The 56,761-nt window shown below is 60.8% G+C and carries 54 protein-coding genes, 1 tRNA gene and 3 pseudogenes (1 of these 58 cut by a window edge); 27 read left to right on the top strand and 31 right to left on the bottom strand.

From position 1 onward, the window contains the following. The 4 genes from ntrX to hflX all read left to right on the top strand — a co-directional run. Positions 1-665, top strand: partial view of a nitrogen assimilation response regulator NtrX gene (gene ntrX / locus CIT31_RS23610; RefSeq protein ID WP_065008746.1) — the final stretch only. The gene continues 697 nt to the left of window position 1, outside the view; the window shows 665 of its 1,362 coding nt (coding positions 698-1,362); its start codon lies off the left edge, out of view; it ends in the stop codon at positions 663-665. Positions 666-847: 182 nt separating this feature from the next. Further along, positions 848-1,711: a D-amino-acid transaminase gene (locus CIT31_RS23605; protein WP_065008747.1), complete on the top strand. Its 864-nt coding sequence runs from the start codon at positions 848-850 to the stop codon at positions 1,709-1,711. Between the two features lie 145 nt (positions 1,712-1,856). Then, complete coding sequence (hfq, locus tag CIT31_RS23600; protein WP_006202172.1) at positions 1,857-2,102, top strand: RNA chaperone Hfq; 246 nt, start codon at positions 1,857-1,859, stop codon at positions 2,100-2,102. Then, the gene (gene hflX / locus CIT31_RS23595; protein WP_095520609.1) at positions 2,103-3,494 is read left to right on the top strand and encodes a GTPase HflX; all 1,392 of its coding nucleotides are present in this window, start codon (positions 2,103-2,105) and stop codon (positions 3,492-3,494) included. Between the two features lie 6 nt (positions 3,495-3,500). Here the strand turns inward: hflX and mazG are convergent, their stop codons facing one another. From mazG to CIT31_RS23580, 3 genes are all read right to left on the bottom strand, one after another. Beyond that, positions 3,501-4,325, bottom strand: coding sequence for a nucleoside triphosphate pyrophosphohydrolase (gene mazG, locus CIT31_RS23590; protein ID WP_095520608.1), 825 nt, complete (start codon positions 4,323-4,325; stop codon positions 3,501-3,503). Positions 4,326-4,411: 86 nt separating this feature from the next. Continuing rightward, positions 4,412-5,596, bottom strand: a complete 1,185-nt coding sequence (locus CIT31_RS23585) for an amino acid aminotransferase (RefSeq protein WP_095520607.1) — start codon at positions 5,594-5,596, stop codon at positions 4,412-4,414. Positions 5,597-5,775: 179 nt separating this feature from the next. After that, positions 5,776-6,930 carry an OpgC family protein gene (locus tag CIT31_RS23580; RefSeq protein ID WP_095520606.1) on the bottom strand — a complete coding sequence of 385 codons (1,155 nt, stop codon included), beginning with the start codon at positions 6,928-6,930 and terminating at the stop codon, positions 5,776-5,778. Positions 6,931-7,280: 350 nt separating this feature from the next. Here CIT31_RS23580 and CIT31_RS23575 point away from each other — a divergent pair, with 350 nt between their 5' ends. The 4 genes from CIT31_RS23575 to CIT31_RS23560 all read left to right on the top strand — a co-directional run bounded on the left by CIT31_RS23575 (position 7,281) and on the right by CIT31_RS23560 (position 10,010). Further along, a complete protein-coding gene (locus CIT31_RS23575) occupies positions 7,281-7,799 on the top strand; it encodes a sigma-70 family RNA polymerase sigma factor (protein WP_029352365.1) in 519 nt (172 codons plus the stop codon). Between the two features lie 8 nt (positions 7,800-7,807). After that, a complete protein-coding gene (locus CIT31_RS23570; RefSeq protein ID WP_095520656.1) occupies positions 7,808-8,581 on the top strand; it encodes an anti-sigma factor family protein in 774 nt (257 codons plus the stop codon). Between the two features lie 21 nt (positions 8,582-8,602). Beyond that, positions 8,603-9,319, top strand: a complete 717-nt coding sequence (locus tag CIT31_RS23565; protein ID WP_029352369.1) for a Bax inhibitor-1/YccA family protein — start codon at positions 8,603-8,605, stop codon at positions 9,317-9,319. Between the two features lie 127 nt (positions 9,320-9,446). Beyond that, positions 9,447-10,010: a DUF2076 domain-containing protein gene (locus CIT31_RS23560; protein ID WP_095520604.1), complete on the top strand. Its 564-nt coding sequence runs from the start codon at positions 9,447-9,449 to the stop codon at positions 10,008-10,010. 142 nt (positions 10,011-10,152) lie between these two features. Here the strand turns inward: CIT31_RS23560 and CIT31_RS23555 are convergent, their stop codons facing one another. Both CIT31_RS23555 and CIT31_RS23550 read right to left on the bottom strand, forming a co-directional pair. Next, complete coding sequence (locus tag CIT31_RS23555) at positions 10,153-11,064, bottom strand: agmatinase (protein WP_095520603.1); 912 nt, start codon at positions 11,062-11,064, stop codon at positions 10,153-10,155. 280 nt (positions 11,065-11,344) lie between these two features. After that, on the bottom strand, positions 11,345-12,292 hold the full coding sequence (locus CIT31_RS23550; RefSeq protein WP_095520602.1) for a homocysteine S-methyltransferase family protein: 948 nt from the start codon (positions 12,290-12,292) through the stop codon (positions 11,345-11,347). 243 nt (positions 12,293-12,535) lie between these two features. On the opposite strand from CIT31_RS23550, the gene CIT31_RS23545 reads away from it, so the two are divergent. Continuing rightward, positions 12,536-13,195, top strand: coding sequence for a TetR/AcrR family transcriptional regulator (locus CIT31_RS23545; RefSeq protein WP_095520601.1), 660 nt, complete (start codon positions 12,536-12,538; stop codon positions 13,193-13,195). Between the two features lie 17 nt (positions 13,196-13,212). On the opposite strand, the gene CIT31_RS35905 is transcribed toward CIT31_RS23545, so the two are convergent. The 11 genes and pseudogenes from CIT31_RS35905 to CIT31_RS23490 all read right to left on the bottom strand — a co-directional run bounded on the left by CIT31_RS35905 (position 13,213) and on the right by CIT31_RS23490 (position 23,608). Continuing rightward, a complete protein-coding gene (locus CIT31_RS35905) occupies positions 13,213-13,413 on the bottom strand; it encodes a YbaK/EbsC family protein (RefSeq protein WP_342586950.1) in 201 nt (66 codons plus the stop codon). A 112-nt stretch (positions 13,414-13,525) separates the two neighbouring features. After that, positions 13,526-13,615: pseudogene (locus CIT31_RS35900) on the bottom strand (YbaK/EbsC family protein); the annotation flags it as partial. An 84-nt stretch (positions 13,616-13,699) separates the two neighbouring features. After that, positions 13,700-14,518 carry an MBL fold metallo-hydrolase gene (locus tag CIT31_RS23535; RefSeq protein ID WP_095520600.1) on the bottom strand — a complete coding sequence of 273 codons (819 nt, stop codon included), beginning with the start codon at positions 14,516-14,518 and terminating at the stop codon, positions 13,700-13,702. Positions 14,519-14,521: 3 nt separating this feature from the next. Further along, on the bottom strand, positions 14,522-15,316 hold the full coding sequence (locus CIT31_RS23530) for a TatD family hydrolase (RefSeq protein WP_095520599.1): 795 nt from the start codon (positions 15,314-15,316) through the stop codon (positions 14,522-14,524). Then, positions 15,316-16,869: a methionine--tRNA ligase gene (gene metG, locus CIT31_RS23525; RefSeq protein WP_095520655.1), complete on the bottom strand. Its 1,554-nt coding sequence runs from the start codon at positions 16,867-16,869 to the stop codon at positions 15,316-15,318. The genes CIT31_RS23530 and metG overlap by 1 nt, the downstream gene beginning before the upstream one ends. An 81-nt stretch (positions 16,870-16,950) precedes the next feature. Beyond that, complete coding sequence (locus CIT31_RS23520; protein ID WP_095520598.1) at positions 16,951-18,006, bottom strand: DNA polymerase III subunit delta'; 1,056 nt, start codon at positions 18,004-18,006, stop codon at positions 16,951-16,953. Then, positions 18,003-18,674, bottom strand: coding sequence for a dTMP kinase (tmk, locus tag CIT31_RS23515; protein ID WP_095520597.1), 672 nt, complete (start codon positions 18,672-18,674; stop codon positions 18,003-18,005). The genes CIT31_RS23520 and tmk overlap by 4 nt, the downstream gene beginning before the upstream one ends. Before the next feature lie 159 nt (positions 18,675-18,833). Next, positions 18,834-20,000 carry a D-alanyl-D-alanine carboxypeptidase family protein gene (locus CIT31_RS23510; protein WP_095520596.1) on the bottom strand — a complete coding sequence of 389 codons (1,167 nt, stop codon included), beginning with the start codon at positions 19,998-20,000 and terminating at the stop codon, positions 18,834-18,836. 112 nt (positions 20,001-20,112) lie between these two features. Beyond that, positions 20,113-21,342 carry a septal ring lytic transglycosylase RlpA family protein gene (locus CIT31_RS23505; RefSeq protein ID WP_095520595.1) on the bottom strand — a complete coding sequence of 410 codons (1,230 nt, stop codon included), beginning with the start codon at positions 21,340-21,342 and terminating at the stop codon, positions 20,113-20,115. A gap of 766 nt (positions 21,343-22,108) precedes the next feature. Then, the gene (locus CIT31_RS23500) at positions 22,109-22,825 is read right to left on the bottom strand and encodes a pentapeptide repeat-containing protein (protein ID WP_095520594.1); all 717 of its coding nucleotides are present in this window, start codon (positions 22,823-22,825) and stop codon (positions 22,109-22,111) included. A gap of 570 nt (positions 22,826-23,395) precedes the next feature. Further along, the gene (locus tag CIT31_RS23490; RefSeq protein ID WP_245316436.1) at positions 23,396-23,608 is read right to left on the bottom strand and encodes a hypothetical protein; all 213 of its coding nucleotides are present in this window, start codon (positions 23,606-23,608) and stop codon (positions 23,396-23,398) included. Between the two features lie 164 nt (positions 23,609-23,772). Between CIT31_RS23490 and CIT31_RS23485 the strand changes: the two genes are divergently transcribed. Then, on the top strand, positions 23,773-24,069 hold the full coding sequence (locus CIT31_RS23485) for a hypothetical protein (RefSeq protein WP_342586947.1): 297 nt from the start codon (positions 23,773-23,775) through the stop codon (positions 24,067-24,069). Positions 24,070-24,138: 69 nt separating this feature from the next. Here the strand turns inward: CIT31_RS23485 and CIT31_RS35315 are convergent. Further along, positions 24,139-24,243: pseudogene (locus tag CIT31_RS35315) on the bottom strand (ATP-dependent DNA ligase); the annotation flags it as partial. Between the two features lie 142 nt (positions 24,244-24,385). On the opposite strand from CIT31_RS35315, the gene CIT31_RS23475 reads away from it, so the two are divergent. Both CIT31_RS23475 and CIT31_RS23470 read left to right on the top strand, forming a co-directional pair. Further along, on the top strand, positions 24,386-25,036 hold the full coding sequence (locus CIT31_RS23475) for a site-specific integrase (RefSeq protein ID WP_342586949.1): 651 nt from the start codon (positions 24,386-24,388) through the stop codon (positions 25,034-25,036). A gap of 73 nt (positions 25,037-25,109) precedes the next feature. Further along, positions 25,110-25,199, top strand: a tRNA-Ser gene (locus tag CIT31_RS23470). A gap of 831 nt (positions 25,200-26,030) precedes the next feature. Here CIT31_RS23470 and CIT31_RS23460 read toward each other — a convergent pair. The 3 genes from CIT31_RS23460 to CIT31_RS34395 form a co-directional block, all read right to left on the bottom strand. Further along, complete coding sequence (locus CIT31_RS23460) at positions 26,031-26,831, bottom strand: endonuclease/exonuclease/phosphatase family protein (RefSeq protein ID WP_095520591.1); 801 nt, start codon at positions 26,829-26,831, stop codon at positions 26,031-26,033. A gap of 155 nt (positions 26,832-26,986) precedes the next feature. After that, positions 26,987-28,447 carry a phospholipase D-like domain-containing protein gene (locus CIT31_RS23455; protein WP_095520590.1) on the bottom strand — a complete coding sequence of 487 codons (1,461 nt, stop codon included), beginning with the start codon at positions 28,445-28,447 and terminating at the stop codon, positions 26,987-26,989. Positions 28,448-28,489: 42 nt separating this feature from the next. Beyond that, entirely contained in the window at positions 28,490-28,642 is a 153-nt protein-coding gene (locus tag CIT31_RS34395; RefSeq protein WP_164759895.1) for a hypothetical protein, read from the bottom strand. Between the two features lie 196 nt (positions 28,643-28,838). On the opposite strand from CIT31_RS34395, the gene CIT31_RS23450 reads away from it, so the two are divergent. Beyond that, positions 28,839-30,884, top strand: coding sequence for a family 16 glycosylhydrolase (locus CIT31_RS23450; RefSeq protein WP_165778536.1), 2,046 nt, complete (start codon positions 28,839-28,841; stop codon positions 30,882-30,884). Positions 30,885-31,762: 878 nt separating this feature from the next. On the opposite strand, the gene CIT31_RS23440 is transcribed toward CIT31_RS23450, so the two are convergent. The 3 genes and pseudogenes from CIT31_RS23440 to ligD form a co-directional block, all read right to left on the bottom strand. After that, a complete protein-coding gene (locus CIT31_RS23440; protein WP_342586946.1) occupies positions 31,763-32,008 on the bottom strand; it encodes a KTSC domain-containing protein in 246 nt (81 codons plus the stop codon). A gap of 288 nt (positions 32,009-32,296) precedes the next feature. Next, positions 32,297-32,392 carry a hypothetical protein gene (locus CIT31_RS23435; protein ID WP_095520586.1) on the bottom strand — a complete coding sequence of 32 codons (96 nt, stop codon included), beginning with the start codon at positions 32,390-32,392 and terminating at the stop codon, positions 32,297-32,299. Between the two features lie 1,501 nt (positions 32,393-33,893). Further along, positions 33,894-35,664 (bottom strand): annotated as a pseudogene (gene ligD, locus CIT31_RS23420) (DNA ligase D). Between the two features lie 138 nt (positions 35,665-35,802). Between ligD and CIT31_RS23415 the strand changes: the two are divergent. Then, complete coding sequence (locus CIT31_RS23415) at positions 35,803-36,087, top strand: beta clamp domain-containing protein (RefSeq protein ID WP_095520585.1); 285 nt, start codon at positions 35,803-35,805, stop codon at positions 36,085-36,087. A 224-nt stretch (positions 36,088-36,311) separates the two neighbouring features. Here CIT31_RS23415 and CIT31_RS23410 read toward each other — a convergent pair whose 3' ends face one another. Together CIT31_RS23410 and CIT31_RS23390 are read right to left on the bottom strand one after the other, a co-directional pair. Continuing rightward, complete coding sequence (locus CIT31_RS23410) at positions 36,312-36,491, bottom strand: hypothetical protein (RefSeq protein ID WP_065010053.1); 180 nt, start codon at positions 36,489-36,491, stop codon at positions 36,312-36,314. A 1,439-nt stretch (positions 36,492-37,930) separates the two neighbouring features. Next, a complete protein-coding gene (locus CIT31_RS23390; RefSeq protein WP_065010050.1) occupies positions 37,931-38,110 on the bottom strand; it encodes a DUF3606 domain-containing protein in 180 nt (59 codons plus the stop codon). 113 nt (positions 38,111-38,223) lie between these two features. Between CIT31_RS23390 and CIT31_RS34385 the strand changes: the two genes are divergently transcribed. Together CIT31_RS34385 and CIT31_RS23375 are read left to right on the top strand one after the other, a co-directional pair. Further along, positions 38,224-38,376, top strand: coding sequence for a hypothetical protein (locus CIT31_RS34385; RefSeq protein WP_095520581.1), 153 nt, complete (start codon positions 38,224-38,226; stop codon positions 38,374-38,376). A gap of 482 nt (positions 38,377-38,858) precedes the next feature. Continuing rightward, a complete protein-coding gene (locus CIT31_RS23375; protein ID WP_095520579.1) occupies positions 38,859-40,103 on the top strand; it encodes a hypothetical protein in 1,245 nt (414 codons plus the stop codon). Here the strand turns inward: CIT31_RS23375 and CIT31_RS23370 are convergent. The 6 genes from CIT31_RS23370 to CIT31_RS23345 form a co-directional block, all read right to left on the bottom strand. Then, complete coding sequence (locus CIT31_RS23370; protein WP_133116201.1) at positions 40,084-40,644, bottom strand: hypothetical protein; 561 nt, start codon at positions 40,642-40,644, stop codon at positions 40,084-40,086. The two genes, CIT31_RS23375 and CIT31_RS23370, sit on opposite strands and share 20 nt — an antisense overlap. Next, entirely contained in the window at positions 40,620-41,213 is a 594-nt protein-coding gene (locus CIT31_RS23365) for a hypothetical protein (protein ID WP_095520577.1), read from the bottom strand. The genes CIT31_RS23370 and CIT31_RS23365 overlap by 25 nt, the downstream gene beginning before the upstream one ends. Next, positions 41,210-41,743 carry a hypothetical protein gene (locus CIT31_RS23360; RefSeq protein ID WP_095520576.1) on the bottom strand — a complete coding sequence of 178 codons (534 nt, stop codon included), beginning with the start codon at positions 41,741-41,743 and terminating at the stop codon, positions 41,210-41,212. Before CIT31_RS23360 ends, CIT31_RS23365 begins: the two co-directional genes overlap by 4 nt. Positions 41,744-42,058: 315 nt before the next feature. Then, entirely contained in the window at positions 42,059-42,415 is a 357-nt protein-coding gene (locus CIT31_RS23355) for a VOC family protein (RefSeq protein WP_095520575.1), read from the bottom strand. Positions 42,416-42,444: 29 nt separating this feature from the next. After that, a complete protein-coding gene (locus CIT31_RS23350; protein ID WP_095520574.1) occupies positions 42,445-42,843 on the bottom strand; it encodes a polyketide cyclase in 399 nt (132 codons plus the stop codon). Between the two features lie 68 nt (positions 42,844-42,911). Next, a complete protein-coding gene (locus tag CIT31_RS23345) occupies positions 42,912-43,691 on the bottom strand; it encodes a helix-turn-helix domain-containing protein (protein WP_095520573.1) in 780 nt (259 codons plus the stop codon). Between the two features lie 502 nt (positions 43,692-44,193). Between CIT31_RS23345 and CIT31_RS23340 the strand changes: the two genes are divergently transcribed. From CIT31_RS23340 to CIT31_RS23290, 11 genes are all read left to right on the top strand, one after another. After that, on the top strand, positions 44,194-44,880 hold the full coding sequence (locus CIT31_RS23340; protein ID WP_029352456.1) for a TerC family protein: 687 nt from the start codon (positions 44,194-44,196) through the stop codon (positions 44,878-44,880). A gap of 185 nt (positions 44,881-45,065) precedes the next feature. Next, positions 45,066-46,379, top strand: coding sequence for a 30S ribosomal protein S12 methylthiotransferase RimO (gene rimO, locus CIT31_RS23335; RefSeq protein WP_095520572.1), 1,314 nt, complete (start codon positions 45,066-45,068; stop codon positions 46,377-46,379). A gap of 231 nt (positions 46,380-46,610) precedes the next feature. After that, a complete protein-coding gene (locus tag CIT31_RS23330) occupies positions 46,611-48,470 on the top strand; it encodes a sensor histidine kinase (protein WP_095520571.1) in 1,860 nt (619 codons plus the stop codon). Then, entirely contained in the window at positions 48,467-49,093 is a 627-nt protein-coding gene (locus CIT31_RS23325) for a response regulator (protein ID WP_280950356.1), read from the top strand. Before CIT31_RS23330 ends, CIT31_RS23325 begins: the two co-directional genes overlap by 4 nt. Before the next feature lie 184 nt (positions 49,094-49,277). After that, positions 49,278-49,685, top strand: coding sequence for a response regulator (locus tag CIT31_RS23320; protein ID WP_280950355.1), 408 nt, complete (start codon positions 49,278-49,280; stop codon positions 49,683-49,685). Positions 49,686-49,759: 74 nt separating this feature from the next. Then, complete coding sequence (locus tag CIT31_RS23315; RefSeq protein ID WP_095520568.1) at positions 49,760-50,566, top strand: DUF2092 domain-containing protein; 807 nt, start codon at positions 49,760-49,762, stop codon at positions 50,564-50,566. Continuing rightward, positions 50,563-50,772, top strand: coding sequence for a hypothetical protein (locus CIT31_RS23310; protein WP_095520567.1), 210 nt, complete (start codon positions 50,563-50,565; stop codon positions 50,770-50,772). The genes CIT31_RS23315 and CIT31_RS23310 overlap by 4 nt, the downstream gene beginning before the upstream one ends. A 122-nt stretch (positions 50,773-50,894) precedes the next feature. Beyond that, positions 50,895-52,400 carry a DUF1254 domain-containing protein gene (locus CIT31_RS23305; RefSeq protein WP_206073404.1) on the top strand — a complete coding sequence of 502 codons (1,506 nt, stop codon included), beginning with the start codon at positions 50,895-50,897 and terminating at the stop codon, positions 52,398-52,400. A gap of 139 nt (positions 52,401-52,539) precedes the next feature. Beyond that, a complete protein-coding gene (locus CIT31_RS23300; RefSeq protein ID WP_095520566.1) occupies positions 52,540-53,961 on the top strand; it encodes a DUF1254 domain-containing protein in 1,422 nt (473 codons plus the stop codon). Positions 53,962-54,063: 102 nt separating this feature from the next. Continuing rightward, positions 54,064-55,533, top strand: a complete 1,470-nt coding sequence (gene gntH / locus CIT31_RS23295; RefSeq protein WP_095520565.1) for a guanitoxin biosynthesis MBL fold metallo-hydrolase GntH — start codon at positions 54,064-54,066, stop codon at positions 55,531-55,533. Positions 55,534-55,541: 8 nt separating this feature from the next. Continuing rightward, on the top strand, positions 55,542-56,624 hold the full coding sequence (locus CIT31_RS23290; RefSeq protein WP_095520653.1) for a CobW family GTP-binding protein: 1,083 nt from the start codon (positions 55,542-55,544) through the stop codon (positions 56,622-56,624). The last annotated feature ends 137 nt before the right edge of the window (positions 56,625-56,761 follow it).

Genomic DNA, 56,761 nt, shown 5'->3' with positions numbered 1-56,761 from the left:
TTCTCTACATCGACGAAGTGGCCGACATGCCGCGCGAAACGCAAAACAAGATTCTGCGCGTGCTGGTCGAACAGCAGTTCGAGCGGGTAGGAGGCACCAAACGGGTCAAGGTCGATGTCCGAATCATTTCTTCGACCTCGCAGAACCTGGAGGCGATGATCGCGGACGGTCGTTTCCGGGAGGATCTCTATCACCGTCTGGCGGTGGTTCCGGTCATGGTGCCGGGATTGGCCGAGCGGCGGGAGGACATCCCCTATCTTGTCGACAATTTCATGAAACAGATCGCCCGCCAGGCCGGTATCCGGCCGCGGCGCATCGGCGACGACGCGCTGGCGGTGCTGCAGGCGCACAACTGGCCAGGCAACGTCCGCCAGTTGCGCAACAACGTCGAGCGACTGATGATCCTGGCGCGCGGCGACGATATCGATGCACCGATCACCGCCGATCTTTTGCCTGCCGAGATCGGCGATGTCATGCCGCGCACGCCAAACCAATCCGATCAGCACATCATGGCGCTGCCGTTGCGTGAAGCGCGCGAACAATTCGAGAAGGACTATCTGATCGCCCAGATCAATCGTTTTGGCGGCAACATCTCGAAAACGGCCGAGTTCATCGGCATGGAACGCTCGGCGCTTCACCGCAAGCTGAAGTCGCTGGGCGTCTGATTTCCATCATGGCCTACGCAATTATCGGTTACGGCGCCGGCGGAATCGCATAAGAAAGCGCTGCAGCGCCGCGGGTCTTTTGGGACGCTCAAAGGACGCTGTAGCATTTTGATTTTTGCGCATGACCCCGAAAATCGAAATCGATTTTCGGGGTCATGCGCTGACTTCTCCAGGGTGACCTCATGCCGCGCATTGCCTATGTGAACGGGCGCTATGTCGCTCACGCCGATGCCTTCGTGCATGTCGAGGACCGTGGTTATCAGTTCGCCGATGGCGTCTACGAGGTCTGCGAGGTAGCGCGCGGCTTCATCGTTGATATGCCTCGCCATCTCGGACGGCTAAACCGCTCGCTGACCGAATTGTCGATCGACTGGCCGGTCACGCGGGGCGTGTTGCCGATTATTATGCGTGAGGTGGTTCGCCGCAACCATGTCACCGATGGCCTGGTCTATCTTCAGGTGACGCGTGGCGTCGCCAGTCGTGACTTTATTTTCCCGGCGGCGGGCACGAAGCCGTCGCTGGTGGTGACCGCCAGGAAAGCCGACCCCGCTGCTGCCGCGAAGAGAGCCGAAAGCGGAATCAAGGTTATCACCGTGCCGGAGAATCGTTGGGATCGGGTCGATATCAAGTCGGTCGGCCTGCTGCCAAATGTGCTCGCCAAGCAGAAGGCCAAGGAAGCCGGCGCCCAGGAAGCCTGGTTCGTCGATGCCGACGGCACCGTCAAGGAAGGTGGATCGTCGAACGCCTGGATCATCACCAGGGATGGTGTGCTGGTGACGCGTCCGGCCGAGCACGGCATCCTGCGCGGCATCACCCGCACCACGCTGTTCGAAGTGGCCGCCAAGCTCGGCCTGAAGATCGAGGAGCGCGGCTTTTCGGTCGCCGAGGCCAAGGCTGCGCGCGAGGTTTTCATCAGCTCCGCGACCACCATCGCCATGCCGATCGTGGCGATCGACGGCGCTCCCGTCGCCAATGGCCATCCGGGCTCGATAACACTTTCCTTGCGGCAAGCCTTTTTTGACGTTGCGGAAAAAAGTCCAGCCTGATAACCGCACAGGTGGAATGAACATCAATATATCTCGTTCTGCTTGTCGTTATTGACGGCAAGATGGTGTTTGCGCGCTTGACACGTGCCGGGTAATTTGGCGCATTGAGGTGCAAACCGAAGGGGATCGGCGAAAGACAAGAACAATGGCGGAACGATCGCAAAATCTTCAGGACCTGTTCCTGAATTCAGTTCGCAAAAGCAAAAACCCACTCACCATCTTTCTCATCAACGGCGTGAAGCTGACCGGTGTGGTTACTTCGTTCGACAATTTCTGTGTTCTGCTGCGTCGAGACGGCCATTCCCAGCTCGTCTACAAGCACGCCATTTCCACGATCATGCCGAGCCAGCCGGTTCAGATGTTCGATGGCGAGGAAAGCCAGGGCGCCTGATTGGCACGTAAGAAAGACGCGGACCGCAGCGTTCGCGAAAAACCAGCATATCAGCCGGGGACGGAAGCCGAAGGCCCGACCCGGGCCGTGGTCATCGTGCCGGTGCTTACCCGCCAGCCGCGCGGCGACGAAGACACCAATCGTCCGCGCCTGATGCGTTCCGCCGAGGCCCGCCACGACGAAGCGGTTGGTCTTGCCCAAGCCATTGACCTCGACCCGATCCATACCGCGGTGGTGACCGTCAATGATCCGCGGCCTGCGACCTTGCTCGGCAGCGGCAAGGTCGCGGAGTTCGCCGAGATCGTCAAAGAGGGCCGTGCCGAACTGGTTATTGTCGACCATCCGTTGACGCCGGTGCAGCAACGCAATCTGGAAAAAGAATTGAACGCCAAGGTCCTGGATCGCACCGGGCTGATCCTGGAGATTTTCGGCGAGCGCGCGCGCACCAAGGAAGGTACGCTGCAGGTCGATCTTGCGCACCTCAACTATCAGAAGGGCCGGCTCGTGCGAAGCTGGACCCACCTCGAGCGCCAGCGCGGCGGCGCCGGTTTCCTTGGCGGTCCTGGCGAAACGCAGATCGAGTCGGACCGCCGTGTCCTGCAGGACAAGATCAACAAGCTGAAGCACGAGCTGGAAACAGTGCGGCGGACCCGCGATCTCCACCGCGCCAAGCGCAAGAAGGTGCCGTTCCCGGTTGTGGCGATCGTCGGCTATACCAACGCCGGCAAGTCGACGCTGTTCAACAGGCTGACCGGAGCAGAGGTGCTGGCCGAGGACATGCTGTTTGCCACGCTCGACCCGACACTGCGTCGGGTGCGACTGCCGCACGGCACGCCGGTCATCCTTTCGGACACCGTCGGTTTCATTTCGGACCTGCCGACGCATCTGATCGCGGCCTTCCGGGCAACGCTGGAAGAGGTGGTCGAGGCCGATCTCGTCATCCATCTGCGCGATATTTCGGACCCCGATACGGCCGCCCAGGCCGAGGATGTCGAGCGCATCCTCGCCGATCTCAGCGTCGATGCCGGCGACAGCAAGCGCGTCATCGAAGTGTGGAACAAGATCGACCGGCTCGATGAAGGCAACCGGGCGCGATTGCTCGCCGACGGCATCGACGGCAACAAGGCGCCGCCGATTGCCATATCGGCCGCCACCGGCGAGGGCATCGATGTGCTGAAGGCGATCATGGAGACAAGAGTTTCAGGCGAACTGGAAACGCTGACCGTCACGCTCAAGCCTGACCAGCTTGGGTTCGTCGACTGGCTCTACCGCAATGGCGACGTCGTCACGCGCACCGACAATGACGATGGCGGTATAACCGTGTCGCTCAAAGCGACGCGAAGCGCACACGAAGAGATAGAAACCAGATTGCATCGTAAAAACAACGGATAATTTCTGTTACTTCGCGCTTTTGGCTTGCTGCCAAAGCGCCTCCATCTCGTCGAGCGTCGCCCTTTCCAGCGTGTCTCCGGACGCTTCCAGCGCTTGCTCGACATAGCGGAACCGCGACCGGAATTTCTCGTTGGTCCCGCTGAGCGCCGCTTCGGAATCAACCTTGAGATGACGCCCGAGATTGACGACGGCAAACAGCATGTCGCCGAACTCGTCCTTGATCGAAGCTGTATCGCCCTTGGCAAGGGCCTGGCGCAACTCGCCGATCTCTTCCTCGATCTTGTCGAGGATCGGCGTGGCCTCGCTCCAGTCGAAGCCGACGCGGGCCGCCTTCTCCTGCAGCTTGAGTGCCCGGGTCAACGCGGGCAGGGCGACCGGTACGCTGTCCAGAAAACCATTGCCATGATCCTCAGGATCGTGCCCGCGGGCGAGGCGGGCGTTTCGCTTTTCCGCTTTTTCCTCGGTCTTGATCTTCTCCCACATGCCCTTGGCCATGCCGGCGCTGCGCGCCTTCTCGTCGCCGAAGACATGCGGATGGCGGCGGATCATTTTTGTGGTAATGGTCTGGACCACGTCGTCAAAGGCGAATTCACCGGCCTCCTCGGCCATCTGCGCATGGTAGACGACCTGCAGCAGGAGGTCGCCGAGCTCGTCGCGCAGATCGTCCAGGTCGCCGCGCGCGATCGCGTCCGCCACCTCGTAGGCTTCCTCGATCGTGTAGGGCGCGATGGTTGAGAAATCCTGCTCGATATCCCACGGGCAGCCGGTTTCCGGCGCACGCAGCGCCGCCATAATCTCGATCAGCCGGGAAATGTCGTTCGAAGGTTTCATCTGTCGACGCTATCGTGCAGCGATCCCTCAGCCAATGCTGTCACCCGGCAAGGGCGCATTGTCCACAGTTGCCAGCGACGGTCGGCTCAATCGAGCACTGAGACGATCGCCTTGGCGGGCGCGTCCATGCCGTCCTCCGGCAGGCCGGCGACGTTGATGCGGCTGTCGCCGACCATATAGACACCGTGCTCGGCCCGCAGCCGCTCGACCTGCGCTTCGGACAGGCCAAGCCGGGAAAACATGCCGCGATGGCTGGCGACGAAATCGAAGCGATCGGAATTGGACTGCCGCCGCAGCGCTTCGGCGAACTGCACACGAAGCCGCAGCATGCGCAGGCGCATCTCCTCTAGCTCCGCTTCCCAGTCGGCGCGCAGTGTGGCGTCTTCAAGCACGATGCGCACCGCGGCCGCGCCGTGGTCCGGCGGCATCGAGTACATAGCGCGCGCCGCCGACAGCATCTGGCTCATTGCGACATCCGCCTGCGCGCTGTCTTTAGCCAGGATCATGGCCGCGCCGACACGGTCACGATACACGGCGAAATTCTTGGAGCAACTCGAAGCAACGACCATTTCCGGAACTTTTTCAGCCAGCAGGCGCAAGCCGGTGGCGTCCGCGTCCAGCCCCTCGCCAAAGCCTTGATAGGCAATGTCGACAAAAGGCAGCAGGCCGCGCTCGATAACCAGGTCGGCTATTTCGGCCCACTGCGCGGTGTCCAGATTGGCTCCTGTCGGGTTGTGGCAGCAACCATGCAGCAGCACCACGTCGCCGCTCTTGGCGGTCGCCAGCGCGCTCATCATGTCGGCGAAGCGAACAGCACCTGATGCAGCGTCGAAGTAGGAATATTCGCGTATCTCCAAGCCGGCGGCGCGCATCACCGGCATGTGGTTCGGCCATGTCGGGTCCGACAGCCAGATCGTCGCGTCGGATCGCGTCCTCTTGAGCAGTTCGGCCACCAGCCGCAGCGCGCCGGAGCCGCCGGGTGCCTGCGCCGCGCGGATGCGCGAAAACTCGGCCGCAGGGCCAAAGACCAGCCCCGACATCGCTGTGTTGAAGCCGGTATCGCCCGCAAGGCCGAGATAGGTCATGGTGTCCCGGCTCTGCAGCAGTCGCTTTTCGGCTTCGCGCACGGCGCGCATCACCGGCGTCTTGCCATCGCGATCCTTGTAGACGCCGACGCCGAGGTCGACCTTGCCGGGGCGGGGATCGGCGCGATAGAGGCCGATCAAGGCAAGGATCTTGTCGGCTGGGGCAGGCTGGAGGTCTTCGAACATCGGCGCGGTTTCCGTTGGCGGCGGAGTGATACGCAAATCGGCTGTGCTGCGCCAGCGGTTTCATTTGCACCAGGCTGAAAACCGCCAAACCAGGAGATAGGACGCAGAAATCCATAGCATGCCTTGAGGAAAGGCTCGCACGCGGCGAAAGCTTGACGGCACGGCTCGTCGACGCCGTTCTATGACGCCAGCTTGAGGGCAGCAGACGGTAAGGCGGCGACAGGTTGCTGCTTCTTGCCTCCCCAACCGATCCGCGGCAGCCATTCGAGGTAATAGGCGAAGCCGAACTGCAGCGCGATGCCTGTCGAGATCAGGATCGCGTCGTAGAGGAGCCCGCCCGGGCTGACGACCTTCATGACCTGCGCGATCATGGCGAGGATCGTTCCGGCGATGAAGACCGGCAGCGAATGCTTGCCGAGAACCGCGAACGGGTGTCCGGGCCCGGTCTTCGCCAGGTTGGAAAGCGCCGGGATCGCCACGATCAGATAGGCGATCGCCAGAATGTGCATGAGCCGCGACAGCGAAAGGAATGTCTTGTCGAAGCCGGTCAGCACGGTAGGCAGGCCGGAGGCCGTTTCCATGCCCCACAGCGGCAGCCGCACCCAAATCAGCGCGCCGACCAGATACCCGAGGGCCGCGCTCGCCATCATCCAGTTGAAGCGGATTTCGCCGCCCCGCTTGACGTGCAGCATGCCGGCGATCCCGATAACGAACAGAAACTGCCAGGAGAGCGGGTTCAGGAACCAGAACCCGTCGCCGGGAAAATTCGAAGGCGCGATCTGGAAAATGCCGACGATGAGCCAGAGAAGAGCGGACGCAGCAAGCATCAGGCGCAGGCTGAAAGTGCCGATCCACAGGAAAAGCGGCATCATCAGAAGTACGACGGCATACATGGAAAGAATGTTGTTATAGCCGATCTGATGACCGAGCGCGGCGATGCCGAGCAGCGCTTCCGGCGTGTCCTCGATGATCATGTGAATGTTGATCAGCTTTAAAAGATCGGGCCGCGAGAAATGCAGTGCAGCCGCCGAGAAGATCGCCAGCGTCGCCACCGTGGTCATGACGTGGGTGACATAGAGGACACCGGCGCGCCGCCAGGCCTTCAGGGTAACGAGCAACCGGTTTCCCGGCCGGAACTTCAGTCCGTAGGCGTGCCCAACGGCAATCCCCGAAATCAGCACGAAGGCTTCGGCCGAATCGGAAAAGCCGAAATTCTTGTGCGTGAAATACTCGAAGATCGTCCCCGGCACATGGTTGATGAAGATCGTCAGTAGCGCTAGCGCGCGGAAGACATCGATGCGGGTATCCCGCTGGGTTGGCACATTGCTTGTCATGTTGGGTCGGTAATTCGTTGAACAAGGCAGGCCCAAACGGCCGTCGGTGAAGCGAAGATTCGGCGGTGACTGTTTCCTGCCTTTAACTGGCAAGTGCCCGAGAAAGATGACAACTTCCCGGTTTTCCGCGTCACAAATTAATTCAGGTATAAACATCGAATCCCCGGTGGGGCTAAAACCGCGCGGCGAATTGTGGCGGCTGAGGGGAGGGCTGCTCGTTCGCGGACAAAGAAGCCGTACGCGCGATGGTGGCGTTGTACCGTTGATGCCAGACCTTTCCGGATCGCAAAAAACTCAAAGAGCGGGATTAAAAACCTGCCATGCTCCGTAAACAGGACATGAGAGGGTCGATGCCACGCTTCGATATCATAGGACAGCTTGGTTCTCTGAGGCGCTACGCGCGTTCGCTGACGCGCGACAGCGCAGAAGCAGAGGATCTGGTGCATGACGCGCTGGTGCGTGCCTATGAGCGGCGCGGCACCTTCCGCTCCGGCGGGAACCTGCGCGCATGGCTGCTGTCGATCGTTCACAATGCTTTCATTGACGGTTTGCGGTCCCGCAAGTCCGAAGCGGCGCGCGTCGAGCAGGCCGGATATCTTATCGACGCCAGCGTGCAGGCTCCCCAGGAGCATTCCGTCCGGCTGGCACAGGTGCGCGAAGCTTTTTTCAAATTACCGGATGAGCAGCGTTCGGCGCTGCATCTCGTCGCCATCGAGGGACTTACCTACAGCCAGGCGGCCGAGGCCAGCGGCGTACCGCTGGGAACGCTGATGTCGCGCATCGGCAGGGCGCGCGCGGCGCTCCGCGAGATGGAGGACAAATTGCCGGCACGTGCGAAAAGCCACCTCAAGATCGTGGGAGGCCCGTGATGTCCATGATGAGCGAACTGCGCGACCCGGTGACCGATGCCGACCTCGACGCCTATGTCGACGACCAGCTGGACGTTGCCCGCCGCATCGAGGTCGAGGCGTTTCTTTCCGCCCGTCCGGAGGCGGCCGCTCGCGTGATGTCCGACCTCAGGACGCGCGACGAACTGCGCGTGGCGCTTGCCGGGTCCAAGAGCATGGCGCGGCCGGCAACGGCCGACGCAGCACGGCGGCTGGAGCGGGGACTGGCCCGGGGTCGGGCCTTACGCACGTTGCAGCGGGCTTCGGCGGTCGCAGTGTTGGTGGCCGCGGGCTGGTTTGCGAACGGGATCGTTGGGCCGATATCGGTGACGAAAGTCGTCGCCTCGACCCAGCCGCCTGTCTATCTGGAGGAGGCGATCCGGGCACACAGGACGACGATCGTGCGCGAGGCCATGTCATCCCAGCCCGAAGCGCCTGATTACGATGCGGACGAAATCCGCGCCGCCACGGCGATCGTCATGCCGTCGCTGCCGAAGGACTGGAAAGTCCGTGACGTGCAGATCTATCCATCGCAGTTCGGCCCGAGCGTCGAGATGGCTGTCGAAACAAGGGACCTGGGACTGGTCTCGCTGTTCGCGATCAGGCCCGGAACGTTCGACGTGGTCCAGCCGACCGTCGCCCCCTCGGGGGAAATTTCCTCGGCCTATTTCCAGATCGGCGAAGTTGCTTACGCAGTCGTCGCCCGACGCGGTGTCCGCGATCTCGATCGCACCGCAGAGACGCTCGCCAACACGCTTTACTGACCCTCACAAAGGAGAACCCGCATGAATACCCCCAATCTAGGATACCGCACCGGCGTCGGAGCCCAAACCGGCGCCGTCTATGACGAAGGCCTGCGCCAGCACATGCTGCGCGTCTACAACTACATGGGAGTTGGCCTCGTCGTTACCGGCGTGATCGCCTTCGTGGTGGCTTCCACGCCAGCCCTCTACGTGCCGATCTTTTCCAGCCCGTTGAAGTGGGTGGTGATGCTGGCACCGCTTGCCTTCGTGTTGCTTTTCTCGTTCCGGATCCAGACGATGTCCGCGGCCGGCGCTCAGGCGATGTTCTGGGCATTCTGTGCGGTCATGGGCCTGTCGCTGGCGTCCGTGTTCCTGGTGTTCACCGGGACCAGCATCGCGCGCACCTTCTTCATCGCCGCCACCATGTTCGGCGCGACCAGCCTTTACGGCTATACGACCAAACGCGACCTGACCCAGTTCTCGTCCTTCCTGATCATGGGCCTGATCGGCGTGGTGATTGCCAGCATCGTCAATATCTTCCTCGGGTCGACCGCACTCCAGTTCGCCATCTCGGTGATCGGCATCGCCGTCTTCATCGGTCTCACCGCCTGGGATACCCAGACGATCAAGGAGCAGTTTGCGGAAAACTTCGGTGCGGAATCGCAGCAGAAGCTCGCCGTCTTCGGTGCATTCTCACTCTATCTGAACTTCATCAACATCTTCCAGCTGCTGCTGAACTTCACTGGCGAGCGCGAATAGGCCCGTCAATCAACTGCATGTCGCGGCAGCGGTTTTGGAGCCGCGACATGCATAAAACAGAGACTTAGAGCGCGTCGCGAGAATCTCTTGGACGCGGGGCGCGCCTGGACAACCGGAGTAGCTTCCCATGGACAGGAACGACCAGCAGGCGATCGGGAATCTTTTCGAGAAACTTGCGAACGTCGAGCGACAGACGCCGCCGCGCGATGCCGAAGCGGAACGCTTCATCAACGACCAGATTGCCCGGCAGCCCGGCGCGCCATACTACATGGCGCAGACCATCGTCGTGCAAGAGCAGGCCCTGAACGCGGCACAGTCCCGCATCGAGGAACTGGAACAACAGGCAAAGCAGTCTGCCGGCGGCGGATTGCTTGGCGGGCTCTTCGGCGGCGGCGCCAGGCGCTCGGGTTCGGTCCCGCGGGTCGGGCGCACCGCTGCCGCTGTGCCGCAGGAGCCGCTTTCGGGCAATGATCGGCAGAGGGCAGGCGGCGGGTTTCTCGCAGGAGCCGCGCAGACTGCGATGGGCGTGGCTGGGGGTGTGCTTCTCGGCAACGCCATCGCAGGCATGTTTGGCGGAAGCGAAGCGCAGGCAACCGAGCCGGCGGCGTCACAGCCAGACGAAGCCGCTGCCGACCCGGCAGGCGACGCCGGCTCCGATGGCGGCGGCGACTTTGGCGATATCGAATTTTGACACGAATGGAAAGCGCGGAGGGCGGTCTGACCAGGAAATCGGCCTTCGCGGCAAGGGACAGTCACATCCCCTGCGACCAGGAATGTCGCATCAGGCGATGACGAGCCTTCCTGTCACTGACGGATCGCCCGAGAAGCTGGGTTCAAATCTGCCGGACGATGGTGCCGATCACATTGACGAGAAGGCGCGCGGCGGTCAGGGCCGACAGGCCGTCAATGTCGGCCGGAGGATAGAGCTCGACAAGGTCGAATCCTGCGATCCTGGCCCGCTTGCCGAGGCCGGCGATCAGATCGATCACCTGCGTGTAGGTGAGGCCGCCGGGCGTACGCGCCGCCACGCCCGGCATGATGCTGGGATCGAGGCCGTCGCAGTCGAGGGTGACGACGATCCGCGCTCCTTCCGGAATATGCCGGAGAGCAGCGTCGACGCCCTCGGCGTGAACTTCGCGGGCGGTTACGAAGCGGCTGCCGTAGTGCCGCGCCGCTTCGATTTCGCTAAGGCGTGCGCTGCCGACGCCACGGATGCCGACCTGCACGATGCCGGCGACATGCGGCATCTCGCTCGCCCGGCGCATCGGGTTCGAATAGCCGTAGCGCTCGCCATGCAACTCGCCGCGCCAGTCGATATGGGCGTCGATCTGCAGGATCCAGATCGGCCCGTGATCCGCAAAGCCGGCGAGGAAGGGAATGGGCACGGAATCGTCGCCACCGAGCAGGATCGGTACGGCCGGCAATGCCAGGATCTCGCGCGTCGTCGCCTCGATTCGGGCCCGGTTGCCGGCATTGTCATGCATGGTGGTCGGGATGTCGCCGGCGTCGATGCAGCAGACCGGCTTGCCGTCGAACAGCGGGCCGCCGAGATCGAAATCCCAGTGCTCGACGAGCTCGGCATCGCCATGGCTCGCAGCGCGGATGGCGTCGGCGGCCAAGGCATAGCCGCTGCTGTCCTCGCCGGGATAGGTGCTGCCGTGACCGGCTCCGAAGATCACCGCACGGGGCATGCGACCATCGGCGAGGCGTTCGGGAAAGCCGAGAAAAGGAGGAGATGCGGTCATTTCGTGATGGTCTTAATGATGGTTAGCTGAATTTCCGTGTTGGGTGGTAGGATGGGGTCGTTTGCGGTAGGGGTGAAATCCTAACTAAGCCAATCGATGCAAAATTCAGAGAGCTTTCGTTCGGTTCACGCTGTTATTTTCCACCATCCGAAAGTCGCATAAGATAGATTATGGAACTGAGATGCGGTTTTGATTGCGTGCTTTCGGCCCAACCGCAGTTCCGTTCCCTAAGCGGAACTGCGGCTGGTAGCGTTGCGTCTCCTGGGACGCACACAGGTTCCTACGCCGCTTGCGGCACGCAGGCCTCGCAGATCGCCGCGATGTGCCGGTGGTCGGTGCCGCAACAGCCGCCCAGGATGCGCATCGTCGGAAACGAGGCTGTCAGCCTGCTGTAGCGCCGCCCGAGATCGGCCGGATCGCCCGGGTCGAGCGTTTCTGATTCGTCCAGTTCGGCATGGCTTTTGGCCGAAGCATTCGCCTTTACGCCATAGACGCGATCGACCCAGCGCTCGCCCTTTTTCAGCGCCTGCATGAAATGCGTCGGATGGGCGCAGTTGATCATATAGTAGGCCGGCGCACCATCCGTTGCGTCGTCGACCCTGTCGATCGCCTCGCCGAGCGCCATGCCGGTCACCAGCTTCCCGTCCGTCTCCACGGTGAACGAGATCATGCAGGGCACGGCATGTGCTTTGGCCGCCCGCGCCACGCCGATTGCCTCTTCGAAATTGGTGAGCGTGTAGGCCGACACCATATCGGCTTCGGTCCGCGCGAAACTCTCAATTTGCACTGCGTGATAGGCTTCCGCCTCGTCGGCATCCATCTTGCCGGCTTTGTAGCCGTCGCCGCGCGGTCCAATCGCACCGCTGATGACGCAGGGCGTTTCGGCCGTCTCGAACTCCTTGCGCAGGTCGAGAAGAAGCTCGATCGAGGCCTCGTTGACGGCGCGTAGCGCTTCCGGCCCGTAGCCGAGCAAGGTTCCCCAATCGGGATTGGCTCGCCACGTCGGCGTGTCGAGGATGAAGCCGGTCCCACTTCTGCGCGCAATGGTCAGATAACGGACGTAATATTCCTTGAGCTTCTGCCGGCCTTCAGGCGTTGCCATCAGCGTGAAGGAAGCAAAGTGCGGAAGGTCGAGGCCTTCGTGAAAGATGAGAGTCGTTTCCATGCCGCCATCGCTCAGGAATGTTCTGTTGGCGAGTTGCGGCAGATTCTGGCGGTACTTGGCCATGTGTGTCTCCAGTGGTAAGATGACACCGTGCCGCCCTGGTGGCGGCCGGTTGGGAATAGCCAAGTTTTAGCAGCACGTGCCGCCGGTGCGGTAGAAGGCTTGTGGTCCGGTACTCCACCGAAGCGGAAACCGCAGCAACTACAGACGGATAGCTGCGCTGGGTCGGTCGTATTGCTATCGGTGCCGATGTTGGCGGGTGTGAAAACCAAACCGCCGGTACAGTTGATTTGAGGGCATTCGGTCATGCGCAAGGGTGCGGAAACGCGCGAACGCATTCTGGAGATCGCCGAGGCCTCGGTGCTCGCCAAGGGGTTCGGTGCGACTTCCATCGAGGAGGTGATCGCCGAAGCCGGCATCACCAAGAGCGGCTTCTTCTATCATTTCAAGGACAAGAACGAACTCGCCCGCGCCTTGATGCTGCGCTACGTCGAGGAGAATGACCGCATCTTCGATGAGGTGTTTCACCGCGGCCGGCAATTGTCCGATGATCCGTTGCAGTCGTTCCTGATCACGCTCAAGCTGCTTGCCGAGCTGATGGGCGACCTGCCGAACGGCCACCCCGGCTGCCTGATCGCGACGTTCACCTATCAGGAGCGTCTCTTCGACCGCAACGTTCGCGACATCGCCGCCGACGCCGTACGTTCCTGGAACGGGCGTTTTCGCGATGCGCTGAACGAGATCGCGACCGTATATCCTGCCCGCAAAGGCATGGATCTCGACGACGTGGCCATCATGTTCTCCTGTGTGATCGATGGCGGCATCATCATGTCGCGGGGGCTCGGCGATCCCCGTGTCCTCGGACGCCAGATCCTCGCCTTCCGAAGCGTCATAAAGATGCTGTTTGCGCCGGCTGCGCCCGACATCATGCTGCCAACCGCCCCCACCGCCATCGCCGCCGAATAGGGTCCGGCACGTTCGATTCAGGCTGCCAGCGTCGCTACGACGGCTTGCGCTGCTTTGACCATTGCGTGTGGCTCGGCGGCGAACACCGCGTCGTGCGCGCCGGCCGCTGCCCATACGCAGTCGAAACCGAGCAGCGTTTTGTCGGCGAACGCCGGGATCGCGATCAGATGGCCGATCGGCGCTACGCCGCCAATGGCAAAGCCGGTTTCGTCGCGGATCTGCCGCGGGTCGGCGCGCTTCAGCGGCTCGCCGATCAGTGCGGCAGCCTTGGGCTAGATCCAGCTGATTGGAGCCGGAAACCAGGAAGAGAAACAGCTTTCCGCTAGCTTGTCCTTGGAGAACCAACGATTTGACGATCTGTGCAACGGTGCAGCCGCATTGCGCGGCGGCTTCCTCGGCGGTGCGTGTCGAGGCCCCCATGCGTCTAATTTCGATGTCGAGGCCGGCATCGGCTGCTGCCTTGGTCACACGATCGATGCTGCCAGCCATGAAGAAGCGAACCTATCATGCTGATTCAGAATTGATTTCGATCATCATACCATCATACGCTGGCTCGACATCGGCCGGCGTCTCCGCCATCACCGTGGCGTAGTCGAGCGGCACATGCATATGCGTCAGCACGGCCTTTTTCGGCGCAAGTTTTTCGATCCAGTCGAGTGCTTGGCCGAGCGAAAGATGGCTCGGATGCGTCCTGTATTGCAGCGCGTCGATGACCAGCATGTCCAGACCGCGCAGCCGTTCGGCCGTGGCGTCGGGGAAATCGCTGATATCGGGGCAATAGGCGAGCCCGCCGATACGAAAGCCAAGCGATATGATGTCGCCATGGATTTGCGGCAGCGGCTCGAGGGTGAGGGCACCCCCCTCGCCTTCGATCACCACCGGCCTGGCGTGGTCGATGATATGGGGCTCGACGATGGGCGGGTAGGAACTGCCTAGCGGTGTTTCGAAACAATAGCCGAACGCTTCCCGTAACCGCAGCATGGTGGGCTGGTCGGCGTAAATATCGATCAGATGACGCTGCTCGAGCACGAAGCCGCGCAAATCGTCGATACCGTGGATATGGTCGGCATGCGGATGCGTATAGACGACCGCATCGATGCGCCTGACCGCTGCCAGCAGCATCTGCTCGCGGAAATCCGGCCCGGTGTCGATGACGACGGTGGTCTTGTCGCCGTTTGCCGCGATCCGCTCGACGAGCGCTGCGGTGCGCATGCGCCGGTTCCTCGAATTGGCCGGATCGCAATTGCCCCAGTCGCCAGTAATGCGGGGCGTGCCCGGCGATGAGCCGCAGCCGAGAATGGTGAGGCGCAGCCGGTCGCTCATGCGTCAGGTGCTCAGCGCGATTGGGCGCGGCATCTTCTTGAACAGCCGGAAGAAATTGTCCGTGGTGACATCAGCGATCTCCGCCTCGCTGACGCCGATCGTTTCGGCCAGCACCTTGGCTGTATGCGCGACATAGGCAGGCTCATTGCGCTTGCCGCGAAACGGTATCGGCGCGAGGTATGGCGCGTCGGTTTCGACCAGCAGGCGGTCACGTGGCACATCGGCGGCGATGGCGCGCAGCTCGGCCGAATTCTTGAAGGTCAGGATGCCGGAAAAGGAAACGTAGCCGCCCAGCGCCACGCCGACTTCGGCCAGCCTGCGCCCGGACGAAAAACAGTGCAGGATGAAGGGGAAGGCGCCCTTCCCTGTTTCATCCTCGAGGATATCAGCCATGTCGCTGTCGGCGTCGCGCGAATGGATGACCAGCGGCATGCCCGTCTCGCGCGCGGCGGCGATATGGGTTCGAAAACCCTGCGCCTGGGCAACGCGCGGCGCATGATCGTAAAAGTAATCGAGCCCGGCCTCGCCGATCGCCACCACTTTGCGATGAGCGGATAGCCGGACAAGATCCTCGACAGTCACATCAAGCTCTTCGGCGGCGTTGTGCGGATGGGTGCCGACCGAGCAATACACTTCGTCGAAAGATTCAGCGATCTCAAGTACTTGTTGGAACCGCTTCACACGCGTCGAGATCGTCACCATACGACCGATTCCGGCGGCTAAAGCGCGCGCGACGATGGCCGCCCGCTCCTCTGCGAAATCCGGAAAGTCGAGATGGCAGTGACTGTCGACCAACATCAGACGCTTGCATCCGTCTGCTCGACATAGCGTGGAAACACCGGTTCCGGCGCCGGCAGAGCCGTACCTGAAACCAGCGCGTGACCCTCGGCGACATGCGCGAAATCGCGGCTGTCCGCCGGCACCGCCAGCAGGTCGAGCAGCTTTGCCGCCGAGGTCGGGACGACGGGCTGGCAAAGGATCGCGATACGCCGGATCACCTCGGCTGTCGTCCACAGCACCGTTTCCATGCGCGCGGGATCGGTCTTCTTCAGCGCCCACGGCTCCTGCCCCGCGAAATAGCGGTTGGCTTCGGCCACCACGCCAAAGATCGCCGCCAGCGCCAGATGGATGCCCTGTTCGGCCATCGTCCTGCGCGCGGTGACAAGGGCAGCACTTGCCTGGTCGAGGATCGCCTTGTCGGCATCGTTCGGTTCACCGCGCTTCGGCACCATGCCGCCGCAGTTCTTGGCGATCATTGACAGCGAGCGCTGCGCCAGATTGCCGAGATCGTTGGCGAGGTCGGCATTGGTGCGGTTGACGATGGCCTCGTGGCTGTAGCTGCCGTCCTGGCCGAACGGCACTTCGCGCATGAAGAAATAGCGCACCTGATCGAGGCCGTAATGCTCGATCATCGCGAACGGATCGACGACATTGCCGACCGACTTCGACATTTTCTCGCCGCGGTTGAACAAAAAGCCATGCGCGAACACGCGCTTCGGCAGTTCGATTCCTGCCGACAGCAGGAAGGCCGGCCAGTAGACGGCGTGGAAGCGGACGATGTCCTTGCCGATGACGTGGACGTTCGCCGGCCAGAAGGACCATCTGTCATTGGCCGTATCCGGATAACCGGCAGCCGTGATGTAGTTGGTCAGTGCGTCGACCCAGACATACATCACATGCTTGTCGTCGCCCGGCACCGGCACGCCCCATTTGAACGTGGTGCGCGAGATCGACAGATCCTTCAGCCCGGATTTGACGAAGCTGACGATTTCGTTGCGCCGCTCCGCCGGACCGATGAATTCGGGGCTGCTCTCATACAGCGCGAGCAGCCTGTCCTGATAGGCGGAAAGGCGGAAGAAATAGCTCTCTTCCTCGGTCCATTCGACGGGCGAGCCGAGCGGTTCGCGGCGTATGCCGTCGTCGCCGACCTTGGTTTCGGCCTCGTCGAAATAGGCTTCCTGCCGCACCGAATACCAGCCGCTATAGCGGTCGAGGTAGATGTCGCCATTCTCCGCCATGCGCGTCCAGATCGCCTGGCAGGCCTTGTAGTGGCGCTCCTCGGTGGTGCGGATGAAAACGTCGTTAGAACAGCCGGCCGCTTCGAGCATCGAGCGGAAGATCGCCGAATTGCGATCGGCAAGCGCTATCGGCGTCAGGCTTTCAGCGTCCGCCGTTTGCTGCATCTTCAAGCCGTGCTCGTCGGTCCCCGAGACGAAGAAGACGTCCTTGCCGTCGAGCCGCTGGAAGCGGGCAAGCGTGTCGCTGGCGATGACATTGTAGGCATGACCGATATGCGGCTTGCCGTTCGGATAAAAAATCGGCGTCGTGAGGTAGTATTTATCGCGTGCCATGGATGAGCCGTCATGAATGTCTGAATGAAAGATGCCGGTGAGATATCGCATCGAAACGGCGATTGCCATCCCGATGGGCCGTCACATTCGCATTGCAGAATTCAAGCGGTCGATCATGGTCAAGGCGTGCTGCTTTTTGTCGAGATTGTAGGTGTCGGTTTCAGATATAGCGTTCAAAGCCTCGTGCCAAGTATCCGACAGCGTTTTCGCCCGCGCCAGATCGCCCGCCAGCGCGGCCTGGCTTGCGCCGGTCGAGAGCAGGTCGAGCGCACGGCGATTGAAGATATCGAACTGGATCGCCTGGTCGCGACCGGCGACCGCTTCCGCGAGGCGGTAGGCACCGGCAACATCGCTCTTTCTTGCTGTCGCCAGGGCGTCGAGCGTCTCGGCGATTTCCAGCCCGCCATACTGCGTCAACAGGATTGCGGTGCGCGCGCTGCCCCCTGCCCGCTTGGCCAGTGCCGCGCGCGCCGCGGGATCGTCCGGCGGCGGTGGTTCGACGCTCTCCAGAACCGTCATCAGGCTCTCGGCGTCGAGCGGCGTCAGCCGCACCATCTGACAGCGCGAGCGGATCGTCGGCAGCAGGCTGCCCGGCGCATGGACGATGAGGATGAACAGTGTGCGTGCCGGTGGTTCTTCAAGATTCTTCAACAAAGCGTTGGCCGCATTGGTATTCATGTCGTCGGCCGGATCGACGATCACCACCCGGTAGCTACCGTCATGCGAGGTCAGCGACAAGAAGCGGCTGACCTTGCGGATCTCATCGACGGTGACGACCGTCTTGAAGCTCTTCGTCTTATCGTTCGGCGGGCGGGTCAGATGCAGCACCGAAGGATGTGCGCCGGTGGCGATCTGGCGAAACAGCGATGACGCCGGATCAGGAATGGCAAGGACTTCCGGCGCCTGTTCGAACGCCGGATGCTTCAACAGATGATGCGCAAGGTGAAAGGCGAGCGTCGCCTTGCCGATGCCGACCGGTCCGACAAATGTCAGCGCATGCGGCAGCTTCCCGGAACGATAGGCTGACGCCAGCATGTTCGCCGCCTGGCCATGCCCGACCAGACGCGGCGTCTCGGATGGCTCCGGTACGCCGTCCAGCGTGTCGTGCTGTTCTGGTGCGATCCGTTCGAAAATCATCCCGGCGCCTGCTTCCTGTGCGCCGGCGTCATCGTCTCCAGTGCCGCGAATACGGCGGCGGTGACGACGTTCTCCACCGTGTCGGGGTCGGCGGACGCGTCGACGACGATGCAGCGCTCGGGTTCTGCCGCGGCGATTGCCAGAAAGGCTTCGCGGCGGCGCTGGTGGATATCAAGCGTTTCCTTTTCGAAGCGGTCGGCGCCGGCATCGGTGCCCCGCCGTGCCGTGGCGCGCCGCAGTCCTTCGGCCGGGTCGATATCGAAGATCAGCGTCATGTCGGGCACCATGCCGTTGATGGCGACCTTTTCCAGCGCGCCCATGAACGCCGGATCGAGGCCGCCGGTGACGCCCTGGTAGACGCGCGAGGAGTCCATGAAGCGATCACAAAGCACGATCGAGCCGCGTTCGACGGCCGGCCGGATGACCTGCTCGACATGGTCGGACCGCGCGGCGGCGAAAAGCAGCGCCTCCATCCTGGGGCCGAATGGCTCGGCAGCGCCGGAAAGCAGGACATGCCGGACCGCCTCTGCGCCTGGCGAGCCCCCCGGTTCACGCGTGACAAGGACATCGTATTTCTTGGCGCGCATCTTACTGGCCAGCCGCTCGATCTGCGTCGACTTGCCTGCCCCTTCTCCGCCTTCGAAGGTGATGAAAAATCCGTGCACCAAAGCCTATATCCATGCTGCGGGACCGTAATAGTCCTGACTTGAGAAAAGGTCCACGCCACGGTACCAAACCGCGTCGCGTCTGAAGAGATGCGACGCGCATCAGGCCCTTCTCATGCGTGTCGTCGCCGCAAACTGCTGAGCACTTTTGGGCGACCCGCGTTAACGCAGCCAGCCCACGGCCAGTTCCTTGGCGGCATCGAGCGCGCGTTGCGGCAGCGAGCCGACGCCGATCGATTCGGCCGCGAAAAGCGGCGTCTCCTGGCTCAGCGTATCACCGATCCAGACCCGCAGCGCACCCACTGGTTGCCCCTCCTCCACCGGGGCTGCAACCGGCCCGTCATAGACGATCTTGGCGATCAGCTTGTCGCGGTTGGCGATGGGCAGGAAGATGACCACGGGCGCTTTTGCCTTCAGCGCCACGCCGGATTTCGAACCGCCGAAAACCTGGGCCTCGCCGACCACCTCGTCCTTGGTGAAAATCTCGGTCTTCTGGAAGGAGCGAAGGCCCCAGTCGAGCAGCTTTCGCGCTTCCTCGGCGCGCTCGCGGTCGCTTGCCAGGCCGCTCATCGCCGCAACGACTCGCCTGCCACTGTGGCTGACCGAGCCGACGACGCCGAAGCCTGATGCCTCGCTCCTGCCGATCGCCAGGCCGTCGGCGCCTATATCCATCGCCAGCAGCGGGTTACGGTTCCTTTGGGTGATCTTGTTCCAGGTGAAATCCTTCTGGCCGTAATAGCGATAGAGGTCCGGGTACGAGCGCCAGATATGCAGGGCCAGAAGCGCAAGCTCTCGAACCGTCGTCTGCTGACCGTCGGCCGGCAGACCGGTTGAATTGACGAATGTCGATTTCTCCAGGCCAATCTGCCTTGCGCGCTCGGTCATCTCAGTCGCGAAATTCGCCTCCGATCCCGCAAAACCTTCGGCGATGATGATGCAGCCGTCATTGGCTGCCTGGACCGTCACGCCCTGGATCAGGTCTTCAAGCCGGATCGTTGACTTCAGTTTGGCAAACATTGTCGACGTCCCGGATGGCGCCCCGCCCGTACGCCATGCGTTTTCACTCACCACGAATGTGTCGTCGAGCGTCACGCGCCCCGATTTGATGGCGTTGAACACCACCTCCATCGTCATCAGCTTGGCCAGCGACGCCGGCTGAATCGGCCTGTCGGCATCCTTGGAAAACAGCACCGTTCCGGTTTCGGCATCGATCATGAAGGCCTGGCCGGCCTTGGTCTCGAAAAGCTGCGCCGCGGCCGGAGCCAGCGAAAGCAGCAGGAGGCCAAAACCCAGAAGCCCGGCGAGAGGCGCGGGGAAGCGAGATTTCATGAGAAGTTCGACCTGTCAGCCGGTATTTCTGGGCAAGCTCTAGGCTATCAGGCTTTGTCCCGGCCGATCAACCGCGCGATGGACAACAGGGCAAAACTTCAGGTTTTGCCGGTCAGTTCCGAACCACGAGCGCGTCCGGTGCGCCATGCGACCATGCCGCCTGCAGCATCTCGTCCAGGCTGCCATGGCCGTCCGGATAGAGGTTGACCGAATACCAGTCCTTGCCCTCGAATTCGGAGCGCTCGATTTCGGTCTTGCCGAAGCTGGAAAGCCGGGCTGCCACACGCTGTGCCTCGGCGGCATCCTCGAACGAGCCAGCCGCGATATAGGACGTGGCCGAAGCGGCCGGAGGAGTTTGCCGCTTCCACGATCGAAGGATTTCGGCAGGCGACATTCCGGCGCCATCCAGCGCGGCAAAGACATTGGAGGCGCGCTGCACGCGTTCGTCCGCGTAGGACAGCGACGCTACGCTGAACGGCGATTGCGCCGGCAGATTGATCTGCGGGCGTTCCGGCACGATCGGCCCGAAATCGGGCAGCGTCACATTGCCGGAGGCCGGCGCCTGCGCCGCAATGACAGGCTGTGCCGATGCGGAATTCGTCAACTGGCCGGGAAATGGAGCGGCGGCGACCAACGCCGTACTCGGCGATGGTCCATCCATGGCGATCATGACACCGGAGGGCAAGCCGTCCGACGGATCCGGCACCCTGTTGCCTGGATTATAGGAGGCCATCAGGTACCGATCATCATTGCCGTCGAGCGGCGCCCGCCCGACATATTCGACCTTCACCTTGGCCGTGCCGATATTGGCATAGTCGAGCATTTCGGCGGCGCGCTTCGACACATCGATGATGCGTCCTTCGTGGTAAGGACCGCGATCGTTGACGCGCACGATGATCGAGCTGCCGGTCTTCAGATTGGTGACGCGCGCATAGCTCGGCAGCGGCATTGTCGGATGCGCGCCGGTCAGATGTGTCATGTCGTAGACTTCACCGTTAGCGGTCAGCCTGCCGTGGAAGGCTTCGCCATACCAGGAGGCGAGACCCATCTTGGCATAGCGCTTGTCTTCCTTCGGATAATACCACTTACCGCGCACCTGATAGGGCTTGCCGAGCTGGTCGCGTCCGCCGCCACGCTGCAGGCCCGACATCTTGAAGGTGACGCGCGGGCTGGCCTTCACGCCGTATTCGGATTCGGAAAAATATTCCTTCGAGCGGGGTTTCTTGTTGACCATCGCCTTCGGCTGTGGCGGCGCGGCGCAAGCCGCCAGCAAGGCAGCCGACAGGGCAAACAAGGCGAACGCGGAAGCGCGACGAAGACGCGGGCGCGCCGTGCTTTGCATTTTTTGGTTGTCCCCTCTCAACAAAGGCACCGCGACTTGATCGTCGGCGGGGCCAGACCCACTCGACAAACGCTAGCGCCACCTTGATTCGCAATCCCTTGTGCACAGGAATTGTTTATCACCGTATTAACCGATTGTGGTCGGAACCGGGCGAGATTGTGGCACAAATCTTCCCGGTGATCGCTGTGAAAATCACCGCTTTTCGACCTTCGGCGCGCTGTTCGGCTTGCTTTCAGCCCCACCGTCAAGCGCCCATGCCCTGCCCTTGGAGGAACGGGCAACGGCCGGTTGACAGGACTTCGCTAGGCGCACTAGAGCAATGAAGCGCGAACGATCTCCAGGCGGCGCAGCAGTGCCAACAGGTATGAGTTGAGATCAGGACGAGCATCCAAGTGGTTGAAAAATCACGATGGAGGGATGGCCGAGCGGTTTAAGGCACCGGTCTAGAAATTCGGTTGACGGCATCCCGCTCTATCCTGCCACGTCTTGCCAAGGCCTTCACTGTCAACGGTTTGCGGGTGCGGTAGCGCATTTCCTGCCACGTCTTCCCATCCAATACCGTAGCGTTGCGTTGCAAAAAACGTAGCAGCATGTTCTATCAACGTTCGCTGTGGGGCTTGAGACATGTCACTCGACTATCACTACCAAACCATTGGGTTTGTGCTGGATCATTTGATCGCCAAAGGGCTGCGTAGGGAAGACTTTTCCGCTGAGAACTCTATTGGAGGTGATGCTCTATCGCGAAGGCGACGAAGAAGAAGTTCAACTATTCCTGCTGGAATTGACAGGGCCAATCTTCAGGCCTCGTCAAGCCAGAAGGCAACTCGGTCCGGGCGTCTCCGCAAGCCATGTTGAGCTGCCACTGGGACAGACCCGCCGAATTGGAAAGGTCGACGCCCTCGATACGGGTCAGAAAGAAAAAGGCGCGGTCAAAGTCTATCGGCGCGGTGAACGTCGCTCCTCGGAAGTCCGCCCGTGCGAGATTGGCAAACGAGAAGCGGCTGCCGCTGATATCGGCGTCATGGAACTGCGCACGCCCCAATTCTGCCTTTGTGAAATCAACATTGGTCAGATTGGCGTCCTGGAAATTCGAGCGCTGCATTTCCGCGCTCGCAAACACAGCGCCCTGCGCGTCCATACGGCTGAAGTCGGTCCTGTAGGCCTCGATTCTGTCGAACCGGGCGCCTTTGGCGGTCGAGTCGGCCAGGGAAGCACGCACAAGCGTTGCCTTCTCAAGATTTGCCGCAAGGAGATTGCTGTTCCTGAGGTCGGTCGAAGTGAAATCAACACCGAACAGGTTCGCCCCGCTCAGGTCCTGTCCTTCTAGGATGAGAAGCTTCTTGTCACACTCGTGCCAATTGACGCCAGGCGTCGGGGCTGCGTGGCAATTTTGAGCAGCAGTGGCGTTCTGCCAAGCAAACACAGCGCAAACCGCTAGAACCAAGCCGGATGGGCCGTAAGCTCTGGTTCGCCTCAAAGTCATTGTTGCTCGACCTCTGCTACTCGCCGACACTCAACCTTACCACATCTGCTGACACTCGAGCCACCGTGACCACCGCCGTCACAGTTAGCGCATTTCTCGTATTCAAGCTCTTGACCCGAACCAGTCAATGCCGCTGCACGGTGGCATCGTCGCCAGAGGGTGGTGAGCGGTGCCCGTTCTGACCAGCACGAACGAGCATCTTGCGCCAGAAGCGGTCCATTCAGATGCGTTAATGGAATGGCAGCTACTCGGTCAGAACCAGATCTCTGCGATCACCCGCTTTGCGCCTCAATCTGCACTAGGCGCGCTAGAACGATCGATTGTCATCGCATTCGCGCGTGCCTGAACGGCGCGATACTGGATTACGGGCTTTTCGCTCCCGATCGCGAAGCCTGGAGCCGCAGCGTCATCACCCTGGTGCGCAACGTCAGCTAAACCGGCGTCGTACGCACAATGGCGTCGAGGATCGTCTTGGTAGATATTCTGAGCGCGGGAATGTCATCGCGATGTAGGCGCCGGGGTAAGGCAGCGGAAGATTAGCGTCTAGTGCCGTTGTTGCTGTTGCTTCGGTTACCGGCTCAAAGTGGCTATCTGGGAGAGCTCGGCGATATCGCCATAGATCATCGAACCTTTGACGAGAAAACACTTGTCACCGAGGACTTCGAAGAGTGAGCTTGACGCGGTGCAAACCGGCAGGTTCTTCGAATTGGCGTACGTACCGGGCGCCGCGGTTTCGACCTTACGGTCCGCGGCTTCGGCATAGCTGACGCTGATCGCGAGCATAGCGATAGCAAGCTGGCTCGGGGATAAGCAAGGTCGCGACATGCATCCAAAATAGCACCGGCCCTTGATGGGCTTCGTCCATCGATTGGATGAAGCGGTCACCTATATTAGCTATCACTTGACTAAGGTGCCGGCCGCTCCAGACTCATGGAATGGCGCCGGGAATGGGGATTGGAGATCTGGTGGCGATCGCGGTCACCGTCCGCAGACGGGTCACGGAGGACCGCGTTAGCGTTTCCATCCCGAGCTATGGATTCCCGCATTCGATCATCGATCATACCACGGTCAAGAAGGGGCAGCAGATCGAGCCTACCGGCGAGGTCACGCGCATGGACGAGGAAGGCGGCAGGGTGACCGTCGATCTGGGACCGCTGGTGACGGTCGACATGGAGAAGATTAGGCTGGTCGAGAAGTACAGTCCGCCAAAGCGAAAAAAGCCGTTACGGGACATGGTGGATTAAACACGCTTAGGACTTCCGTGATCGCGTACCTCCGCCCGCCCCCAACCTCTGTTAGCTTGTTTGTGCGGCGGTGGTCGGGCCGCTACGATATTTGCTGTCTCGACGCTTCGATACCATCCCTTCCAGGCCGGCGGCGTCGATCAGATGATAGATCGCGTTGGCTTCGCCTGGCACGTCCGCACCCCTTCCGCTGCTGTCGCCCCGTACCGTCCACCACTACCGCCGCGTGCTTATCAAGGCGTTTGGCCAAGCGGTGACATGGGAAAGGCTGTCGCGCAATCCGGCGCAGGCGACGACACCGCCGAAGGTCGAGCGGATGAAAAAGCTTGCCTATGACGTGGGCCAGACCGCCACATTGCTGGAAACCCTTCGACCGACGCGCATGTTCATCCCGGTCTTGCTGGCGGTGACGTGCGGCCTCCGCCGCGGCGAGATCCTGGCGTTGCGTTGGCGTCATCTGGACCTCGGGGACAACCGCCGGCAGATGTCTATCGAAGAAAGCGCCGAGCAGACGGATGACGGAGTGCGGTACAAAGAACCGAAGTCTGGCAGAGCGCGAACAGTAGCACTTTCGGCCAGCACCGTTGCAGAGCTGAAAGCCCATCGAACCCGGCAAGCCGAAGAACAGCTCCGGTTGGGGCTTAGGCCGAACGGTGACAGCTTCGTGGTTGCCCAGGTCGATGGCTCACCGTTGCAGCCAAGGTCGCTTACGCATGAGTGGGTGCGTGTCTTGGGCAAGACCGCCCTGCCCCGCATCCGCTTTCATGACCTTCGGCACACCCACGCCACGCAGATGCTATCGGCCGGCGTTCATCCGAAGGTCGCCAGCGAACGCTTGGGCCACTCGACAATCGGGATTACCTTGGATCTGTATTCCCATGTCATGCCCGGCATGCAGGCGGACGCGGCAGAGCAAGTTGACGCGGCGCTGCAGGTAGCTATAAGCGCAAGTCGAAAGACCATATAGTTGCAAAGTGCGTAGCAAACGGCCTTTTTAGCAGACCGCAACGGGCCGGAAAGCTCTTTAACGTCAACTACTTGGAGGGATGGCCGAGCGGTTTAAGGCACCGGTCTTGAAAACCGGCGTGGGTGCAAGCCCACCGTGGGTTCGAATCCCACTCCCTCCGCCAGATATTAAGCTATGTGTCTGATTTAAGTTACCTTTTCCATTTTTATCAAGGCTAGTTCCTAACTCCGTTCCTAACGTCCACAAACGATGAAGGCCCAAATCAACGCCGCTAACAACCGTGCTTGACCTTTGATGGTCCGCATTGTCGCAATTTGCGCCGCACCGCCACTGATCATTCGGCCCTCTAATGATCCGCCTGTCTTCTGCGGGAGAGCTTGAAAGCGCCGCCGAGCGCATCGCAGCTATGTCGCGGGGCGGATCTGCAGATCATCCTGCGCCGCGCCGCATTGATGCTCAGAAACGTTGCCGGCGTGCCCTGGAGCCCTCGACGGAGGACGCTCTAAACTCCATCGCGGCCGAAATGAAATTGGCCGGTCGGACCTCATTCAGATCGTGCCGCGCGAGTGGCTGGAAACCAACGCCTATCTGCCAGTCCGAACGATCGATGAGGAAAGCGAGACGGCAGCGCGTAGGCTGGGACGCGACCTCTATGTAGAAGACCCGCCGCTACATTTGCGAAGCGACGGGCCTCCGCCCCATTCCCCCATACCTGACCGAGCAACTGCCGTGCCAGACTTGTTGACCCATTGCGGGGCACCTTATGGCTTCTGCGCAGCGGAATTAACGACACGTACTTCGTTCGCATGTTTCGATTGCATTAGCTTTAACTCACGTATTCACCAGCCACGTGAGCACGCCCCCCGAAGGCTCGCTGGGCAGGCCCAGCGGCCTCCCCCGCAACCAAAGCCGCTGGGCCGCCCCGCTCGGCTCCGCTAGTCAGACGAGAGCTTCCCATTGAACCGATCTCCATCCATGGGGCTGGGCAGCTACATCATAGGCGAACGAATCCTATAAGCGGTAGATGATCGGAGGCGACCCGCGAAAGCGGCGTGTCATGGGCTTCGACGGTTGAGATCATTCCGTGTCGATTTGCCATGATCCGGTCGAGCGACAGCAGCGGCAGACGCGATGGAAAGGTGGGGACCGCCGGCGGCGCGGGACCGAAAGTCGTGTGCAGCGTGTTCAGCGCGGAACGGTTTCCGAGTCGCCATTCGTTCAAATCGCCGAGCAGCAGTGTTGGTTTTTCGTCCGGTCTGTTCATGATTTCGAGCACGACACGGGCCTGTTCGGAGCGCGATCGGCGTAGCAAGCCGAGATGGGCTGCGATAATGCGCAGAGTTCGTTTCTCGTCCAGATCGATTTCGGCAACCAAGGCTCCGCGCGGCTCCAGCCCCGGGAGCTTTATCTGATGGACATTGCGAACGATGCCCCGTTTGAAAAGCAGAACGTTGCCGTGCCAGCCGTGCCCTTTGCCGTTTCCGGACACCGGCACCGGCACCAGGCCCGTTTCCAATTCGAGACGCAGCAGATCCAGAAGGCCGGCACGATCTCCAAAGCGATTGTCCGCTTCCTGCAACGCAATGACATCCGGGGCGATTTCCCGGATGACGCGACCGATTCGTTCGGGATCGAACTTTCTGTCGACGCCCACGCATTTGTGAACGTTGTAAGATGCGACCAGAGTCCCCGCGGGGCGTGTCCCTTCGGACGGCGTAGCCTTCGCCTTCTGCTTTTTTCTGTCGCGAATGGATTTGAGCACACTTGCAGGAAAGCTATGTCCAATTCTTTGCATGAATCTGCTACTCGTCCTCACTACCTTCAAGACTTAGATTTGTCTCACTCAAATAGGATCTGCAATCGCTGCTTCCCCTGCCCTGACGAGATGCGCCGCTTAAAAGGAGCGATGGCTGCGGCGCCCGAATTTCCCCCGGCAGAACGAGAAAGCCTCTAAAGGTAGGGCGATCCCAGCCACAACACTCGGTCGAACAGGCGGACGATAAATGGCCGGGCCCTCAAGGTTTCGATCGTTACAGACGCGGCGGAGGCGATTGCCGATCCGATTCGCGCTTCAATCTCCGCGGCAAAGCCTGCATCAAGAACCTCTATATCAATCTCAAAATTCAGCCGCAGGGACCGGGCATCAAGATTGGAGGATCCTATATAAGCCCAAACTCCATCGACCGACAGCAGCTTCGAATGATCGAACGAGCCCTCCGTGCGCCATACGCGGCAATAGTGCTTCAGGACCTGATCGAATTGCGCCGTCATCGCCCGGTCGACAAGGAAAAGATTGTTCATCGCCGGTACCACGATGTCGATCTCGACGCCCCGCCTGGCCGCTGTCGTCAGCGCGCTGATCAGTTCCCGATCCGGCAGGAAATAAGGCGACATGATGCGGATCGATTTGCGGGCGACGGAAAATGCTCCGATCAGCAAGTTGTGGTTCGTTTCGATGCTGGCATCCGGCCCCGATGCAACCGCCCGCGCCAGCATCGGTTGACCGGGAGCCGCGGGAGGCGTGGCCACTTGCCAGGTGTCGCCTTTCAGGAGCTCGCCGCTCACGAAGCGCCAATCTTCGGCGGCAACCGAAAAAAGGTCGGCCACGACCGGCCCGGTGACCTGAAAATGCGTGTCCCTCGCGCTGGAGGAGCCGGCGAACTCGGCTGAGAATCCCTTTCGGATGTTCATCCCTCCGGTGAACGCAATCGTGCCATCGACGACCAGGATCTTCCGGTGCGTTCTGAGGTTGGCGTAGGGAAGACGCAGGCCCATGACAATGTTGCCGTTGAAGAGGTCTGCGGTGATTCCTGCCTCTCGCAGACGCCCAAGAATGCTGGGGACGGAGTAACGCGCCCCGACGGCATCGATCAGCACGCGAACGCTGACACCCCGCTGGACGGCTCCGGCGAGAGATTCCACGAAAAGCCGCCCGACATCGTCATTGTCGAAAATGTAGGTCTCGAGAAGGATAGTGCGTTGAGCGCCATCAATCGCTCGGCACATTGCGCCATAGGCCTCGTCACCTGTCTCCAATATCGCAATCGCGTTTCCCGAGGTCAGGGCACGCCGGGCCACCCTGTCGCCCAATGTCTTCAGGCCGGTGAAGCGTTGGCCGTACCGCTCGGCAATCAATTCCTCGGCGGCAATGTTGCGCTCATGTTTTGCGGAAGCCGCCTCGCTGGAAAGGGGCCGCATGGCGCTGATCGTTGCACGACGGATGCGGTTTATGCCGGCAACGGCGTAGATGATCGCGCCAAGGAATGGCGACAGGAACATCACGCCGACCCAACCTGTGGCGGCGCGGACGTCTTCCTTCGTCATTATGGCGTGGACGATGCCGATTGCCGCCATCACCACCGGAATGATCGCGAGGATCTGGGGCCAATGAGTCATTAAGGTCTGCAACATCGCCAGGACTATCCAGCGAGCGGTTGCAGAACGCAATGCAGCTCATTCCCGGCGTTGCTCGTCGGCGCCTCCGCCATAGACCATTATCAGATCGGCGGAACGGCAGTAGCGCACGTTCCCGCAGCTGCACTCGGCTTTGACGAGCATGTTGTGCCGGGTCGCCTTGCCCAGCGTGTCGATCGGATCATGCGCCATGGAGGATTCGCAGTTTCGTGTGCCGGCTACATCAACCGATTTGCGACTTCTCCCAAATTTCTCGTGAAGCGTTGGGGATAACCGCACTGAGCCCATTTGCGGCGGAATCGGTGTCCATTACCGTTCCGTTAACAAATGGATGATTAGATCTTGGTGGGGGATCAGCGAAAATGTTGCGAGAACGAGGAGCCCATCAATGGCTGCGATTGCTCTTCCTGGCGATTGGACCGGACAGTACAAAGGATCGGAGCTGAACCTCTCAGGTTTCAAGCTCTCCTTTTCCGACGAGTTCAACACGCTTGATGTCGTGCCGAACAACGGCACCGGCAAATGGTTCGCGCCGGTACACGCCCCCTATGGGGCCGCCACGTTCATGTCGCCGGTGGGGGCAACGAACCCGTTCTCCGTCTCTGACGGGCAGCTGACCATTACCATGAAGCAGGTGGACGGCGTCTGGCAGTCGGGAACGATGCAAACGGTTAACAGCACCGGCCGGGGTTTCGCGCAAGAGTACGGGTACTTCGAGATGCGCGCGGCCTTTCACGGCGGGGCGGGAGCCTGGCCGGCTTTCTGGATGCTGTCGCCCGATCAGACTGTGCCACGCGTCGAGGTCGACATCGTTGAAGCGTATGGGGGCGATCCCGATGGTCATCACCAGGCGGTGCACTTGAGCAATAAGGAAGGCCACGCTTGGAAAGGCAACTATACGGGCCTCGCCAGTACGATGTTCGACGGGACGTTTCACACCTACGGCGCGAGGATCACGACGGACTGGATCACCGTGTACTATGACGGCAAGGAGCTGAGCCGCTTTCCAATGAGCGAGTCCTTCCGCACGCCGCTCTATATGTTGGCCTCGCTTGCCATGAACCCCCTTGAAGTCGAGCGGGCGTCCGGCACCTACAAGATGGTCATCGACTACGTGCGCGCCTATGCCGCGCCGGACGTGATGGAGCAGCACCTGACCGGGACGGATGCGGCGGATATCCTGAACGGCGGCAGCTTTGACGACGTTCTGGACGGCGGAGCCGGTGCTGACAAAATGTCCGGCGGTTTGGGCAACGACACCTACCGCGTCGACAACGCATTCGACGTAGTCATCGAGGCTGAGGGCGCCGGCATCGATGTGGTCATCGCCTCGATGACTTATTCGCTGTCCGGCCAGCAAATAGAGCAGCTCACACTCACCGGCGTTGCCGACATCGACGCGATGGGTAACGAACTCGACAACACGCTGGTCGGCAACGCTGGCAGCAACCTGCTCGACGGCGGGGTCGGAATCGACAAGATGGAGGGCGGCGCGGGCGACGATACCTACTATGTCGACAATGCGCTCGACCGCGTGGTCGAGGGCGATGCGGCGGGCAACGATTCGGTGTTCAGCTCGAGCACCTATTCACTGCCATCCTATGTCGAAAATCTGACCCTCATCGGCCTTGGCGCTATCAATGGTCGCGGCAATTCTTCCGACAATGAGCTGACCGGGAACAATGGGAACAACACGCTGGACGGCCTTGCCGGCAACGACACCATAAGGGGCGGGGCGGGTAGCGATCGGTTGGCGGGCTATGATGGCACCGACCTTCTCGATGGCGGGACCGGGGCCGACCTGATGAATGGTGGTGCCGGCAACGATACCTATTACGTGGACAATGTACTGGACAACGTCATCGACGAAGCGGGCCTCGACCAGATTTTCAGCTTGGTCACGTACTCACTGGCGGTCGATCGCAGGCTGGTAGAAAATCTGCGTCTGACCGGAAACGCCAACGTCGGAGCCACGGGAAATTCCCTCGACAACGTGCTCGACGGCAACGACAGCGACAACAAACTGGACGGCGGCCGAGGCAATGATACCGTGCTCGGGCACGGTGGCAACGATGCACTAACGGGCGGCCTTGGCATTGACCGGCTTACTGGTGGCGCCGGCAACGATTCCTTCGTTTTCAGCGCGCCGCTCTCAGTGGCCAACCGCGACATCATCACGGATTTCAACCATACGGCCGATACATTCAGGCTCCAGAATTCGGTAATGCAGGGGCTTGGAGCCACCGGAGCCCTCGAGCCAAGGTACTTCTTCGCTGGGACTAGCGCGCACGACGCCGACGACCACATTGTCTATGACAAGGTTACGGGTGCGTTGTTTTACGATTCCAACGGAAACGTCGCAGGCGGCGTGACACAGCTCGCGACGCTGACGAACAGGCCGACGCTGCTGGCCGACGATTTTTTCGTGATCTGATCCGGCGCCTACAGCGGCGCGCGCACCGCTGTAATCTCTAGTTTGCGATCGCTTTGTTCGAAAAACCGGTGACCTCTTTTTCGAGCGATGCTCTAATTAGTTCTACTTAGTCATAAACTGTGTTGGATGTCTTTGGCAGCAGGGACGTCGTGTGATGTTATCCTACAACGTCGCTCGACTTGTTCCTCGATGTTGAGGCAATCTACGAGGACGGGTCGAGCGGGCGAAGAAACGACTTTCGGAGGCGCTCCTGGCCTTAACCATCCGAAGCAAGCCCGCCGCTTTTTAACGTCTGATTCTGGAAATGCGCGAAAACGTACCGAATTGGGTGCGGTGCTGGGGCGCAACACAGCGATAGACAGGAACTTCCGAGCGGGAAGAACCGACCGACCAACCAATTGAAACAGGGCGTGACCGCACTTGCGGCGATCTCGCGAGGAAGAGAAACGCGGCACCGGAAGGGTCCTCATGTGGGGCGCCGTGATCGCCGCTTTGCTTTTTGTTGCGCTAATGGCCGTGTTCGTCCTCGGGCCGTTCTGGTCTTAGCCACCATGGCCGGTGCATGGGTGCGTTTGCTTCGGCCAAACTAGCCAGCGCTTGCTCGACTTTTTGAGCCGAGGCGTCAGTGCGCTTGATGTGCCGGATCATTTGCTGCCTCAGCCGCGCGAGCCTTTCGGCGCGATATACATCGCCGTATCTCGCAGTTTCAAGGTGGAGGGTCGCGAGCCTCATGGGCGACGATTCCGATTATCTAGCAGTAGAATTCGCGAATCCGCCTTTCGTTCCGATGTCCGACCTTACCCTCGCAAAGGCTGGCCGGACGGCCGCGACGAATGAGCCGCATCCCTGCCAAAAGAGAGATCGTCCGCTGTTGGTGCTCAGTCGACCGCGGGTCCAACCAGACGGTAGCGGAAGTGATTGCGGATCTGTTCGTTGAAGAAGCGGCCCTTGGCGAAGGCGGCTCGGAACTCGGCGAAGGTCTCCGGCGGCACGTCCTCAAACTGGTAACATTTACCGCTGGCCACGAACCACACCGAGAGGACTTTGCGCTCCGGATCGTATTCCGTTTTGTGTATCGAGGTGGACGGCATGACGTGACTACTCCGATCAGGGAGAGAGTCCATCAGAAGTTGCCTGCGCCCTACGGAGGGGAAGGACGCGGGCTGATCGGGAGGGACACCGATCTCGCAGCATTGGTTCACAGGAGAAGATGCTGCAGGAGCCGAACCCCCTCCCGGAGCTGGTGTTCCGTACGGACGTCAAAAAAAAAGCCCGCCGCACCTTTCGGCACGGCGGGCGATCAGTCGTTCACCAGGCACAGGGTGGGCGGGGGCGGGTGTGCCCGGATCGTAGGAATCTTACGCACGCCGGCTGCGTCGCGTCTACCAACCGGCGGTTGGAGGGATCGAGCGCTAGTTAGAGGAGCGTAGCAACCCCTGCTCCTCGGCAGCAGCCTCGAAGGCCTTCCTAACGTCGTCGGGCGTGCGCTCGCCTTCAATGAGAGCCATGCAGACCTCGACGGCCTCCTTCCACTTAGGTCCCCGCTTGGTCCTTCATGAGTTGCGCAGTCGCACCCTCGGTGCAGACTGTAGGTGAGCCCAGGTTTGTCGGTTTGGACCGGAGGGTGAAACCAATGGATAGCACCTCCTACTCGGGCGAGAGATACATCTCCGCCTCCTTAGCGGCAGCCACGAAAGCCTTTCTTGAGCTGCTCAAGGGCTGCCCTCGTATTGTTGCAGCCATGCCTGACACCGTCCGTTTCAGTCTTCACGAACACCGGAGGGACGAACCAAAGACTTGCCATGATACCTCCTACTCAGGCGAGAGATACACGCTCGCCTCCTTGGCCGCCGCCTCTAAGGCTTCACGGATCTCTTGGGGGACACTCTGCCCTCGAAAGCGTCAACGCATGATTGGACCGCTTTCGTCCACTTCGGCCCCTTTGTGTCCCACAGCATGAGTTCCTCGGCGGCTCCCTCGACGTGGCTGCCCCCATGGCGAATGCCCGAACGCTTCGCTTTCACGTAGACCGGGGGGAGAACCAGAGGAGACTCGTCAGGGGTAAATTGGGGGATGCTCACATGTTTGGTAGAGGCGGGATCACAGCGGCGGTTCGGTCGATCTCTCTGACCGGCCTCATTTCCGGTCATGGCCAAGTCGGCCTACGCCGAGCCTGGAACATTAGCAGCCACTAACTGTTATCGGGGAACCAGTGGGTCAACCCCTGCCCCGCCCAGCCCACTGCAGATCGGGAGCAGCCGGTCGGCCGCGCTCGAAGGAGCGCGGGTCTTTCCTCCGCCTCATTGGCCGCTCCCGATGGCGGGCGCCGTGCTGCTAGGCTTTGGACTCACCGGGAAACCGGGGAGGTGGTCATGAGAGTTATTAGCGCTCTAGCATGTGTCGCCTTGATTGCAGGTTGCGCAACGGCGGGCCCCCCAGGGCCCCAAGGGCCTGTCGGTCCACAAGGTCTGCCCGGCAAGCAGGGACCTAAAGGTGCAATGGGAGCTGCGGGTCCAGCGGGGAAGGACGGCGTCAGCGGTTGGGAAATCACCCAATATGCAAGTGCGAATGATACTAGCCCAGACAAATCCGCACAGGCTTGGTGTCCCAAGCCAAAAGTCGTCATAGGTGGCGGTGCCAGCGCGTCAAATTCAAATGCTCTGATTTCTAGGAGCTTGCCGGTTACTTCCCCAGCTCCAGGGTGGGTAGCACAAGCGCATGTAGCCGCTACGCCCCCAACAGCTTGGACGCTGACAGCATACGCCATTTGCGCGCTTGTCAAATAGTCGGCGCTTGGCCGGGCCGGTGAACTTTGCGTGTCGCGTCTTCGAGACACAAACGGCGTTCTAGTCTTCATCCCAAAAATCCTGCAGCGAGGCGTGCCGAAGGTCTTCCTCGCCCCTGGGATGCTTCACGCGGGCTTTGATCCCCGGCTTGACCCTTTGCGTCGCCGGCCGCTTCATTCGCTTCGGCGCCGGTAAGCAGCATAAAAGCTTCGAATGCGAGCGGCTACGCCGCCCTTCGGGCAGCCGCACGGAACGGATGGTCGATGGTGAAACCGTCGGGCCGAATACCCCGCTCAACTTGGCTCCACGTTACAGGATGGGCGATTGGGAAGCCCGGTCGGGCTCGTGGGGAGAAGGCTCCCACCGCGGTGTTGCCACGTCCGTTGCGAAGGTAGTCAAGAAAGATGCGACCTCTTCGGGCTGCCGGAGCGGCAGAGAGTAGATAACGACCGGGGCGTGCCTCAACAAGGCACTGGGCGAGCGACTTGGCCAATTGCCGGGCACTGTCGTGGGTCATCTTTGTCTCAAGCGGTCCCATTAAGTGAATGCCCTTGCCGCCCGTCACCTTCGGCCAACTCTCCAGACCTGCCGCTTCCATGATGTCGCGGAGCGCCAACGCGGTCTCGATCACTTCCGCCCACTCGATGCCCTCCCCCGGATCGAGGTCCAGCACGACGCGATCAGCATGCTCGATATCGTCAACGGTGGCGTTCCAGGGATGCACCTCTACGGCATTCATCTCGACCAGCCCGAGCAAACCGGCAAGGTCGTCCACCCACACGCGAACGCCTTCGCCCCCCTCGCGTTTCTGGACGCGCAACTGATGTACCGCCGCGGGAATCTCGGGCAGCCTGCCTTTGTGGTAGAAGGTGGCCCCAAAGCATGGCGGACCAGCTTCAGCGGTCGCCGGCCGAGATGGATCAGCGCTTGATCAGCAACCCGCTCCCAGTAGCGCACAAGCTCTTCCTTGGAGGGCGAAACCGCATCCGGAAGCAATTGCAGAATGTTCTCGCGAAGAACCCCATGTTGCCCGACTGCCTCTCGTCTCTTTGAAGGAGCGGGCGACTTCGCCGGGATCGTCACGAGGTCCTCGCGCAGGCCCTTGAACACTGCCTCGCGCAGGATGCCACGATCGGTGACGCCGCTGAATTGCACCTCGGCCAGGACCTCTGGTCTGATCCAGGTCGCCTTCGGCTTCACGATGGGCTCTGATAAAGGCGACTTGCCGATGATCAGTGGATCAAGCCGCTCTCTAACATGCCGCGCTGTCGTCAAGCTGTAGCCGCTTTGGGCCTTGCCAGCGTAGAGCAGGCGATTGCCTTCCCAGCGGCCTATGTAAAGGGACGCAATGCGGCGTGGATGGGCGCCGAGCTTCTCGACGAAAGCAACAATGGGGAAGGTGTCGCTCTTGATGCATTTCACCTTGAGCCAGCTCGTCTGCACACCTGAGCGATAGGGGGCATCCGCTCGCTTGGATACGATCCCCTCCAAGCCCATCCAGCATGCATGTTCAAACACGTCGCTGCCGCTCACCTCCAGATGCTCGGCATAGGTCAGTGTCGGCGCCCTGTCCTTCACCAGCTTTTCTAGCGCGGCCTTGCGTTTCACCAGCGGCTGTTGCCGGAGATCCCGACCGTTAAGGTGCAGCAGGTCGAACGCATAGAAGATGACCTTCGGCGAGTTTGGATTGCCCAATTCCCGCTCGAGGGCTTGGTAGTCCGGCAACCCGGTCTCGCCCAGGACGACAGCCTCCCCGTCGATGATTGCTGCTTTAACCGGTAGGTTCGCCGCTGCCTGGACAATTCCTTTGTATCGATGCGACCAGTCGTAGCCGCGGCGCGTGAAAGCTCGTGCTATGCGGCCATCGACAATTAGCTGCGTGCGGTAGCCATCGTATTTGACTTCGTGCAGCCAGTCGCTGCCCGCGGAGCTTTCGCGACCAACGTCGGCGATTGAAACTCAATGAATGATAGCCGGTCTGCGGCGCTACTCATGCACTTGTGACTCCCCGAACCGCGACTCAAGCCGCAGGGCGGGCAATCGGTTCCGGAACATTTTAGCAAAATTGAATGTTTAGTAGCATGACGAAACTATCCGACGTGCACGATCGGCTGGAAATGGAGCCCTAGGCCATGGCGGTAAAGATCGGCGACGAAGTCACGCTCACCGTGACAATCCTGAAGGTGCTGGACAACGGCATGTCGAGCGTGAGCATACCCTCTTACAGCTTTCCCTTTTCGATCGACACACTGAAGAGAACAAAGGCTGGCCAGAAGGTCGAGATCACCGGCTTTGTCACTCGGGTGGATGACGAGAACGGCAAGGTGACGGTCCGGATCGAAGGAGCCGGCCTAGTCACGGTAGATGTCGGAACCGTATCGCACGAGCCCGCACCTAGGGTGCGTCAGTCTCGGTAACCATGGCCCCTGCCGCGAAAATTGCGCAGTGCAAGGCTAATCGCAAGCCGTTGATCAACGAATTGTTTAGCGTGCTCCGCGATCCTGGTTGCCGAATGGAAGCTCTTGCTGAAATTGTCTCTTGCGGCGGACCCCAATCCGCTCGGCCGGTGTCTCTACTAGGCAATCTACCCCAACGCCCCCAAGGGACGCCGGCCACAAGCGTGTCCGTTCGGCACCTAGTGTCAACGCCGCGATTTCAACAGCCGGGCCTCACGCAACAATGAATTCCAATTGGTGCCGATCAGTTCGATCAGCACCCGAGCATCAGACTCCGAGATGCCTGTTTGCCTGGCCAATTGCCGGGCCAAAGTCTCGACGGCAGACCCGCTATCCGGCCTTCCCTTACTATCATCCTCGCTCATAGGGCAGCTCCATAGAGACGAACGCAGAGCGAGGCCGAATGTTTCTTTAAAGCAACCCGAATTACGGGAACCTTCTGGCCAATTCCGCGGTTTCGCTTGGCCAACAGGAGGAACGGGCCACGCTGGAGCGTAAGGCCAAGAGAATGCAGTCATGAACGAGTGCTGTCCGACTATGACGAGGATGCCCGATCGAGACCGTGGTCAACTGTCGCCTGGGAATGATCTAGAAATTCACCGCTTCGCCAAGGAAAACGGCGTCCGGTCCGACCAAGTGCGCGAGCTGATCCGGCGGCATGGGGCCAGCCGTGCGGTGCTAACGGAGGTCATTGCGGCGCTTCGAAGACGAAGTCCGGCAGTGGCACTCTCGGATATTGACCTGCCGCCCGTAATCGGCAAGCGGCAGGGCAAATGCGAGGCTGATCATTTCAACCCCTGTCCGGTCTGTGGCCAGTTTTCGACATGCGCGATCGGCGCCAGGCAACGTGGCACGCGCAGCCGGAACATGAGCCACTGGATATGGACGGCTGAGATTGGTAGCTGGTGGACTAGGGGTTCTCGTCAGCGAAGTCTATCCCTCCCCGCTCAAGCTCCTCCTGAAGCTCCACCGCCAACGCAAGAAGCCTCGGTGGCAAAGTCTGTTCGCCGTCCAATCTTAGCAGATCTCGAAGCTTGCGTCGGTAGTCTTCCGATCTGATCAACTCTCGGAAGGCACGGTCTTTGTCGTGAGTTGCCATAACGATCATCTTTGGTGCGCAACTCTCTGATTGCTGAAGAGTTCCGCAAAGGGACGACGTGTTTGCTGCAGCATCATTCGTGGAGGTCGAATGCTACCGCGCGTCCGAACGCCGGAGCTGCCGTCACGATAAGCTCGATCAGCGCCTTGTCCGTGCATTCGAGATGAGGGCCATCTTGGCGAACCGCTGCTACAATGGCCTTGACAGAGACCGTGCCACCGTAGGGGATCTTGTGGATGGCCTCATGGACAAGGTCCACGGCTTCGCGCTCACAATTCGTCTTAGCATTCACCTGAGGCGGCCCCCGGCCATAAGCCACAAGCGCCCATTTGTTGGCACTTTGCGTCGGAAGATCAACAGGTTATTTTGGGCCGCGCACAAATGGTAGAGGGGCGAGGATAACCGGCGCTCAAGCTAACGAACGGCTACTGCTCGCCCCATCGGAAGCCACGGACAGGCCTAGGGCAGTAGCTGCCTCTATAACAGCCTCGATTAGCTCGTCGTTGGATGCGACCAGATGAGGCGCGGCGTGCCGAATATGATTCAATGTCGCTTTGATCGAAACGGTGTCCCGACGGTCCGCCCGGTTAAGGATTGCCGCCACGAGCATGTCGATTCAGACGCGCTGGACTGGCTTGTGCGCAAGTAGGTCGCCAGTCAGGCGAGACTACGCCTGAATCGCGCCGGCCGGAGAGATCGACCCGACTAATCGTCTTTCTTCAAATCTTCAGCTTCGGCCCTCAGCCGCTGCCAGTCCGCGCCGTGCTTGCGAAGCAATGCCCGTGCCTGTTTGGGCGTTACGTCTGTCATCTCCGCCAGGTGCTCAACTTCAAGTTCTGCACCCTTCTTAACTCGGCTCGTGTCGCTCGTCCTCTTGTCCGCCATCTGTGGCGTCCTCCTTGGCCCACTGTCAGTGGCAACGAATGTTGAACGTTGTGGTTCCGCCCCTGTGGAACTGACTGTCGGCCGTGTAGTTCTACCGCCGAAGGAGATCTCAAATGCTTCGATTCCTAATCGGTCTTGGCGCGCTGTATGCGGCATTTCAAATCGGCCGGGAGTTTGGCCGCACAGAGGCGGAGGTCATCCAGATTCCACCCGACGATTGGCGTCCGACGCCCGGAAACGGCGCAGAGTTCGGCGAGCGGACCTAGGAGGACTGGTAGCTCCCTCAAGTTCGCGCTATCTACGCGACATTGGCGCGAGCAAACCAGTACTCCCAAAATCCTACGAGGAGGCTATCTGCCTCGGAACTAATGCCGGAGCGATGTGATTAGTAGGATGCGCTGAGGATGAGCTTGATCCGCCTAACCACGAAGAAGCGCCGGAGCCGGCAGTTCATTGCGATGGCCAAAACTGCCTTCCACCAGCCGATAACCCTGTCGAGGAATGCAAGGGGCAAGAATGCAAGGGGCAAGATTGCACGCCGGCTCCGCCAGTCGACCCGGGTCCGCAGATTGAACGGGTCAAATGAACAGCATCAGCCGAACACCCCAACTACGAAGGTGATCGCAGATCCGTGGACAAGGTTGGTTTTCAGGTCCTCCCTCCGCCAATGCAACCCCTCCTTTTGGATTTGGGGGATCGTCTGACGAACAACATCTTAAGTCCGGACCGGAGCACAAAACCCGACGCGATGACCACGACGATTGACGACATATACCGGCCTCTTGCAGTAACCACGCGGTTGCTTGTCCAGTGCTGGCCGCAGCTATTGCTGGTCGGCTGCCTCGGTGTGATCGCTCATGATCTGCTGCTACAGGGCGCCGTGACGATCGGCCTCCAATTCCCGCTGGGCGGAATGGTCATGCTGTCGCTGGTGATTCTCGCCAAGCTGACGGTGCTGGTCATGATGTTCGTGGTGCTCCGGCCGCATATGCCGGCGGTGGCGGCACTGAGGCAACAAGCAAAAGGAGCGGACGAAACAAAACGCGAGCCGATCCTGGCGATTACCGCCGCTGCGATCCTGCCTTTCTTCGCCTATTATGCCGCCTGGGGCTTTCTTGGCGATACGGTTCGCGAATATTCGCGCATGGCGCTGGCCCAAGCCGAACTCGGCAAGAGCGTCGACATCTTCGCCATTCTTCAGTCAAGCGGCGTGGTACTGTCGATCGTCATTTGCTGGCTGGTGCGTTTTGCCGCCAAGCGACTGAATGCGCGCGCCTCTCACCCCTACTGGCGGCTGCTGATCGTGGCGACGGACGCAGCTTGGGTCTTCATCGGTCTCTACGCGCTCGGCGTATGGAAAGACCAGTTCATCCGCTGGCTTGGCGCAGGCGCGGCGCTGCAGCTCAGCCTCGATTTGTTTGCGCCCGTAACTTCGGCGGCTGCCGCCGGCCAGTTCGTTCCGGTGGAATTCCGGCCGCTTCCCTTCGGAGAGCAGCTTCAGAATCTTTTCTTTTTCGCGTTGCTGCCGATTGTCTGGCTGGTGATGGCGGCGATCATCAACGGCTATGAGCTTTCCGCGCCGGCCGCTCCCGGTCCTGCGCTATCGCGCACGACCTCATGGCAAAAGTGGCTGAAGGATTTCGCGACGCACTTCGTTGGCGGCTACCGCAGCCGCTATTCGCCGGTCTGGACTTGTCTCAAGCTGACGCTCAGTGCCGGCCTTGCGACGCTTGTCACCTTCGTCATCGCCTATCAGGCCATCTCCTGGATCGGCGCCTGGATGTGGTATGGCCTGACAAGACTGATCGGAGCGCATGATCTCGCAACTTGGCAGATCTTCGCCGACACCATCAGCCTGTTCATCGGCAGCCCAAGCGAACTCGACGGAGGAATCCTGCTCGACGCAGTCCGAGTCGCGCTGCTTGCAGCCGTGCTCGAGACTGCAGTCGTCATGGCTGGCGAAGCACGTGGCGTCAGGTCCGCGGCTCGCTGACGCTGAGATGATTCGGTAGCGCCGAGTAGAGGCCAATCGATAGCGTGAGGCTGCTCGCCGCAGGCGGAATCGAAAAGCTGGCAGCCATCCGTGCCGGCTTGCCGGGCTCGGCCGCCGCGAACGCCATGCCGCCACACAGGGACCGTTGCTGGGCCTCCGGATATTGCTTCCTGACCATCGGATCGGCAAATAGGGTTGGCTGCCATTCGCGACCGCTTCCGTCGGAAAGCCGCACCTTGCATGGAACGGCGCCGAGCGCCTTCGGGTCAGCTGCGAGAGCTTCGAATTCGGCGAGGACGACGGCGTTTCCCTCACTGCCTGCCAGTCTGGTGATGCGCGTCACGGTCCAGCTTGCGCCGGCATAGTCGATCGGTTGCCCCAAGGTCGCGGATAGCGGCTGGCGCAAAAATTGGGAGCGCCAGTCCTTGATGCTTCCCCACGTCTGCACGACTAGCGCGGCAGGCAGCGCAACCACCAGCGCCGTCATGCTCAGCCAATAACCTCGCCGCGTTGACATCACCTTTGCGGGAGAACTGTCCATGGCGGCCTTTCTTCGTTGCGGCGGATAGTGATTGCGGGCTCGATGTCTTTGCCGGAAACATCCGTGGTGATGCGGATCTCATCGTCGAGCGGCAGCAATTTTGTGCGTGCGACCACTACGGTCCCGCCGGCGACGGCTTCTTCCGGCACTTCGAACACCAGAAGGACGCGGCGTGGCAGGCCGGGCTGATAGGCATCGCCCGGCATCATTTCGATCGTCGCCGGCAGCCGGCCGGTCAGGACATAACGGATGCCGCTGCCGCTCAGCCACTCACCCGATGTGAGACGCAAGGTCTCGAATTTCGCCTCCGCCTCGCCTTCGACCACAACCCATACGCCGGAACTCGTGTAGGTCTTTGACTTCCCGAAGGTCTCGACGTTGAGGACACGGGCGACCCTGGCGCTGTCCAGCGAAAGCGCGAACGCGCTAGCCTGGACACGCTTGTTCATGCCGCCCGAAGAGACTATCGGCGATGTAATGTCGCTGTAGAGCGGACGCGTAAGCTGCATGCCGTAGAGCACGGCGGCAGCGAACAGCAGCGCAAGCACCGAACGCATTATGCGCATCATAGCGCCTTTTCCACCGGCAGATCGACCGTCGCAACGGGATCTCGGTCGTACCACCCGCTTGCGCCGTAGAGATTGTCGCGCAGCTTGTAGATTTGGCCGGTAACGGTGATCGTCACCTTGTCCGGCACGGACACACCGGCCGGCCACTCCCAGGCCATGGTCAGGCGTTCCGGCATGTTGGGGTTGAAATATCCCGCCAGATACTTGTCGCGATCGAGATAAACCGTTGGCATCGGCAGCTTTTGCGCCGGCGCGCTAAGCGTCACGGTGCGATAGAGCACGTTGTTTGGAGTGGCGGAACGGTTCACCACGTCCAGATCCACCATCAGAAGCTGCACCGGCCGCGACGGAGGAACGCCTGTCGGCGTCACTGTTCCGACACGTGCCGTTCGCAAGGTCACAAACCAGCGACCGGTATCGATCTGCTGGCCTGCCTGCACAACCGGCACCTTTGGCGGATGGGCAGCTTCGTAGAGCGTCATCGAAAACGAGATTGCCGATGCGGCCAGCCCGCCCAGGCCTGCAATCAAAAAAGCATACAGCCTTTGCCGTACTGTCGTTCGTGTCGGTTCCGTCATGCTTCGTGCGGTATGCGATGGTCCTCAGGCCAGCCTTATACGATGCGAGCTACGCCATCGGACAATAATTTTGTTACAACAGCAGCGCTGGCATCTCTAAGGTGGGTCAGCACAGAGATACCAGCCGCGCAATCGAATCCTTGGTAGCTCGCCCAGTCAGTATTCACTATCCGCTCCTGGCGCCAAGAGCGGCATTAAGCCCCGACGGCCCGCCCAAAACCACTCGAAAGAGGCGCCGGGCTCGGCTCGGCGCCCCCTTCCGCTTTCTCACTTGCCCGACCACACGGCCAGCTCGTAGCCGTCCGGGTCGGAAAAGTGAAAGCGGCGGCCGCCGGGGAAGGAATAGGCGGGCTTGACGATCTTCCCACCGGCCTCCTCGACGTGGCGCTGGGTCTCGTCAAGGTCGTCGGCATAGAGGATCACCAGCGGCCCGCCTGCCGCCTTGCTCTGGCCACCGAGGGCGAAGCCGCCGGTCAGGCGGCCGTCGTTGAACTCGCAATAGCTCGGCCCGTAGTCCTTAAAGGACCAGCCGAAGGCCTTGCCATAGAAGTCGCGCGAGCGCGCGATGTCACCGACGGAAAACTCGACATAGTCGATGCGCTTGTCGTTGCTGGATTTGGCCATGATCTTCTCCTTTCGTGATCTTGGGAAGCTCAGCGTTCGAGCATTGCCTTCAGGGTGTTGAGGTCGCGCTCTACCGCGGCGGCGTCGGCAGCGAAGATCTCCTCCGTCATGTCCGGCGTCTTCAAGAGCACGAACATGACCTCCGCGCCGGTTCCGTTGGCAACCACGCGCACCGCATTGCGGGTTTCCTTGCCATCGGCAAAGACGATGTGATCGAGGACACCGAATTCATTGGGCCGGGAGAAACGGATGCGGATGGGCCGGCCGTCGGGGTCCTCCGCGGTCCATTCCTCGCCCGATCTTTCGAAGCGCCGGCCGAGGCCTGCCGCCCAGCGCTGGAAATTCTCCGGGGTGGAGGCGAAGTCGTAGACTTCGCGCCAGTCCCGGTCGATGGATACGGTGATGATGCGGGATTTGTAGATCGTCATATCTGCCTCCTTTCAACGAAGGCAGACTAGGGGGAGTTGGCGGTGGCGTATTGAACGAAACGGCCAGTTCAGGCGCCGAGCTGTCGCAGAACCGTCGCCGGCGAGAACCCCGACAGGCGCCGCACCTCGCGCGTGAGATGCGCCTGGTCCGAATAGCCCGCCTCGAACGCAAGATCGACAAGGCGCGGCTCGGCGGACTGCCGCGCCAGGTTCAAAAACCGCTGGAAGCGGAGAATGCGGTCGAGCGTCTTCGGACCATAGCCGAAAGCCTCCTGGCAGCGGCGGCGAAGTGTTCGCGGGCTGACGTCGAGCCGATCGAGGATCACCGCCATGCCCGGACCGGCGGATTCCGTTTTCAGCGAGTTGAAGGCAAATCCCATGTCCGCAGGCGGCGGCTTGACATCGGGCGCAAGCCTGGAGAGCGCCGCTTGCATCGCCCGCATCCGCTCCGCCGTGGAGGATGCATCGCCAATTCTCTGGGCGATTTCGCGCGCCAGCGCCCCCCAGAACTGGCTGAGCCCCACCCGGCCGCCGACGATCTCCGACATCGGCAGCCCGAGCCACCGGCTCGCCGCACCCGGTCGGAAGCGGCTGCCGATCACAGTAGAGCCGGGTGTCAGCGTAGAGAGGGCAACGGCCACGTCGGGGCCCGCTACGACCAAATCGCCGTCGATCCAGGTGATGTCGACGCAACCGTCGGGGACCACGGCCGATAAGCTCCCCGCGTCCGGACGCAATGTATTGGACCAGACACACAGGAAATGCCTTTCGAGTGCGGCCGGAGGATCGAACTCGCGGTACTCCCCGATCGCCCCTGAAAGGACGGGTGTGTTGTCGTCAGACGTCACGAGCCTCTCCTGTGAGGAACACTTTCTAAGGCATCGTACTCTTCGGTCCCCGAAATCTATCGCGGTGGCGGCGTGCTTCAACCCGTGCTGTCGTTCTCGATCAAGCCCTGCATCGCATGGTTGCGACGCCAGGCGGAACTGGGCAGCGGAACTGGGCAATTGTCGAGGATTCCACCAATCGTGGAGCGGTCGTGAGCGGAGTCGCGACCTTGGTGCATGCACGGCTCGCGCCATCCGGCCGACGATTTCGCACCGATTGCCGCATGACATCATTTTTATATCCCGATGCCTGCAGAGGACTGCTTGGCATGAGCAGTTTCGACAGATTTTCCTTGCAGGGGCGCCATTTGCGTTCTGGTTTCGGGGTCATCTTGATCACGGCAGATCAGGCGGTTTGCCGGCCTTGTTCTCGAGCCATCTCTTGACGCGCGGGAACCATACACGTTAGGCGTTCGGGCACCCCACGCGAACGATTGGCGACCAAGCAAGGAAATTCCAGCTGATGGAAATTTTTACCGCCTCTGGCCTCGCGGCTCTGCTCCAGGTCATCGCCATCGACCTTGTGCTTGCCGGCGACAATGCCATTGTCATCGGCCTTGCCGCGGCAGGCCTGCCGTCGGACCAGCGCAAGAAGGCGATTCTCGTCGGCATTGCGGCGGCCACCGTGCTTCGCATCTTCTTCGCACTAATCACCCAGTGGCTCCTCACAATCGGCCCCATTCTTCTCATAGCCGGCGGCCTGCTGCTGCTTTGGGTGTGCTGGAAGATGTGGCGCGAACTCCGTGTCAGCCACGAGCAGGAACATGACGCGACGGAATCGTTGTCGAATGTCGATTACGACAAGAGCGGGACGATCGGCGGCAAAGGGCCGCGCAAGACCTTTGCTCAGGCAGCCTGGCAGATCGTCATTGCCGACGTTTCGATGTCTCTCGATAACGTCCTTGCAGTCGCAGGCGCGGCAATGGACCATCCGACGGTCCTGATCATCGGCTTGGCGCTGTCGATTGCGCTGATGGGCTTCGCCGCTTCGTTTGTCGCACGCCTCCTGCATAAGTACCGCTGGATTGCTTATATCGGCCTCGTGATCATTCTCTACGTCGCCGTGAAGATGCTTCTGGATGGTGCCGTGCAGCAGTTCCCCGAACAGTTTGCGTTCCTGGCGCCGTGGTTCGGACCGGGCGGTCATTGAACTTGACCCTTTAGCAGCGCAGGCCCGCCGAGCGGCGCCAAGCCATTCCCCGGTTTGCTTGATTGCGGAACTATGCTATTGCGCCGTGCAAATTGAGCTTCTGCGAAAGTTCTAAAGATCAACATGTATCGAGACTTCCGGGCCGGGCCTTAGGGTTTCCGGCCCGCGTTCATTGGAAACCGCACATGTCTGCCCCTCGCGTCAGCTTCGTCAGCCTTGGATGCCCGAAAGCCCTCGTGGACTCGGAGCGCATCATCACGCGCCTGCGCGCCGAAGGCTACGAGATCGCGCGCAAACATGACGGCGCCGATCTGGTCGTCGTCAACACCTGCGGCTTTCTCGATTCGGCTCGTGATGAATCGCTCAATGCCATCGGCTCCGCCCTTTCGGAGAACGGCAGGGTCATCGTCACCGGCTGTCTAGGCGCCGAACCTGACGTAATCCGCGAGAAACACCCCAACGTTCTCGCCATCACCGGTCCGCAGGCCTACGAGAGCGTGATGGCTGCAGTGCATGAGGCAGCACCCCCGAGCCACGATCCCTACATCGACCTTTTGCCGCCGCAAGGCGTCAAGCTCACGCCGCGCCACTATGCCTATCTCAAGATTTCGGAAGGCTGCAATAACCGCTGCACCTTCTGCATCATCCCGGCGTTGCGCGGCGATCTCGTCTCGCGGCCGGCTGCCGACGTGCTGCGCGAGGCCGAGAAACTGGCCAAGGCCGGCGTCAAGGAAATCCTGGTCATCTCGCAGGACACCAGCGCCTACGGCATCGACATCAAATACCAGACCAGCATGTTCGGCGATCGCGAAGTGCGGGCCAAATTCCTCGATCTGTCGGAGGAACTCGGCAAGCTCGGCGTCTGGGTACGCATGCACTATGTCTACCCCTACCCGCATGTCGCCGATGTCATCCCGCTGATGGCCGAAGGAAAGATCCTTCCCTATCTGGACATCCCGTTCCAGCATGCCTCGCCGCGAGTGCTGAAGAACATGCGCCGGCCCGCCCATGGCGAAAAGACGCTCGACCGTATTCGCGGCTGGCGCGAAATCTGTCCGGACCTGGCGATCCGCTCCACCTTCATCGTCGGCTTTCCCGGCGAGACGGACGACGATTTCGAGATGCTGCTCGATTGGCTGGACGAAGCCAAGATCGACCGCGCCGGCTGCTTCAAATACGAGCCGGTCAGGGGCGCCCGCTCCAACGAGCTCGGCCTCGAACAGGTACCGCAGGAAATCAAGGAGGCGCGCTGGCACCGTTTCATGCAGCGTCAGCAGAAGATCTCGGCGACGCAACTCGCCAGGAAGGTCGGCAAGCGTCTGCCAGTGCTGATCGACGAGGCGCATGGCACCTCGGCGAAGGGCCGCACCAAATACGACGCACCCGAAATCGACGGCTCGGTGCATATCCAGTCGCGTCGTCCGTTGCGCGCCGGCGACATCGTCACCGTCAAGATCGACCGTGCCGACGCCTACGATCTCTACGGCTCGGCGGTCTGACCGCATCTCGCTTTACGGCGCCGCGCGTCCTTTTGGACGGCAAAGGACGCCGCGTAGCACCTGATTTGCGCATGACCCTTCCGAAATCGATCCCGATTTTGCCCGTTCCGGAGCACAAGCCCCGCCTTTTCTGCGCCAGCGTACCTAATCCTACTCGGCTCTCGTCAGCATCTTGCGCCCTCACTAGTCGGATTTCACTCGCGCCCCGTAACTGCTATCTTGAAGAAGTGAATGGCAACCCGCGAGTGCTCTGCACTTGAAATGATGATGGGCGATTCCTCAAGGACGTTGTGGTATGAGGCTTGGCTGGTGGGGGCCTTCCTCTTGTTTTCCACGCTTGGGACGAACGCAGCAGACCCAAAGCGCGTACTTTTGCTGCACTCGTTTGGGCGTGATTTTGCGCCTTTCAGCGAGATGACCAAGAGTTTTCAGGCGGCGCTCGTGAAACGATCGCCGGAGCCACTTGATATTTATGAAGCGTCGATTTTTACGGCACGGTTTCGGGAGCCCGAGAACGAAGGTTCGCTAGTCAAATATCTGCAGGATCTTTTTTCCGGGCGCAGGCTTGACTTGATTGTAGCTCAAGGTGGGCCGGCTGCGGCCTTCGTTGAAAAATATCGGCAACAGCTGTTTTCTGACACAGCCATGGTGATAGCAGGGGTAGACGCGCGGCTCACAGTCGATGCCGCCCTTACACCCAATGCCACCTACATCGGGGTCAAGCTCGATCTGCCAGCCTTCGTCGAGAACATTCTGCGCGTGCGGCCTGAGACAACAGACATTGCAGTCGTCATCGGAAATTCTCCAAACGAGCAATACTGGGCCCGGGAATTGCATCGTGAGTTTCAGCCGTTTGCGGATCGCGTGCATTTCGAATGGCTCGACGAGTTGTCGCTCGACGAAATGCTACGCCGGGTCGCCCGCCTGTCGCCACAATCAGCCGTTCTCTATTTCATGCTCGCGGTGGATGGGGCGGGTGCCGTGCACCCGCTGGATGCCGCCTTCACACGGATACGTGAGGTCGCTACCGTGCCTGTTTTCGGTTATGGCGACTACCATCTGGGGCAGGGCTCGGTTGGCGGGCCTGCGGATCAAACTCAAGCTATAGGCCAGCAAACCGCCGACGTTGCCCTCCGTATTCTTGCGGGCGAGAGGGCGAGCGAAATCAAGACGCCGCTATTTGGACTTGGGATTCCAGCCTACGACTGGAGGGAGTTGCAGAGATGGGGGATTAGCGAAGCCATCCTGCCGCCCAACGGCGAAGTGCGTTTTCGGTCGCCGAGCGTATGGGATACCTATCGCTGGTACATCGTCGGAACGATTTCGCTGATAGTACTTCAGTCATTTCTCATTGTGAGCTTTCTCGTGCAGCGAGCCAGGCGGCGCACGGCTGAGATCGGCGTTCGCGCAAAGGAAAGCGAGCTTCGCGTCAGCTACGACCAAGTTCGCCGATTGGCTGGCCGGCTTATCTACGCGCAGGAGGAGGAGCGGACGCGAATTGCGCGGGAACTCCATGACGATGTCGGGCAGCGCGTCGCGTCGCTGTCAATCGGATTGAGCAGCCTCAAGCGGCGCGTCCCGAATCCAGATGATACCGCACGGAGTGAGTTGTCGGGACTTCAGCAGCAGGTCGTGGGGTTGGCGAAGGACCTGCGGGATTTGTCGCACGAACTGCATCCAGGAGCGCTCGAACATGTCGGATTTCTGGAGGCGTTGCGGGGCCGCTGCGACGAAATAAACGGCGAGTCCGGCACAAGGGTAGATGTCGAGGTCGCCGATGGTTGGTCCGAAGTCGCGGACGAGATCGAACTTTGCCTTTACAGGGTCGCACAGGAAGCGCTTCGCAACATAACCAAGCATGCCCATGCCAGGACGGTCCGCATATGGCTCGCGCGTCGCAATGGAGAAATCGTGATGCGGATTACCGATGACGGACGTGGGTTCCAGGAGAACGGCTCGAATGGACATTCCGGGATCGGGCTGCTGAGCATGCGTGAGCGCGTTAGAATGCTCGAGGGTAGTTTCGAGGTGGAGTCGTCCAGTCGAGGTACCGTCGCCACCGTCGTCATTCCGACGGGAGAGAGGCCTTGAGACCGCGGGTAATCCTTGCGGACGACCATGTAATGGTTGCTGAGGCACTTGGCCGGTTGATTGATGAGGTCGCCGATCTGGTTGGACGGGCCGCCGATGGGCAGCAACTCGTCGAGAGCACGCGGCGGCTCAAGCCGGACATCATCGTTTCGGATATTACCATGCCGGTGATGAGTGGTTTGGACGCCCTGCGTCAGCTCAAGTCGGAGCAATCCAGCGCGCGCTTCATATTCTTGACAGTCCACACCGAGGCGAGCGTTGCCGCGGAAGCCATCCGCGCCGGAGCATCCGGATATCTTCTGAAGGCGGCGGCGGGCGAAGAGCTGCTCGAAGCCATCCGCGCCGTGATGGCCGGCCGCATATATTTGACACCGCATATCGCCGGGGATGTTTTACGGACGATTTCCGGGTCGGCGGATCAACATCACCACCTTACCGTTCGCCAAAGGGAAATCCTGCGAATGGTCGCGCAAGGCAAGCGCATGAAAGAGATTGCGGCTGAGTTGAAGATTTCCGTGCGCACCGTCGAGGATCACAAATCCCAGTTGCTGCACGTGCTCGGCGTTAAGACCACGGCTGATCTGATCAGATTTGCCGTGAAGCAGGGGCTTGTTGCCGACTGATTCCGGGTTCTTCCCAAATCCCTGAACCCGCGATTTCCCAAGCTCTGACCCCGTGATTTCCGGCCCGCTCACCCAGGGATTTCCACGCCTTGGTCCCCGGGGTTTCCCGGATGCGCCGGCCTGGCCGCGCTCGTAGCATTAAACCAGTAGCACCAGGCCCGATACTCAAGCCGAGAGACCTCACTTGGCACGCAAACGTCTCGTACTCGCCGAGGATCATACTGAGATGGCAGAGCACCTTCGATCCTTGCTTGTCGACTATGACGTCGACATCGTGCCGGATGGAGAGGGCTTGATTGCGGCAGTGAATGCAAACGTGCCTGACATCATTATTTCCGACATCGGGATGCCGGGCATCAGCGGGCTGGTGGCGGCACGCGACATCCTCGCCGCGCATCCGAACGCCCGCATCATCTTCGTGTCGGTTCGAGATGAGCCGGCCATTGTCAGAAAAGCGGTCGATGAAGGAGCCGCCGGATACGTCGTGAAGTCCGATGCGGGCGACGAACTGCTCGACGCAGTTCAGACGGTCCTTGGCGGCGGCCACTACGTTTCCTCGTCCGCGCGTGCTGCGCTGAAGGGTGGACTTTAGGTTCAAACAGGAAGCTTGCCCGATCTGCCTGCAAGGTCTTGCAAAGTTAAAACATCTCAAGGGAGGAACCTCTGATGAACCGAGCAACCCAGAAATCATTCGCACGCGCCGCCATAGCGGCATCGGCTGTGGCGCTGGTCCTCTCGATCGGCTTGGGAGCCCCGGTCGCCCTGGCCGACGAAGCGGAGGCGAAAGCCCTGTTCAAGGGCATGTCGGACTATCTCGGGGCCCAAAAAACAATAGCGTTCGACTACGATACGAACCTCGAATTCGTCACGACCGATCAGCAGAAGCTCGCGCTGGCGAGCTCGGGAGCAGTCACGCTCTCCCGGCCCGACAAGATCCGCGCCACGCGCACCGGAGGGTTTGCGGAGGTTGAGATGGTATTCGACGGCAAGACGCTGACCCTCCACCGCAAGGACGACAATCTCTTTGCCCAGGCCGAGGCGCCGGGCTCGATAGACAACCTCATCGACACGTTGAGGGACAAATACCACCGGCCTGTCCCCGGCGCCGATCTGCTGACGTCGAATGTCTACGAACAGCTGATGCCGCTGGTCGTCGATACGAAGGATCTCGGTAGCGGCGTGATCGGCGGCGTCGAGTGCAATCACATCGCCTTTCGAACGGAGGAGGTCGATTGGCAAATCTGGATTGCGGTGGGCGACCGTCCCTATCCGTGCCGCCTGACCATCACCAGCAAGCTGGTTGCCGGCTTCCCGCAATACACCGCACAGATCAGCGCTTGGAAGGCCGGCGGCGAGGTGGCGGCCGATGATTTCAGCTTCAAGAATCAAACCGACGCCAAGAAGGTGGAGCCGAGCGACCTCCCCAACATGGATGAATTACCCGACGAGTTTACCCCAGGAGCAGTAAAATGATCACCTCGAAACGGATTGGACTTTATTTGCTGATGGCGATTGTCGGCCTCGGCGGTCTCGAACTCGGCGAGCGCATCGCGATCCCAGGCCTGTACAGCCTGGTCTCACCTGCCGAGGCCAGAGTAGGTCGGCCAAGGACGCCGGTGAGCGTCGCTGGTGTGGCACGTCGCACCGTGCGCCGATGCGCGGCCGGCGTTTACTGCTAGCGCAGAGGCAATTTCTCCACTGAAGACCCGACGCACGTGATTGCGGAATTTCGGATAGCGATCCGGCTTCGCTGCGTATTCAAGGAGAAGCGAACGTTACTCATCGCGAATGGAGCAGTGTCATGAGAAACGCCGGGAACATCATGAAAACAGCAATCGCATCAGTTATTGGTGGAACGCTGGCGTTCGTGTTTGTCGCTGGCGTATCCGCGCAGGAAGTGGCCGGCCCTTTGAGTAAGCAGAACATCGCGAACATCACGGAACCCTTGGGCGGCAAGCCAAGCGCGGGCGCCAAGCCGTCGGTGGCGGACCTCGCCTATCAAGTCGCCTATCAGCGTGCCTTCGAGGCTGTGATCTGGTCGATCCCGGCCGTGGGAGCCTACGGCTTCCATCGGGGCGCGATGGATATCGGCGCCAAGGACAACACCATCCTTGCCTGGTCGCAGCCCGCAAAGCCGAACGCTGAACTCCTGACTGCGAACAACCAGTCGCCTTACATCCTTTCACAGACCGATCTGCGTAAGGGGGCGGTGGTCATAGAAGTTCCGGCGGCAACCGAAAAGGCCAGTCTGTACGGGCAGATCGTGGATCACTGGCAAATCACTATCGCCGATGTCGGGCCCTCCGGCCTCGACCAAGGCAAGGGCGGAAAGTTTCTGCTTACGCCGCCGGGACAAAAGGGCGCGGTACCCGCTGGGCACACCGAGATCAAGAGCCCGAGCTACCGCGTCACCTTCGCCATTCGCTCTGTAAAAGGCCCGAACGCCACGACTGAGGATGCCGCCGCCTACGCCCGAACGTTCAAGATGTACTTCCTCGATGATCCAAAGCCTACCCAGTTCATCGACCCTACGAACATTCGCTTTTCAACGCTGCCGTTCTACGACGAACGCTATTTCGAGGATCTATACGCCATCGTAAGCGTCGAGAACCCCAATCCCCGCGACAAGGTGATGATAGGCATGCTCGCCACACTCGGTATCGAGAAGGGCAAGCCGTACAAACCGAACGCCAAAACCAAGCAGGCAATGCGGCAGGGTGCAATCGACGCCTACTTCTATCTTTTGCAGCGATTCATTCACCCCGATGCATCGAAGATCTGGTGGCAGGGCAAACACTGGTACGACGGTCTGTTCTCGGATGCCAACCGTGAATTCCGTTGGGAGACGGACGCGATGATCGAGCTCGATAACCGCGCCGATCGTTACTTCAGCGCGGTGAATTTCCCCCGGAAATTGCCGAAGTTGCCGGCGACACAGTATCTGTTCGCGCTGGCCGACAAGGACGGTAACGAATTGCAGGCCGGCGCAACGTACTCGTTCGTCATGCCCGCCAGGGTGCCGGTCAAGCAGTTCTGGTCATTGATCATCTATGACCTGGAAACATTCGCCTTCATCTATAACCCGCAACAACGGCCCGGACTATCTTCCTTCGACCTGCCGAAAATGAAGAAGAACGCGGACGGAAGTACCACCCTCTACTTCGGGCCGAAACCGCCCGACGGGCTGGAAAGCAACTGGATCCCGACCGCCGGCAAGCGGCCACTCCCTACCGTCCGAATCTACGGCGGCACGGAGGAGTTCTGGGACAGGTCCTGGCAAATGCCGGACGTGGAGCTGGTGAAATGATCGTGCAGGCGAACGACACGAATACGCGGTCATCCTGCGTCTCTACGGCGCGCCGGAGCCGCGGTTCGACAAGACATGGCGGCTTTGTGAGGTCGAGTTCGTAAGGCGAAGGCCGACATGCGACGCTTGGGAGAAAACCATGAAAACCAAATTCGCATCAGTCGTTGGTGGAGCGCTGGCGTTCATGTTTGTCGCGGGCGTATCCGCGCAGGAAGCGACCGGCAAGACCGACTGGCGCGAGCAGTACGCTTACACGCTCGGCGTACAGGCCTATATCTTCGGCTTTCCTTACGTGTATTTGCCAAGCCTGCGGGCGGATTGGGTCACCCGGCCGAAGGCGGCTAACGATATAACGCCGTATGCGCCCATCAATCATTTCAGCCATGTGCGAACGCTGGCAGATGCTTCCTATCGGGGCGGCGGTTCACCCAACCAGGACACGCTTTACTCCACAGCCTGGCTCGACGTCGGCAAGGAGCCGGTGATCCTCTCGCACCCGGACATGGGGGACCGCTACTTTTCGTTCGAATTGGCGGGCATAGATTCGGACAACTTCGCCTATGTTGGTAAACGCACCACCGGCGGCAAGGCCGGAAGCTTTGCCATCGTCGGCCCCGGCTGGAAGGGTGCCCTCCCCGCGGGAGTGAAGCCGTTGCCCGCGTCGCTGACACCGTCTGTGCTGATCTTCGCCCGCACGCTGATCGACGGCCCGACCGATGCGAAGACCGTCAATGCGCTGCAGGATCAATACACGCTGATCCCGCTCAGCCTGTGGGGCAAGGAGGACGCGGTGCTGCCGGCAAGCCGCGACGTCTGGAAACCGTTCGATCCAAAGACCGATCCACTCGCCGAGTGGCGGACCATGAATAGGGCAATGACGGAGAACCCTCCTGAAGCGCGCCTCGCCAAGTTGGTCGAACTGTTCGCGAAAGTGGGCGTGGGTCCTCGGCAGGACCTTGATAAGATGGACGAGGCGACCAAGCTCGGGCTCGCGCGCGCCGCGGTCGATGGCCGACAGTTGATCAAAGCCGCCATCGACTCGGGCCAGCTCGGCAGGCAGGTCAACAACTGGAACATTCCGCCGCGCACGTTAGGACGCGCAGGGCTCGTCGACGATTTTCTACTGCGTGCCTCGATACAAGCTATGGGCGGCATCATCTCCAATGAACTGGAGGAGACCGTCTACTACAACACGACCAAGGACGGCGCAGGACAGGCCTTCGATGGCGCGAAGAAATATATACTTCGGTTCGCTCCTGGCCAGCTTCCGAAGGTCAACGCGTTCTGGTCGCTCACGATGTATGACCCGACCTTCAACTTCACGGACAACCCTCTCAATCGCTATTCACTCGGCGATCGCAGCAAAGGCTTGAAGAAGGACGCCGACGGCGGCTTGACCCTATACATCCAGCGCAACTCGCCGGGAAAGGACAACGAGTCCAACTGGTTGCCCAGTACCCAGAGCGGCGCATTTTTTCTGATCCTGCGGACCTACATGCCCGGCCCCGAGATCGTCGAGCAGAAGTGGGCGCCTCCTCCGGTAACTGAATTGGTGAGGTGATTTTATGCGTCCCGGGCCGACTGTCCCGCGCTGCCTCATGTCACCGAACTTGATGAATGTGGTGCCAACTACAAGCAAACGTGATTCAGAAGGGAGCACATCATGACTCAGCGATCCGTGAGCCGCCGCGATGTATTTAAGACAGCGGGTCTGGCTGGAGCCGCGGCTCTAACAACCAGCGCCGTTTCGGAGGCCAAGGCGGCTGAGGAGACGCCTGCCGCAATTCAGGCAAAGAACCCTTACGGCGGGGTGCCAAGCGGCGGTATTACGCTTCCTCCGTACTACCGGCCGACGCCGAGCCTGGTGAGCAACAACGTCTATTACCCGGGCCAGGAACAGCTCGGACCCGACGAGATGCGGATTTCCTTCATCGGCAGCACGCCGATCCCTGTCACCCGTGCACAGGCCGGCACCTGCATCATGGTCGAGCTCGGAAACGGCAAGCGGTTTTTCTTTGATTTTGGCTCCGGCTGCGTGCGCAACATCATCGCGATGGCGGTCCCGTTGTCGGTGGTCAACGACATCTTCTTCACCCATCTCCATGTCGATCATTACGCCGATCTTCCGTACCTCTTCGCCTTCGCCCCGTGGATGGGGCGCTGGAAGCCGCTGCGCGTGCATGGGCCGTCGGGCCGCACGCCAAAGGACGGCATCAAGACGATGATCGAGGGCATGAAGATGATGACACATTGGCACACAGACTCCTTCAACGCCTGCCCGATCGGTGACGGCTATGAGGTCGAAGTCAACGAGTTCGATTTTCGTGACGACAATGGCGTCTGTTACGACAAAGACGGCGTGACCGTCCGCCACTGGCGGCGGTCGCACACCAAGGATGGCGCCTCGGCCTACCGGCTCGACTGGAATGGGATGTCGTTCGTCTGGACCGGCGACGGGCGGCCCGACGAACGCTCGCTGGAATTGGCCAAGGGGGTGGACGTGTTCGTCACCGAGGTGCAGCCGGACACGGCCAACCTTCAGGCGATGAAAATGGGCATGCCGTCCGTCATCATGAGCACGACAATCGACCAGGCTCACAGCCCACATTACGCGGTCGGCTACATGTTCGAAAAGATCCAGCCGCGTCTCGCGATGGTCACGCATACGGCTTACGACGAGGAGCTGATCCCGGAGATCACGGCCGGGATTCGCGTTCATTACGGCGGCTTGTTCCAGTTCGGTGCGCCCGACGTCGTGGTCGTCAACGTCACCAAGGATGCAATATGGACGCGCAAGGCAGCAATCCCCGATGCCGGCAACATGGCGCGCCCGAGCCCCGCAGAGGCCGTCGAACTGTTCGGCCTTACCCCGGCAAACCTGAAGGTCACATTTCCAAATCCCCGTAATCCGCTCGCAGACCAATTGGAGGCGGAAATTCTCAACGGCGACATCGACCCGAAGAAATACTACCCACCGGACGTGTTTCGCGAACCGAATAAGGATTACCCGAAGGACTACACCATCGATGTCCGCGAAATAGCTCTCGTGAAGGCAAAGCAAGCCCAAACCAAGCTCGCGGCAAAAAGTGCCCAAATCCAGGCAGTCATCGACGCCATTGAATCGGCTAAGTAGTGCTGGCCATGGATCACGATATCACCCCCACGCCTGGCGATTCGGAAACGGGGGCGTTCTCGGCGCCCACCCAGCAATCCGAGATGCAAGCGGTGCCGTTGACCGTCCTCACCGGATTCCTCGGCGCCGGCAAGACGACGTTGCTCAATCGCATTCTTGCAGGCGATCACGGCCTTCGCGTCGCGGTGTTGGTGAACGACTTCGGTTCGATCAACATAGATGCCGAACTCGTTGTCGGCATCGAAAGCGAGGGGGATGTCATCAATCTGGCCAATGGCTGTGTCTGCTGCAACATCCGCGACGATCTGGTCGCGGCGGTGACGCAGGTCATGGCTCGTCCCGAGCGACCCGAATACATCCTGCTTGAGGCCAGCGGCGTGGCCGATCCGTCCGGCGTTGCGCTTGCGTTCATGAACGAAGACATGCGGGACCGCATCAGGCTGGACAGCATCATGTGCGTCGTGGACGCGGAGCAGATATTCGCTGCACCCGAGATGATGGAACTGAAGCTTCGCCAAGTGGCGTTCGCGGACATGCTCATCCTCAACAAGGTCGATCTTGTTTCCCGGGAGGAGATCGAGCGGATCAAGGGTTGGCTCGACGAGCGGTTCCACCGCTATCGGCTGGTCGAGGCATGCGGCGGAAATGTGCCTCTGGAAATTCTGTTGTCGGTCGGCCGGTTTGATCCGACCCGACTGGATGGCGCGCTTCCGCATGACCACCCCAATCATGCTCCTGACTGTGATGATCCCGCTTGCGGGCATCACGTTCACGACCATCGGCATGATCACACCGAGGCCTTCAGCACTTGGAGTTACGAGACCGATCAGCCGCTCTCGCTGGAAGCGCTGCGGGAGACCGCCAGGGGGCTACCGGCGACCGTCTACCGCGCCAAGGGCGTGATCTATTCGTCAGACGCACCGACACGGCGAGCGGTACTTCAGGTGGTCGGCAAACGCGTCGACCTCTCCTTGCAAGATGATTGGGGCGAGCGGACGCCGCATACGCAGATCGTGGTCATCGGCGCCGCTGGCGGCATCGACAGGGCAATTCTTCGCGACCAGTTCCAGAAGGTAGTCGCGCCGAACTAGGGCAGAGTAAGAAACTTGCCAATGGGAGATGTTTGGGTGCTAGCTTGGTAAGCAATTTCAAAATCAGGCGTATCAGCAACGTCTTGTTGGTGTCGGCGTTGGTCGGCTTGCTTTTGGGGTGCGCGTCCCGTCCGACG

Source organism: Mesorhizobium wenxiniae (genome assembly GCF_002284535.1).
Lineage (GTDB): Bacteria > Pseudomonadota > Alphaproteobacteria > Rhizobiales > Rhizobiaceae > Mesorhizobium > Mesorhizobium wenxiniae.
Note: the sequence above shows the minus strand (reverse complement) of the source record. Positions and strands in the feature narration are given on the sequence as shown.

Bases quoted from the DNA above. Each gene is read 5' to 3' on its own strand.
- CIT31_RS23605 (WP_065008747.1), top strand. From the start codon at position 848: ATGCCGCGCATTGCCTATGTGAACGGGCGCTATGTCGCTCACGCCGAT.
- hfq (WP_006202172.1), top strand. From the start codon at position 1,857: ATGGCGGAACGATCGCAAAATCTTCAGGACCTGTTCCTGAATTCAGTT.
- mazG (WP_095520608.1), bottom strand. From the start codon at position 4,325: ATGAAACCTTCGAACGACATTTCCCGGCTGATCGAGATTATGGCGGCG.
- CIT31_RS23585 (WP_095520607.1), bottom strand. From the start codon at position 5,596: ATGTTCGAAGACCTCCAGCCTGCCCCAGCCGACAAGATCCTTGCCTTG.
- CIT31_RS23580 (WP_095520606.1), bottom strand. From the start codon at position 6,930: ATGACAAGCAATGTGCCAACCCAGCGGGATACCCGCATCGATGTCTTC.
- CIT31_RS23575 (WP_029352365.1), top strand. From the start codon at position 7,281: ATGCCACGCTTCGATATCATAGGACAGCTTGGTTCTCTGAGGCGCTAC.
- CIT31_RS23570 (WP_095520656.1), top strand. From the start codon at position 7,808: ATGAGCGAACTGCGCGACCCGGTGACCGATGCCGACCTCGACGCCTAT.
- CIT31_RS23565 (WP_029352369.1), top strand. From the start codon at position 8,603: ATGAATACCCCCAATCTAGGATACCGCACCGGCGTCGGAGCCCAAACC.
- CIT31_RS23560 (WP_095520604.1), top strand. From the start codon at position 9,447: ATGGACAGGAACGACCAGCAGGCGATCGGGAATCTTTTCGAGAAACTT.
- CIT31_RS23555 (WP_095520603.1), bottom strand. From the start codon at position 11,064: ATGACCGCATCTCCTCCTTTTCTCGGCTTTCCCGAACGCCTCGCCGAT.
- CIT31_RS23550 (WP_095520602.1), bottom strand. From the start codon at position 12,292: ATGGCCAAGTACCGCCAGAATCTGCCGCAACTCGCCAACAGAACATTC.
- CIT31_RS23545 (WP_095520601.1), top strand. From the start codon at position 12,536: ATGCGCAAGGGTGCGGAAACGCGCGAACGCATTCTGGAGATCGCCGAG.
- CIT31_RS23535 (WP_095520600.1), bottom strand. From the start codon at position 14,518: ATGAGCGACCGGCTGCGCCTCACCATTCTCGGCTGCGGCTCATCGCCG.
- CIT31_RS23530 (WP_095520599.1), bottom strand. From the start codon at position 15,316: ATGTTGGTCGACAGTCACTGCCATCTCGACTTTCCGGATTTCGCAGAG.
- metG (WP_095520655.1), bottom strand. From the start codon at position 16,869: ATGGCACGCGATAAATACTACCTCACGACGCCGATTTTTTATCCGAAC.
- CIT31_RS23520 (WP_095520598.1), bottom strand. From the start codon at position 18,006: ATGATTTTCGAACGGATCGCACCAGAACAGCACGACACGCTGGACGGC.
- CIT31_RS23510 (WP_095520596.1), bottom strand. From the start codon at position 20,000: ATGAAATCTCGCTTCCCCGCGCCTCTCGCCGGGCTTCTGGGTTTTGGC.
- CIT31_RS23505 (WP_095520595.1), bottom strand. From the start codon at position 21,342: ATGCAAAGCACGGCGCGCCCGCGTCTTCGTCGCGCTTCCGCGTTCGCC.
- CIT31_RS23500 (WP_095520594.1), bottom strand. From the start codon at position 22,825: ATGACTTTGAGGCGAACCAGAGCTTACGGCCCATCCGGCTTGGTTCTA.
- CIT31_RS23490 (WP_245316436.1), bottom strand. From the start codon at position 23,608: ATGCTCGCGATCAGCGTCAGCTATGCCGAAGCCGCGGACCGTAAGGTC.
- CIT31_RS23485 (WP_342586947.1), top strand. From the start codon at position 23,773: ATGGGGATTGGAGATCTGGTGGCGATCGCGGTCACCGTCCGCAGACGG.
- CIT31_RS23475 (WP_342586949.1), top strand. From the start codon at position 24,386: ATGAAAAAGCTTGCCTATGACGTGGGCCAGACCGCCACATTGCTGGAA.
- CIT31_RS23460 (WP_095520591.1), bottom strand. From the start codon at position 26,831: ATGCAAAGAATTGGACATAGCTTTCCTGCAAGTGTGCTCAAATCCATT.
- CIT31_RS23455 (WP_095520590.1), bottom strand. From the start codon at position 28,447: ATGTTGCAGACCTTAATGACTCATTGGCCCCAGATCCTCGCGATCATT.
- CIT31_RS34395 (WP_164759895.1), bottom strand. From the start codon at position 28,642: ATGGCGCATGATCCGATCGACACGCTGGGCAAGGCGACCCGGCACAAC.
- CIT31_RS23450 (WP_165778536.1), top strand. From the start codon at position 28,839: ATGGCTGCGATTGCTCTTCCTGGCGATTGGACCGGACAGTACAAAGGA.
- CIT31_RS23440 (WP_342586946.1), bottom strand. From the start codon at position 32,008: ATGGACTCTCTCCCTGATCGGAGTAGTCACGTCATGCCGTCCACCTCG.
- CIT31_RS23435 (WP_095520586.1), bottom strand. From the start codon at position 32,392: ATGGCTCTCATTGAAGGCGAGCGCACGCCCGACGACGTTAGGAAGGCC.
- CIT31_RS23415 (WP_095520585.1), top strand. From the start codon at position 35,803: ATGGCGGTAAAGATCGGCGACGAAGTCACGCTCACCGTGACAATCCTG.
- CIT31_RS23410 (WP_065010053.1), bottom strand. From the start codon at position 36,491: ATGAGCGAGGATGATAGTAAGGGAAGGCCGGATAGCGGGTCTGCCGTC.
- CIT31_RS23390 (WP_065010050.1), bottom strand. From the start codon at position 38,110: ATGGCGGACAAGAGGACGAGCGACACGAGCCGAGTTAAGAAGGGTGCA.
- CIT31_RS34385 (WP_095520581.1), top strand. From the start codon at position 38,224: ATGCTTCGATTCCTAATCGGTCTTGGCGCGCTGTATGCGGCATTTCAA.
- CIT31_RS23375 (WP_095520579.1), top strand. From the start codon at position 38,859: ATGACCACGACGATTGACGACATATACCGGCCTCTTGCAGTAACCACG.
- CIT31_RS23370 (WP_133116201.1), bottom strand. From the start codon at position 40,644: ATGGACAGTTCTCCCGCAAAGGTGATGTCAACGCGGCGAGGTTATTGG.
- CIT31_RS23365 (WP_095520577.1), bottom strand. From the start codon at position 41,213: ATGATGCGCATAATGCGTTCGGTGCTTGCGCTGCTGTTCGCTGCCGCC.
- CIT31_RS23355 (WP_095520575.1), bottom strand. From the start codon at position 42,415: ATGGCCAAATCCAGCAACGACAAGCGCATCGACTATGTCGAGTTTTCC.
- CIT31_RS23350 (WP_095520574.1), bottom strand. From the start codon at position 42,843: ATGACGATCTACAAATCCCGCATCATCACCGTATCCATCGACCGGGAC.
- CIT31_RS23340 (WP_029352456.1), top strand. From the start codon at position 44,194: ATGGAAATTTTTACCGCCTCTGGCCTCGCGGCTCTGCTCCAGGTCATC.
- rimO (WP_095520572.1), top strand. From the start codon at position 45,066: ATGTCTGCCCCTCGCGTCAGCTTCGTCAGCCTTGGATGCCCGAAAGCC.
- CIT31_RS23330 (WP_095520571.1), top strand. From the start codon at position 46,611: ATGGCAACCCGCGAGTGCTCTGCACTTGAAATGATGATGGGCGATTCC.
- CIT31_RS23315 (WP_095520568.1), top strand. From the start codon at position 49,760: ATGAACCGAGCAACCCAGAAATCATTCGCACGCGCCGCCATAGCGGCA.
- CIT31_RS23310 (WP_095520567.1), top strand. From the start codon at position 50,563: ATGATCACCTCGAAACGGATTGGACTTTATTTGCTGATGGCGATTGTC.
- CIT31_RS23305 (WP_206073404.1), top strand. From the start codon at position 50,895: ATGAGAAACGCCGGGAACATCATGAAAACAGCAATCGCATCAGTTATT.
- CIT31_RS23300 (WP_095520566.1), top strand. From the start codon at position 52,540: ATGAAAACCAAATTCGCATCAGTCGTTGGTGGAGCGCTGGCGTTCATG.
- gntH (WP_095520565.1), top strand. From the start codon at position 54,064: ATGACTCAGCGATCCGTGAGCCGCCGCGATGTATTTAAGACAGCGGGT.
- CIT31_RS23290 (WP_095520653.1), top strand. From the start codon at position 55,542: ATGGATCACGATATCACCCCCACGCCTGGCGATTCGGAAACGGGGGCG.